Genomic DNA, 55,846 nt, shown 5'->3' on the forward strand with positions numbered 1-55,846 from the left:
CGCGCGGCGCTCACCAGACACCACCGCCCCAAGATTTGCCAGAACCTCCCCACGTTGCACTAACCACTTGACAATGCGCGAGTGACCGCCTGCGTGAGCGCACTTTCGCGGGATGATGTCCGGGCCGCTCAGGCCTCGATCCGCATCATGTGCGCGAACTTGCCCACGAACAGCGGCGGGTAGGCCCCGCGGCCGGCCCGGTGCATCCACACCGCGGCCGGGGCCGGATCCTCGATCCAGGCCCGAGCGCTGGCCTCGTCGGCGAGCTCGTGCAACACCAACACCTCGTGCTCGTCGTCAAAGGCCTGAAATATCCACATATTCCGAACGCCCGCCGCCCGGAACCCGGCCAGGTCGCGCCGGACCGCCGCGACCAGCGCCGGAACGTCGTCGACGGCGGCGATCGCGGCCAACACGATGTCCGGCGCGGCCGCGGTGGCGGTCACGTCGAATTTCGCGGCCTTCTCCCCGGCGAACACGGCCGGGATGTCGTGCACGCCCACCGCGTCGAACCAGTCGAAGAAGATCCGGGAGCGCAGCAGGTCCACGATGGGTTCCCGGTTGTGCACACCGATGGTGACCAGCACCCGGCCGGGATCGGTCGTCGAGAGGTACACCCCGACGTGATGCGCACCGATGTCGGCCAACCCCGCCTTGCGCCGCTGCAGCAGCGGCCACACCCGGCTCGGGTCGGGCACCCGGTAATCCGAGGCGATCAGCAGCGAATGGCTGAACGCCTCGGCGGGGCTCACCGCAGTTGCCCCTTGTCCACCTTGCCGGTGGCGTTCAGCGGTAACTGGTCGAGGAACTGCACCAGCCGCGGCACCTTGAACCCGGCCATCCGGTCGCGACTCCAGGCGATCAGATCCGCTTCGGAAACCGGCGCTTTGGTGACCACGAAGGCCTTGCCCACCTGGCCGAGCCGCTCGTCGGGCACACCGATCACCGCCGCCTGCGCGACGGCCGGGTGCTCCAGCAGGAACCCTTCGATCTCGGCGGGGTAGGCGTTGAACCCGCCGACGATGAACATGTCCTTCTTGCGCCCGACGATGCGCACCCGGCCGGCCGCGTCCATCGTGCCGATATCGCCGGTGTGCAGCCAACCGTCCTCGTCGATCGCCGCGGCGGTGGCCACCGGATCGTCGAGATAGCCCTGCATCACGTTGTAGCCGCGAACCAGCAGCTCACCGTCATCGGCAATGCGCACCTGCACATCGTCGCACGGCGTGCCGACCGTGGTGGCGATGTCTTCGAACGAGTCGCCGCGCCGGGACGCGGTCACCGTGCCGGCTTCGGTGAGCCCGTAGCCGGTCATGATGGACTCAAACGGCAGCTCGTTACGGATCCGGCGGACCAGTTCCACCGGGATGTCGGCGGAGCCGGTGACCGCCGCCCGCAGCGACGACAGGTCATGGTGCCCGCGGGCCGCCAGCAGCGAGTGGTACAGCGTCGGCGGCCCGGGCAGCATGCTGATCCGTTCGGCCTCAATGAGTTCGGCTACCGCGTCGACATCGAACACCCGCACCGGCAACATGGTGGCGCCGCGGATGCAGGACGCGATGGCGCCGGCTTTGTAGCCGAACGTGTGAAAGAACGGGTTGACGATCAGGTAGCGGTCGCCTTCACGCAGGTCGGCCAGGTCGCACCAGTCGGTGTAGCCGCGCAGGTTTTGTCGATGGTTCATCATCACGCCCTTGGGCCGCCCGGTGGTGCCCGAGGTGAAGATGATGTCGGCGATGTCGGTGCCGTCCACCGGCCGGTGCAGCGGCGCGCCGCTGGACAGGAAATCCGATTTCAGGTCGATCACCGGAACCCCGGCGGGGGCGGTGAAATCCAGTCCCAGAAAGCCCTTCTCGACCAGCACCAGCTTGGCTCCGCTGCGGCGGATCACGTCGTCGGCCTCGGACTGCTTGAACCGGGTGTTGACCGGGACCAGCACCCCGCCGGCGCTCAGCACACCGAACGCAGCGATGATCCATTCGGCGCAGTTGGGCGCCCAGATCGCGACCCGGTCGCCCTTGTCCACCCCGGCGGCCGCGAATGCCCCTGCGGCGCACCGCACCTTGTCGGCGAGTTCGATGAAACTCAGCCGCAGTGGGCCGTCGACGACCGCTTCGGCATCGCCGAAACGGTCGCCGACACTCAAGACCATCTCGGGGATGGTCTGCCAGCGCGGCACCCTAGACGGTGACGAGTCGACCGAGGTTGCCGCCCATGATTTTGGCCTGGTCCTCGACCGAGAGATGCTCCAGCGCCGTCACGTAGTGCGTCGGCTCGCCCAGGCCCTCCGGGTGCGGCCAGTCGGAGCCGTAGAGCACCTGGTCCACCCCGATCAGGTTGATCAGGTCATCGATACCGTCCTCGTAGAACGGGCTGACGTAGATGCGGTTCTTGATCTCTTCCATCGGGTTGCCCAGGAACGCCTCCGGCGCCTTCCGGTAGACCTCGGCCATCGAGTCCAGCAGCGGGAACATCCACTTGGACCCGGCCTCGACGATGCCCACCTTGAGCTTCGGGTGGCGGAACAACGCGCCGTGGATCACCCAGGAGGCGACCGCGTCCTGGATCGGGCGCCACTCGTTCAGGATCCCCATGGCATTGGTCTGGAACGGCAGCATCTCCTGGGTGGCACCGTCCCACTCGGAGGTGTAGCGGGAGTAGCCGCTGTCCGAGGAGTGCATCCCGATGAACACGTCGTATTCGACGCACTTCTCCCAGAACGGATCGAATTCGGGCAGCGCGAAGGACCGCGGGCCGCGGAACCCGGGCACCGGCGCCGGACGGATCAGGATGGCCCGGGCACCGCGCTTGACGGCCCACTCCAGTTCCTCGATCGCCTTCTCCACGATCGGCAGGGTGATCACCGGCGTGGTGAAGATGCGGTTCTGGTAGTTGAAGCCCCACACCTCGTCCAGCCACTGGTTCAGTGCGTGGATGATGACGTGGATGGCGACCGGATCGTCGCGCAGCCGCTCTTCGATCAGGCTGGCCAGGGTCGGGAACATCAGCGTGCGGTCGATACCCAGCTCATTCATCAGCTCCAGACGGGGGGCGGGCTCGAAGAACGCCGGGATCGCCTTCATCGGCTCACCGAACAGCTCACGCTTGCTTTTGCCGTCGGGATTGCCGAACTTGAAGTACTCCTCCCAGGCGCCAGGTTTGGCCACCACCGAGAACGTCGGGTTGGGGATGTACTCGCTGATCTGACCACGGATGGCGATCTTGGTACGCCCGTTGACCTCGACGTACTGGACGATGCCCTTGTACTCCTCGGGCAGGTACTTGGTCAGCGCCTCCGGCGGCTCATAGAGGTGGTTGTCCGCATCGAACAGCGGAAACGGTATGTCGACCCGATGCGACAGTTGACCCATGAGATGCTCCTTTTCAGTTCAGGAGAAGGTTATTCTCTTTTGGCGGATGTCGCAACGGGCTGGCCCGGTCCGGGCCAGGGTGGCGGGGCGCCAGCGCCGATTGTGCTGCGGTCAGATCGGGTCGAATGCGGAGATCAGCCAGCGTCCGCCGACCTTGTCGAGCGTCACCCGATACGTCGAGGGGGTCTTGGCGGGCACGTCCTCCCCGACGGTGACGATCTGGTCGACGAACAGCACCACCACGGCGTGGCCCGCGGTGGCCGACACCGACCCCGCCGCCGAGACCTGCGCTTTGGCCGTGACCCGCTGTTCTTTCGCGCGCGGGACGATCACGTCACGGGTGAACTGTGCAAACGAATCACGGAAGCCGCCGGTCAACCGGTCCCCCGCCGCCGCTAGGTCCTGGTCCACGGTGTCCGACTGATACGACAACATCGCGGTCGCGGCGTCCTTGGCCACCTGGACGGATTCGACGCGGGTGTCGGCGGCGTCGCGGGCCGACGAATCCAGCCCCTTAAGCAGTCCCGCCGCCAGCGCAAGCACCAAAGCCAGACCGGGTAGCACGCCGTAGTCCACCAGCCGCGACCAGTCGACCCGCCGTGTGGCCGGGGCGCTTTCGGCCTGTTGCACCGGTTCGGCGCCCGGCGTCTCACCGTCCTCGGCATCCCGAGCATCCTCGGCGGGCGGCTCGTCCACGGCCACCGCCGGCTCGGTGGCCTGCGCCGCGGTGGGCGGCTCGGCGCCGTTGTCGGTGCCCGCTTTGCGGTGTCGCCCTTTGCTCATTGCACGAACTCCACCTTCGCGACTTTCGTCGCGTCGCCCACCTTCTGCACGGTCAGGCGCATCCGCCAGGCCTGCGGTGGCTGCTCGGGCAGCGCAGCGCTCGAGGTGGTCACCGTCACCGCCACCACCACCTGCGCCTCGTCGCCGCTGCGGGATTCCAGCCCGGCCGCCGACACGGTGCCCACCGATTTCGACTGTGCGTCTTTCACCGCGGCGATGTAAATCTGGGATCGCTTCGCGAAATTGTCGTGGAAGGTGCCCGTCGTCGCCGCCAGGATCCGTTGCACGTCGGCGTCGACGTGCGCGTAGTCGACCGTGGTCAGATCCGCCGCCCCCTGCCGGCCCCCGTCGAGGAACAGATTGACGTCGGCCTGAGCGCTGCGGGACTGGTAGGTCCGCAAACCGAGCCAACCGACCAGACCGGACAATGCCACCACCCCGATCAGCCCGGCGACGAGGGCCGGCCGCGGGCGCCAGCGCGCCCGCATCGGCGCGGCGGTTTCCTCTTCGGCCACAACGACTTCCGGTTCGGCAGCGGCGTCTCCCCCGGCATCCTCCGTGACCGGTGGCGTATCCGCCGGCTGCGGCGCCTGCACCGGTTCCGCATCCTGGGTCGTCGACCCACTCGCGTCCCCGTCCGGGCTGCCAGCATCGTCGGGCATCACGTCTCCTTGTCGCGGTCCCGGGGACCGACCCCTTAGCTTGATTGCGGTTCACCCTCGAGCCGGCGCAGCCAGTGCTCGACGAACGCGACCGTTTCGGCGTGCCCCGCGGTCATGCCGAGCGCCTCCTGCTCCATCACGAGCACCCGCGAGACGCTGGTCATCAGCACCATCATCACCACCGCCGGGCATTCGTCGGTATCGAGGTCGGAGCGCTCGATGATCTCCGCGACCGCCTGGCACTGTTCGGCCCGCAATTGCTCGGCGTATCGCGCGATTTCCGCCTTCAGCTCCTTGCGGTGGTGGGCGAGTGCAATGAACTGGGTGGTCAACGCCGTCCCCGCCGGGTCGGTGCTGAATCGCCACAGTGCCCACAGTGGCTGCGCCGATTTCAATGCCCGAGCCTGCTCTTGCAGGCCTTGATCGCCGCGGCGACGGAACGCCGCCAAGAACAGATCGTCCATGGTGCGGAAGTAGTAGTGGACGAGTTGGTGCTTGAGGCCGGCCTTTTCCGCCACCCGACGGGAGCTGACCGCCGCGTAACCCTCTTCCAACATCAGCTGCTCGGCCGCGTCGAGCAGCAGCGTGCGATTCTTCGCGTCGGGTGCGCCAATGCGGCGGGGCGGCTTAACTGAGTGGGCCATGCCCGCCGTCCCGCACCATCGCCACCCTGTGCACCTCCGCCATGCTAAGCAGCTGCATAGCAGCTGTCAGCTCCTTCCCACCGGCCGCCCGCCCGGTTGCGGGTTCGGCACCGTCGACCTCTTCATCCGGTTAACCGGGGATGCTATTCTCCCAGCACGAGAATGTGAATCTCGTAGTGGGTACCCGTGGAGGTAGCGGTGAAAGCGGTGGTGACGCGCAGCGCGGTGCTGGGCATCGCGTTCGGCGTGGGCGCCGCGGGCGCGCTGGTGGCCGCGATGCCGGCGGCAGCGGACCCGCCGCAGCACCGGGTCCGCTACACCCTGAGCGCCACCCAGCCCACCCGTGCCGTCATCTACTACCGGGAAGTCCAGCCGCCGAACTTCGCCGAATACAGCCACGACCCGTACCTGTACAGCCCCCGCGCCGACGCCGACGTCGGACCGAACCGCCCGTGGATATTCGAGACGACGCTGGCCGACCCGGAGGACTGGGCCCTGGTGGTCGCGCAGAAACCCGCCCACCAGCAGGAGTTGCAGGCACCCGGGTTCGTGTGCGAACTTCGCGTCGACGACGTCGTGGTCAGCACCGACGCCGGCACCAAGGGCGTGCTGTGCTCGCTGCGTACCTGGTGAGCTGGCTCGATGCGGACGACGACCTCGGTGCAGGGCCACACCCCGGTGCTACCGTGAGTGGCCTTGCGCAGGCCGGAGCCAAGGACAGGAGGCGGTATGCCGTCGCGTAAACCCGCGACGTCGGATGCCACCGACAACGACACCACCGTCGCGTCCGAGGCTGCGACGGAATCCGATGCGCTGGCGCTGGCGCTGGCGGAGGCCGAAGCCGCCGAGGCCACCGCGGCGGCCGCCCGGGCGCGCGCGGAAGTGCTGCGGTTGCAGCAGACCCGTGCCGAAGAGCCGACCCCGCCGGCCGAGGACGAGACACCCGAGACACCTGAGGACGAGACGGTCGCTGAGCCGGAGCCCAGCGAATCCGAAGATGACACCGCAGCGACGGCCGACGCGGCCGGCCGCACCCGGCAACCCCGGCGGATCTGGACGCCGGTGCGCTGGGTGGCCGCAACGCTGGCCGTGCTGGCGGTCGGTGGGCTCATCGCCGCCAGCGTGCTGATGGTGCTGCAGGATCGCGATGTTCAGCACCGTCAGCGGCAGGCCGGCGAATACATGGCCGCGGCGCGACAAGGCGTGGTCACGTTGATGTCGCTGAACTTCAACACGGTCGACGACGATGTCAAGCGCATCCTCGACAATTCCACCGGCGAGTTCAAGAAGGACTTCGAGAAGCAGGCCGGCGACTTCGTCAAGATGGCCAAAGAATCGAAGGCGGTCACCGAGGCCACCGCGACCTTCGCCGCCATCGACTCGATGACCGACCACGACGCGACGGTGCTGGTGGCGGCGAACACCAAGGTCAGCAATTCCGGCGGCGCCAAAGACGAGCCGCGCAACTGGCGGCTCGCGGTGAAGGTCGTCCGGGAGGGGGGCCAGGTGAAAATGTCGAGTGTGGAGTTCGTGCCGTGAGCAAGGCCGAGGAGAACACCGACGCGGGCACCGAACCCGACGCCGAAGAGCCCGAAAGCGGTGCGGTGGCGCTGGACGCCGACGACACCACCACCGAATCGGTGGACCCACCGGGCGACAGCGATCGGCGAGCCCGCGCGGTCGCACCGGCGTGGTGGGCCGCGATTGTGCTCGCCGTGCTGCTGATCGCCTCGATCGGCGTGGCCTCGTGGTTGTATTTCGCCCGGTACCAACCGGATCGCCAGCTCGGCTCCGACGCCGAACAGGCGGCGTTGACGGCCGCCGCGGACGGGGCGGTGGCCGTGCTCAGCTACGCGCCGAACACCCTCGACAAGGATTTCGCCTCCGCCAAATCCCATTTGACCGGTGACTTCCTGTCCTACTACACGGATTTCACCCAAAAGGTGGTCACCCCCGCGGCCAAGCAGAAGGAGGTGCAAACCTCGGCCGCGGTGGTGCGCAAGGGCATCATGAGCATTACCCCCGACTCGGCCGAGGTGTTGGTCTTCCTCAACCAGACGACGATCAGCAAATCCAACCCGGACGGCGCCTTCTCGATGAGCAGCGTCAAGATCGGGCTCGAAAAGCACAACGGCCACTGGCTGATCGCGTCGTTCGATCCGGTCTGAGCCGGGCCCGGCACGCTACATGCGGGTCAAGGAGAACGCCCAGGTGTTCACCCCGGGCGGGCCGTTGAAGCAGCCCACGTCGAAGTGCGAGTCGACGCTGCCGGCCAACGTGTTCGCATCCCAGGTGTAGGTGTCGCGGGTCGGCAGCGCGGCGCCCGGGCACCGCAGCCCGTCGGGCACGTCGGAGGTAAACGAATAGTGGCCGTCCACCAGTTTGGCCGTACCGCCGTAATAGGCACCAAACTGTGGCCGGGGCAGTGCGCTCACCAACACGCAGCCCGAGGGCATCTGGTCGAACTGACCCGGCGTCTCGCACGGGTACACCGCCCACACCCAGGAGGCGTCCGTCCAGCGGTCGCTCAAAACCTCGTAGTTGCCGAAGCGCATGTCCGCGCCGGCGGGCGACGCCAGCATCGTGGCGACGCACACCGGCGCGGCCAGCACACCAAGAATCTTGTGCACGGGGACTCCTCTCGGGTGGGCTAGGTGTCCCCGCGGCGCCACAGGGCCGCGCCGTCTCGGGGGTTACAGCTCAAAAACAGTCCGTCCGGTGCCTGCGCGACGTCACCGTCGTAGCCGGCGCAGTCGGAGTTCTCGTCCTTGATGCCGTGCATCTCCGGCGATCGGAACCAGCGCGGGTCGTACCGCCGCGGCGAGCCGCAGAACACCATCCGGCCCCAGTCGGTCACCCCGAACACGTAGTAGGTGGTGCTGTCACACGGCGCCCCCAGCACCACGTGCGGCACGATGCCCGGTGTGCACGCCGGATAGTCACAGGCCGCCGGCGGGTCCGCGGCCGCCGGCGTCGCGGCGGTCAGTACCGCGATGGCGACGACCGGCACCGCCGCCAGCCCGGCCAGCGTGTTCCGACGATTTCCCATGGGCGACTTCACCTCCCGCTACAGCCGGACCAGTGTCAACGGCAACTGAATCACCAAGGGCTGGTTGCGCCCGCAGGCGCCGCTGAGACCGATGGTCCGGTCGTAGCCCATCAGCAAGTCGGTGTTCGACTTGGTGTACTGCCCGTTGACGTCGCTGCCCTGGAACTGGTAGCGCTGCCGGCCCGGCGAGGTGGTGCCGTCCGCACACCTCTCCCAGGTCTCGTGGTACCGGTCGACGATCCACCGGGTGCTGCGCCACTCCAGCGGAGCCGTCCAACCCTGATCACTGCTGACCTGGCCGGTGCAGACGTGCGCGTTCTCGCAACTTGAGCTGATCGTCCACACCGACACCACGGTGGCTTCATCCATGAACACCTCGTTGGTCTTGGCCCAGTCGCCGTTTGAGGTGACCCGGTAGCTGCCGTTGAGTTCGAACCCCAGCGGCGCGGCCTGCGCGGGTGTCGCCGCAGCGCCCAGTCCCAGCAGCGCCGTGGCCAAGGTCGATACCAGTCCTCGCATTGCATCTCCTCCGCATTCCCCACCGCTAAGTCGGCATCAAATCCGTCCACGATTTGGGCGTCCCGGGCAGCCTCTGCTGTTCGAATCGCCCATCGGGGGTCAGGTACTTGCCGGTGCGCGGGTCGTAGGGCAGCACCGCCACCGACGGGCCGCCGCCGCTAAACGCGGACGGCGCTGCCCCCGGGGCTTCCGGCGGGCCCGGCGCGGGCGCTTCCGGGCCCGGACCGGGGGCCTCCGGCGCCGCGGCCTCCGGCGCCTCCGGCGGCACGGGCGCTCCCGGCGGCGCGACCCCCGGCGGCAGCGGCGTGCCCTCGACCGGACCGAAGATCCGGTCTTGGAAGTCGACGCGGTCATCGACCGGGATGCCCTGCTTGATCAGGTTCGGATCGAAGGCACCCGGCCCGGTCAAATGCTGGCGCATCGCGATCGGCACGAATCCGCGGGGGTCGTCGCAGAGTTCGACGGTCGGGGCCCGCTTACCCGGATGCTCGATGCACGGGAAGTTGCGGGCGCCGCGCACCGAGATCGGCGAATCCTGGGGCAGCTTGCAGTACATGCCCTCGGGGGTGTCGATGGTGGTGGTATCGGCCGGCGACCGACGCTGCGAGGCCGGGGTAAAGCCCACCGTACAGGGGTTCGGGTCGCCGACAGTGAGGCTGAAATCCCCCTGCGGCAACCCGGTCGGGTTGTTCTTGGGCACACCGAACGACTGTTGTTGGGCGATGTACGCGGGCAACAGCACCAGCAATTGCTCGATGGCCGGGTTGTACACCATCAGCACCTGGCTGACGGTGGTCATGTTCGCCAGCAGGATCGGCAAGGTCGGCTTGATGCCGTTGAGCAGCCCGGACACTTCGTCGGCGAAGCCGGGGAAGCGCTGCAGCACGGTGCGGATCTGCGGGTCATTGGCGACCAATTGGTCGCTGATCCCGGCCAGGCTGCGCGCCCAGGTCCGGATGGCGGTCGTGCTCTGGGCCTGGGAGTCCAGCAGCGGGCCGCTGTCGTTGATCAGGGCGCGCAGCCGCTCGGAGACCCGGTTGGCGTCCCCGCTGATGGTGGCCGTCGAATCCAGCAGCGACTGCAGGTCGAATCCGGCGCCGTTGAACGCCAGAAAGGTTTCGTCGAGCAGGTCGCTGATCTTCTGCTTCGGAATGGTGTCCAGCAGCGCGCTGAGGTGATCGAGCATCGGCCCCACCTCTTGCGGGACCACCGTGTTCGACGCCGGGATCACCGAGCCGTTCTGCAGGTACGGTCCGCCATCGGAGTTGGGCAGCAGATCGACGTACTGCTCCCCGATGGCCGACACGCTGCGCACCGCGGCGCGCAGGTCGGCCGGGATCCGCGGCGAACGGTCCAGCGACAACGTGGCCCGTGCGCCGGTCTCGGTCAAGGCGACGTCGGTGACCCGACCGATCTGCACGCCGTTGTAGGTGACGTTGGAAAATCGGTACAGTCCCCCGGTTTTCGGCAGATCCAGCTTGACGGTCAGCTTGCCGATCCCGAGCAGGGTCGGCACCTGCATGTAGCTGAACAGCATCACCGCCACACCGATCACCGAGGCGATGGTGAACAGGATCAATTGGGTCCGAACAAAACGGGTCAGCATCTAGCCACCGCCTCCCGGTGCAGCCGCCGGGTAGGGGCCGGCGAAAAGTGTTGGTGCGGGAGCCGGAGCTTGTTCGGGCGGCGTGACCGGCAGTACCGGCCCGCCCGGTGCCGGCGCTGGCGCTGGCGCCGGAGCCGCGGCCGGTGCGTCGGGTGCGGGAGGTGTCTGGGCGGGCGCGCTCAGCGGGCTCATCAGCGGATCGTAGGAGTAGTTCAGGTACCACGGATCGCCGGGCGCCGGAACGAGTTTCGCGTTCTCGTCACCCCAGCGGGTGCCCGCGAACAACGACCGCTTGAGCCGCGAGTAGGTCAGGTCGAACACCGCGAACAGGTTCAGGTAGTCCCCGCGGACGGCGCGTTCGATCGCGTTGGCGCCGTACGGGAACGCCGAGCCGTACGCCAAGGCGGCGTTCAAATCGGGACCGACGTCGGCCAGCGCCTTAATCGCCGGCTCGAGATGTCTCAGGTCGCCCACCAACTGGTCACCGGCGTCGTGGACCAAGGCGGTGGAGGTGTCGCCGAAGCGTCCCAGCTTCTCCAACGCGGTGGTGAGCGTCGGCCGTTCCTTGATCAAAACGTCGATCGCCGGGGGGATTTCGCGCAGCGCGCGTTGCAGCACCGGGCGCTGGTCGGCGAAGGTCTCGGCCACCCGGTTGAGCTGCTCGATGGACGCCACGATGTTGTCGCGCTGCCGGTCGAGCACCGCGGTGAACCGGTCCAGCCGGGTGATCAGGTCGCGGACGTCGGATTCGCGCCCGGCCATCGAGGCGCTGAAGTTGTGGATGATGTCGCCGATCTGCCCGAGCCCGCCGCCGTTGACCAGCACCGCCAGCGAGGACAGGGTCTGCTCGGTGGACGGGTAGCTCGACGACGAACCGACCCCAATGGTGGCCCCCGGCGCCAGGTGTCCGGACGGGGCCTGGCCCACCGGCGGGTCCAGCGCCAGGTGCATCGAGCCCAGCAGGCTGGTCTGCCCGACGGTCGCGACCGCGTTGCTCGGCACCACCACACCTGGGTTGACCGACACCTCGACGTTGGCATGCCAGTTGTCGACGGTCATCTTGCCGACGCTGCCGACCACCACATTGGAGATCATCACCGGGGAATTGGATTCCAGCGTCCCGACATTGGCGAGTTCGACGTGGAAGCGCTGCGCCCCGGCGCCGTGTCCTTGAGCGCCGGGCAGCGGCACCGAGTTCAGCCCCCCGAACGCGCAGCCGGTGGCGGTGCACGCCACCGCGGTACCGACGGTCAGGGTGCGCCGGGCGGCGCGCAAACCGATCATGGTGGCGTCCCTTCCGCGGGCAGGCTGGGTTGAGGTCCCGGTGCCGGTCCGTCCGGCAGCATCATTCCGTCGAAGGTGACCGCACCCGGCGGCGGTGCGCCCGGGTAGACCGGCGGCGTCAGCGGGGCGGGCAGCCCGTCCGGGACGTAGGCGCCGTGCGGTCCGGTCGGCGCGTCCCAGCCCGGTGGCGGCGGCACATCCCCGCGCAACCCGGTATAGGCCGAGATCATGGGCGCCGGTTCGGGCGGCGACGGGATGCCCCCGGCGCCCGGCATCAACGCGGGGTCGGTGTAGATCAGCTTGTCCGGGCTGCCGGACTTGCCCAGATAGGGGTTGATCGGCAGCGGGAATCCGTTGAAGTTCAGCAGCCGCAGCCCCGGGCCCAGGTACTGCTCGCAGAGTTTGGCCGTCTCCGGCGCGGTCACGTTCTCGACACCGCCGACCATGCCGCAGATCAGGTTCACCGGGTTGGCCATGTTCACGAACCCGATCGACCCGATCGGGGTGCCGCTGGTCGGGTTGAGCATGTTGAGCGTATTGGAGATGGCGTTCGGGGTGATGTGCAGAATGTTGCGCAGCGAGTTCTTGGCGTCGGCCAGCGTCTGCGTGACGTTGGCCAACCGCGCCACCGACTCGGTGGTTTCGTTGCGACTGCCCGCCACGAACCGTTGCACTTCACCGATCGAGGTGGACAGGTCGGTCAGCGCCGCATCCAAATTGGACCGGCTGTCGTCCACCACGCTGGTCAGCGTGGCGAGCCGGTCCTCGAACACCACGATCTGCTGGTTGCTGTCGCGCAGCGCGGTGACGAAGGTCTGCAGGCCCTCGATGATGTCGACGATGTTGCCGCTGCCTTGGGCGAAGACCCGTGCCACCCCGGACAGTTGAGCCAGCGTCTCGCGCAGCTTGGTCCCGTTACCGGCCATGGCGCCCGCGGCGCTGTCGATGAACCGGGCGGCCGAGGTGCCCGACATCGTGCCGTGCTCGCCCAATTCGGTGGCCAGCCGGTTCAGCTGGGTTTTGACCTCGTCCCATTCCACCGGTACCGCGGTGTGCTCCCGCGGGATCACCGCGCCGTCGGACAGGGTGGGGCCGTCCCCCTTGTGGTACGCCGGGGTCAGTTGGACAAACCGCGCCGCCACCAGGTTGGGCGCGACGATGATCGCCTTGGCGCCCGCCGGGATCGGTATCCCGTGACCGACCCGCAGGGTGAATTTGGTTTGGGTTCCCTGCGGTTCGATGCGCTCGATGGTGCCGACTTTGACGCCGGCCACCCGCACCTCGTCGCCGGGGTAGATCGCGGTCGCGCTGGAAAAGTAGGCCGTGATCGTGGCCGGTTTGACCGCCAGGTGGTGCACCAGCACCCCGGCGCCCAGCAGCGCGATCAGCAGCACCGCGGCCCCGATCCGTAGCGAATTCCGTGTCGTCATCGTGGCGGAAGATCTCCTGGCTGGGGAATACCGTTGACCGGGAACGGAATTTCGGCGCGCGGCCCGGCGTTGTCCGGCGGCTGACCGGCGTCGACGCCGCGCCGGAAGCCGAACGCGTAGTCGAGGAACGGCTGCAGCAACTGCGGCAGCGTGATGTTGGGGATGAAGGCGCTGTAGTAGAACCCGTTGGACACCGTCTCACCCTGGGTCAGTTCGTATTTGGCCAGGCCGGGCAGCGCCTTGGCGATGTTGTCGCGGTTGCGCTCCAACACCACGTTCAGCGAATTGATTTGGTCCAGGGCCGGTTTGAGCTGGGCTTCGTTGTCGGCGACGAGGCCCGACAGCTCCCGCGACACCGCGGAGGTGTTCGCCAACAGGTTGACGATCGCCTGCCGGCGGGCGTTGAGCACCCCGACCAGATCGTTGGCGTTGAGGATCAGCGCATTGACCTGCTGGCTGCGCTCGGACAGGATGCCGGTCACGTCGGCCGCGGATTTGAGCAGGTCGGCGAGGCTTTCGTTGCGGCTGTTCAGCGACTTTGACAAGCGGCTCAAGCCGTCGAAGGTCGGGCCCAGCTGCGGGGTGATCTGGTCGATCGTCGCCGACAGGGTGTCCAGCGAGGTGTTCAGCGATTGGGTGTCGGTGCCCTTGGTGTTGCTGGTCAGCTCGCCGACCATGTCGGTCAGCGAATACGGCGAGGAGGTCCGGGTTGTCGGGATGACCTCGCGCGGACGCATCCGGGCGCTGCCCGCCGGTTCCAGCGCCAGCACCCGCTCGCCCAGCAGCGAGCCGGTGCGGATGTGCGCGGTGGTCTGCGAGCCCAGCGGGTATTTGCCGGCCAGGGTGAAGGTCACCAGCGCCTCGCCGTTGTCCAGCGCGATGTCGGAGACGGTGCCGACCTTGATGCCCGACAGGGTGACGTCGTTGCCGGTACTCAGGCCGCCGGCCTCGGTGAACCGGGCCTGATAGCGCACCGAGGTCGCCCACTCGGTCAGCCGTTCCGGCTGCAGCCCGACGGCCACGATGCACAGGATCAGCACGACGCCGATCACGCCCGCCCGGATGAGCCCGGATCCGCGGTATTTGAGCATCAGCCCCGGCCCCTTCCGGCGGGGGCGATCAATCGGTGTCTTTGCATCGCCCCTCCTCCTGTTTGATCCAGGGGAATACCACCGTGCGGCCCTGCAGGTCGCTGGCCCGGATGGCGACACCGCAGATGTAGTACTGGATGAAGCCGCCGTAGGCACCCAGCCGGATGGCCTTGCGGTAGTTCTCCGGCGCCTTCTGCAGGGACACGTCCAGCTGGGACTGGTCGGCGTTGATGTTGGTCACCAACCGGTTGACTTGGGCGATGGTGTTTTTCAGCGGATCGCGCGCGTTGCCGAGCAGATCGGCCAGCGACGCGGTGCCGTTGTCGAGTGCGGTCACCGCGGTGCCGATCGGGTCGCGGTCGGCCGCCAAACCGTCCATCAGCGTATGGAGCCGATCGATCGCCCCGGCGAACCGGTCACCGTCGGCGGACAACGTGTGCAACACCTGTTGCAGACGCTCGATGAGTGATTCGATGACCTGGTTGTTGTCGGCCAGTGCGGTGGAGAACGACGACGTGTTGGACAGCAGCGATTCGATGGTGCCGCCCTGGCCCTGCATGATCTGGATCAGGGACGCGGTGAGCGCGTTGACGTCCTGCGGGTTGAGGCCCTGAATGACCGGTTTGAGGCCGCTGAGCAGCAGATCGAGGTCTAAGGCCGGCGCGGTCTTGTCGAGCGGGATTTGCGCACCGGCCGTCAGCAGCCGCGTCGACCCCGGTCCGTCCACCAGTTCCAGGTAGCGATCACCGACGAGGTTCAGGTAGCGCACCGCAGCCCGGGTACCGGTGGTCAACCCAACATTGCGGTCCGCATCGAACTTGACCAGCACGGTGCCGTCGCCGCGCAACGCCACATCACCGACGGTGCCGACCCGGACCCCGGCGACCCGAACGCTGTCGCCGGCGCGCAGCCGGGAGGCGTCTTTGAACACGGCGCTGTAGCCGACGGTCGACCCGGTGCGCACCTCACCGAAGATCGCGAACAGCAGCACCGTCATCAGCACCATCACCGCGGCGAAGACGCCGAACTTGAGCAGCGTCTTATACGAGCCGGTCATCCGGGCATCCCCGTCTGGTCGCTGTTGCGGGGAGGTCCGCCCAACGGCCCGAACAGGGCCTGCTTGAGCGCGTCGGAGTTGAACAGGATGCCCTGGTTGCCGTACTGGTTGGGGTTGGCGCCGGTATCGGCGACCATCCAGGGCACCCGGTACTCCGGGGGCACGTCGGGCAACCCGAGTTCGTGGCAGTAGGACCGGTCGGCCTTGGCCGCGACCTTCGGCAGGTCGTTGGGATACCGGTAGCGTTCCGAGCCCAAGGTGAAGCTGGCGGCGATGATGATGCCGGGGACCGGGAACGGCGGCGTCTTCGCGAACGGCACCAGCCCGCCGACCCCACAACCCAGGTGCTCGTGGTACTTGTCGAGCAACTCGGCGGTCGGCAGCAAGGTCTGGGCCAGGGTGGTCAGGCCGGGCCGGTTGCCGCCCAGCACGTCGTTGCTGACGTCGGCGAGCCCGATGGAGCTGAGCAAGAAGCCGTCGAGATTGCCTTGCTCCTCAACAATGCTGTTGCTCAGCGTGGTGCTGTTGGCCACCGTGGTGGTCAGGTCCGCCGCGGCGTCGGCGTAGGCGGAGAACACCGGGGGCATGGTCGCCGTCTCGGTCTCCAACTGGGGCAGGCTCGGCTCGATAGCGGCCAGGAATTTGTCGAAATCGGTGAGCGCTTGGCCGATCTGCTGTCCGCGGCCGTTGAAGGCCGTCGAGATGGCGCCGAGGGTCTCGTTGAGCTTCATCGGATCGATCTTGTTCAGCACCCGGGTGAGCTGCTGGAAGACCGTGTTGATTTCGACGGTGACGTGCTCGCCGTCCAGGATCTGACCGGCATACATCCGCTTGGGCGACGGATTCGGCGGCGGCACCAGCTCGACGAACTTGGCACCGAAAACCGTCGAGGAAGTGATGCTGGCGCGCACGTCGGCCGGGATCAGCCGCAGCTGAGCGGGATCCATCTGCAGCCGCAGCGCGGCGCTGCCGTCCGGTCGGGTCTCGATCGCGCCGACCGTGCCCACCTGCACGCCACGCATTTTCACTTTGGCGTCCGGGTTCATCACCAAACCGGCGCGGCTGGAGATGACGGTCACCGGCACGGTGGTGGTGAAACTGCCCCGGAACAACCCGGCGGTCACCGCGACCGCCGCGAGGACCAGCAGGACGGTCACCAGCCCCAGCAGCGGGCGCACATAGCTCGGGGCGTCGTGGCGCCGGCGTGGCTTCAGCGGCGCCGCGACGCGGTGCTGGCCGGTGGGTTCCTGCTCGTGTGTCAAGGTTCGCGTCACGTCCTCTACCCCGACAGGTTGAAGTTGCCGTTGGAGCCATAGATGGACAACTGGACCAGCAACGTCACCGAGACCACCAACACCAGCGAGGTGCGCACCGCGTTACCGACCGCCACCCCGACCCCGGACGGCCCGCCGGAGGCGAAATAGCCGAAGTAGGTGTGGATCAACAGGATCGTCAGCGCCATCAGCACGGCCTGCAAAAACGACCACAGCAAGTCGATCGGGTTCAGAAACGTTTGGAAATAGTGGTCGTACAGGCCGGCGGATTGGCCGAACAGCGCCACCGTGGTGAAGCGGCTGGCCACGAACGACAAGATGACCGCGATCGAATACAGCGGAGTGATCGCGATCATGCCCGCCACGATGCGGGTGGACACCAGATACGACACCGGGCGGATCGCCATCGACTCCAGCGCGTCGATTTCCTCGTTGATCCGCATCGCCCCCAATTGCGCGGTGGCACCCGCGCCGAAGGTGGCGGCCAATCCGATGCCCGCGATCACCGGGGCCGCGATCCGCACGTTGATGAACGCCGCCAAAAACCCGGTCAGCGCCTCGATGCCGATGTTGCCCAGCGAGCTGTAGCCCTGCACGGCCAGGGTGCCGCCCGCGGCCAGCGTCATAAACCCGACGATGACGACGGTGCCGCCGATCATCGCCAAGGTCCCGGTACCCATGCTGATTTCGGCGATCAGCCGAATGATTTCGTGCCGGTACCGGGTGGCGGCAAACGGCGCCCCGCCGAGCGCCTTGCCGTAGAACAAGGTGTGATCGCCGAGCCGGCCCAGGACGCCGACCGGGCGACGAATCTCCCGCGCGATGCGCGGATAGGTCGCCTTGAGTGTGACGCGGTTTCCCATGATCTACCGGGCCGTCATCCGGATACCGATGGCGGTCACCAGCACGTTGATGACCATCAACGCCATGAACGCATACACCACGGTTTCGTTGACCGCATTGCCCACCGCTTTGGCGCCGCCCCCGGAAATCGTCAGGCCGCGATAGCAGGCCACCATGCCGGCGATCAGACCGAACAGTGCCGCCTTGACGCAGGAGATGATCAGCTCGGGCACCCCGGTCAACAAGGTGATGCCGGCGGCGAACGCACCCGGGTTGACATCCTGGATGAACACCGAGAACGTGTAGCCGCCCAGGATGCCGATGATGACGACCAGGCTGTTGAGCAGCAGCGCCACCAGACCGGCGGCCAGCATCCGCGGCGCCACCAACCGCTGGACCGGGTTGATGCCCAACACCTCCATGGCATCGATCTCTTCGCGGATGGTGCGCGAGCCGAGGTCGGCGCACATCGCCGTCGAGCCCGCCCCGGCGACGATGAGCACGGTCACCATCGGGCCGATCTGGGTGACCGCGCCGAACGCCGCACCGGCACCGGACAAGTCGGCCGCACCAAGTTCGCGCAACAGGATGTTGAGGGTGAAGCTGACCAGCACCGTGAACGGGATCGCGACCAGCAGCGTCGGTGCCAACGCCACCCGGGCGATGAACCAGCACTGGTCCAAGAACTCCCGCCAATAAAACGGCCGCCGGAAGATGAACCGCACCGCGTCGGCGGACATGGCGAACAGTCCCCCGACCGCTTGCATCGGCCCGGACAGATTGCGGGGAACCCCGATTCCCGGTGACCAGCGATCCACCGCTGTCCTAAACCCCATCGGCTCCGGGCCCTTCTAGGATGGTGACCGCCGCGACCGCGGTGGGGCCGCCGATATTGTGCGCCAAGCCGATCCGCGCGCCGTCGACCTGGTTGGCGGCGTGGCCGCGCAGCTGCGCGAACAGCTCCACACACTGCGCCACGCCGGTCGCCCCCGGCGGATGGCCCTTGGACTTCAGGCCCCCACTCGGATTCACCGGCAGCGCGCCGCCGACGGTGGTGGCCTCGGTCTCGATGAGCTTGTGCGCACCGAACCGGTCGGCGAAGCCGAGGTCCTCGTAGCTGATCAGTTCGATCGCGGTGAAGTAGTCGTGCACCTCGGCGACGTCGACGTCGGCCGGCGTCAACCCGGCCATCGCGAACGCGCGCTGGGCGGCGCGGACCGTGGCCGGAAACGTCGTCATATCCGACTTGTGCTGGTGCATCACCGAATCCAGTCCGAGGCCGACACCGCGGATCCACACCGGGCGGTCGGTGAAGCGGTCCACCGCGTCCTCGGCGGCCAGCACCAGCGCGGCGGCGCCGTCACTTTGCGGCGCGCAGTCGTACACGCTGAACGGGGTGACCACGGTGGGCGCGGCCAGCGCCTGCTCGACGGTAATCTCGAACCGCAGCCGCGCCTTGGGGTTGGACACCCCGTGCCGGTGGTTTTTGACCGCCACCATGGCCATGTGTTCCTTGGTGGCCGGTGACTCGTGCAGATACCGCTGCACATGCAGCGCGAACCCGGCCGGCGCGACCAACCCCAGCGGGTAGTCCCACGCCATATCGCGCGCCATCGCTTCCCACTCCCACAGCAGGTCCTTGCACGCGGTCTCGCGCAGCTTGTCCGCACCCATCACCAGCGCGACGTCGAAGGCGCCGGAGGCGATCCCGAACACCGCGTTGCGCACCGCGTCATTGCCGGTGGCACAGGAGTTCTCCACCCGGGTGACCGGCAGCTCGGGCAGCCCGAGCGCGTCGGCGAGGATGCCGGACGGGAACCCGTCGGTGGTGCCCATCGCGCCGAACCAGGCGGCCTGCAGATCGGACTTGGCGATGCCCTTGTCGACGCTGGCGGCGCAGTCGGCGAACGCCATCGGTAGCAGATCCTTGATCCCCAAGGCGAAGTGCTCGGCGAACGGGGTCATGCCGGCCCCGACGACGGCGACCCGTCTCACGCGGCGGCCCCTTCGGGTTGGAAGGCATACCCATAGTCCGGGACACCCGAGCGCACCGCGATCCGGCGCAGCACCAGCCGGCCGCGGTCGCCGATCGCCACCGAGCCCGGCTGGGCGCCGGTCACCTTCACCAGGGCCCGCACCGCGACGTCGTCGAGTTCGACGATCACCAGCGAGTAAGGGGTCCGCAACCCCGGCACCGGGATGTGCACGGTGGCTTCGGTGTAGACGGTGCCGGTGCGCGGCAGCGGCACCAGCTCGTAGTCGGTCGCCAGCGAGCCGTCCTCGCCGACCCGGTACCGCGGCGGGAAGTCCAGTTGGTCGTCCTCGCCGAACGTGCCGGCCTCCCATCGGACCTTGGCTTCGAAGGCCCGTTCGTAGGCGGCCAGCGAAATCGGGATCTCGGCCCCGGCGGCGACCGCGGTGTCCGGCAGCGCCCGCGCGTTGGGCTCGCGCCGACAGATCTGCGCCACCCCGCCGACCACCGTGAGCCCGGACAGGCTGGCCTGCTCGACGGCCACCAGCCGCCCGGTCCTCTGCGCCTGCGCCAGTTCGGCCAGCGCGAACAATCCCGAGCTGGCGCCCAGGGTCGGCAGCCGCGGCGGCTCGCCGGTACACAGCTCCACCGCCTGCTCGTGTTCCACCCCGGCCACCGCCAGCGGCGTGTCCACCCACGCCGCGTCCAACGACGCCACCACACCCCGTTCGTGCAGCAGCCGCGGGTCGCCGTAATCGTGCACCACGCCAACGGCATTGCGGGTGCGCACCGGCAGGCTGCGGGCGATCCGGGCCGCGGTCCGCACCCGCAGCCCGTCCTCGGCGGTCAGCACGGCAGCGGCCCCGGCCGGATCCAGGTCAACCCCGAGGATCAGGGTGCGCGGCCGGGCCGAGCTGAGCGCGTCCAACGTGGCCGGCGCGCCGCCCAGCCGCTCGTCGACCTCGAGTTCGGGATCCAGGCCCAGGCCCGCCAGCAGCACCGCGGCGTTGCTGCTGTCGGTCAGCGGCAGATCGCGGCTGACCACCACCACGCGTTCCACCGCGCCGCCGCCGCTCAGCGCGGCGCGGCCGGCCTCCACGGCCAGCGTGATGGCGTCCTCGTCGTCACCTACCTGCCGGTGCCGGGGGGTTCCCCAACACGGCAGGTAAGTGCCAACGGCGGCGACGTAGGGCATCGGGTTCCTGCCTCAGGTGACCGCGCCGGCGGCTTTGAGTTCGATGATGCGGTCCCAGTCCAGGCCGAGTTCGGTCAGGATCTCCTCGGTCTGCTCGGCGAAGCCGGGGGCCGCCGCGGTGGCCGGGGCGGCCACGTCGAACTGCACCGGGTTGGCGACGAGTTCGAGTTCGCCGGCCTGCACCAGGTATTCGTTGGCGCGGATCTGGGCGTCGTCGGCGGCTTGCAGGGTGTCCTGCACCGGCGCCCACGGCCCGGACAGCGTCGCGAACCGTTCGCTCCACTCGGCCAGGGTGCGCTTGCCCATCGCGGTGGTGAGGATCTCCACCGCCTCGGCGGTGTTGGCGGCGATGTCTTCGGCGGTGCCGAACCGCGGGTCGTCGGCGAGATCGTCGAGGTCCATGTGCCGGCAGACGTCGGCCCAGAACTTGGTCGGCTGCATCATCACCAGCGAGATGTATCGGCCATCGGAGGTAGGGTACAGCCCCACCAGCGGGTTGATCGGGGAGCCGTGCACGCCCGGGGCGGGCGCTTCCAGCCGCTCACCCAAGTGCGTGGTCAGCGCCACCGTGTGCCCCATCGCCCACAGCCCACTGCCCAGCAACGAGACGTCGACCACCGACGGTTCGCCGGTGCGTTCCCGTTTCAGCAGCGCCGCCGCGATCCCGCCGGCCAGGTTGGTGCCGGAGATGGTGTCGCCGTAGGCCGGTCCGGGCGGTCCGATCATGCCGTCGGTGCCGGGCGGGGTGATGGTGGCGGCGGTTCCGGCGCGACACCAGAACGCGGTCATGTCGTAGCCACCCTTTTCGGCTTCGGCGCCGCGCGGCCCCAGGGCGCTGCCCCGGGCGTAGACGATCGACGGGTTGACCGCCCGGATGTCGTCGACGTCGATGCCGAACTTCTTCCGGTGGGCGGGCAGGAAACTCGTCAGGAACACATCGGAGCGCCGCGCCAGCTCGTAGAGCACCTCCCGACCCTCCGGCACCGACATGTCCAGGCCGATGCTGCGCTTGGCGCGGTTGGCGTGCTCGATGTTCGGGTTCGGGTCGCCCTCGACCCGCAGCATGCCGGTCTGCCGCAGCCCGCGTTGCGGATCACCGGTCACCGCGTGCTCGACCTTGACGACGTCGGCGCCCCATTCGGCCAGCACCGCACCGGCCGACGGGACGAACCCGTACATCGCGACTTCCAGGACGCGGATACCGTCCAGCGGCTTCATCCGGCGACCACCGCGAACGTCTTGCGCTCCAGGAACTCCTCCAACCCGGCCACCCCCATCTCCCGGCCGATGCCGGACTGCTTGTAGCCGCCGAACGGGGCGTCGGGGGAAAAGTAGTTGCCACCGTTGATGGAGAACGTTCCGGTCCGGATCCGCCGGGCCATCGCCACCGCCCGGTCTTGGCTGCCGAAGATGGCGCCGGACAGCCCGTAGATCGAGTTGTTGGCGATCCGCACCGCGTCGTCGTCATCGTCGTAGCCGATCACCGTCAGCACCGGCCCGAACACTTCTTCCTGGGCGATCTCGCTGTCCGGGTCGACGTTGGTCAGCAGCGTCGGCGTATAGAAGTAGCCGGGGTCGACCTTCTCGCCGCCGGTGACCAAGCTGGCCCCGGCGGCGACGGCCCGTTTCACCATGGCGTCGACCTTGTCGCGCTGCTTCTCACTGATCAGCGGGCCCATGTAGGTCTTGGGGTCGGTCGGGTCGCCGTAGCGCACATGGGAGAAGTTGGTTTTGATCAGTTCGACGATCTCGTCGTGGTGGCTGTTGGGCACCAACAGCCGCGACGTCAGCGCGCAGCCCTGCCCGGCGTGGGTGACCATCGAGAACGCCGAAAACACGGCGGCGGTGTTGAAGTCGGCGTCGTCCAGCACGATCGCCGCCGACTTGCCGCCCAATTCTAAAAAGACCCGCTTGAGGGTGTCGCTGGCGGCGGCCATGATCGCGCGCCCGGTCGGGGTGGAGCCGGTGAAGGTGACCATGTCCACGTCGGCGCTGGTGGTCAGCGCGGCGCCGACGGCCGGATCCGAGGAGCTGAGCACGTTGACCACCCCGGCGGGGATGTCGGTGTGGTTGGCGATGATTTCGCCGAGCGCCAACGTGACCAGCGGGGTGTCCGGGGCGCCCTTGAGTACCACCGTGCAGCCGGCGGCCAGCGCCGGAGCCAGCTTGGCCAGCGCCAACTGGTTGGGGTAGTTGTAGGCGATGATCGCCGCGACGACGCCGGCGGCCTCTTTTTCCACCCACCGGTGGTGTTGCATGCCGCGGCTTTCGATGTTTCCGAGGTCCTCGGTCATCGGGTAGCTCTTGAGCAGTTCGGCGTAGAAGCGCACGATGTCGATCGGCTGGTCCAGCTGGGCACCCTGGGTCAGTGCCGGAGTGGCACCGACCTCGGCGATCGTCAGCGCGGCCAGTTCGTCACGCTGGGCGACCAGCGCCTGGTGCAGCTGCTCGAGGCACCGGATCCGAAGGTCGACGTCGGTCGACCAACTGGTGGTGTCGAACGCGCGGCGCGCCGCCGTGATCGCGGCGTGGGCCGCGTCGACCCCGGCGTCGGGCGCGTACCCCAGCACCTCGCCGGTCGCGGGGTTGAGCGACGCGAACACCGCATCCGCGGTGACCAGCCGGCCATCGATCAGCAACCGCCGGTCCACAGCTTGCTCGGCGGCGGGCGCTCCGTCCGCCCGCTGTTGACCACCTGCGATGGTCGCCGCCGTGCCCTGCGCACCCATTCAGTCTCCCCTCGGTTTGGATAATCGCGTTCTCATCTCCGGCGAATCTTACATACCGACAACGAGAACACAAGACAAATCGCAAAACCGTCTGACCTGCGCATCCGGGAGAGAATTGACCCCTGGGTCAACTTTTCTGCAGCTGGGAGCGGTTCCGCTCGAACCTTGCCAGAACCACAACTATGAGAGTACTGTTCTCATATTCGGAAGGGAGATTCTTTGTGACTGAGACGGCCCGCGCGTGAGGACAGCTGTCGTGACGGGGGGCGCCTCGGGCATCGGCGAAGCCGTCGCCAACCGATTGCGCGCCGACGGCCACCGGGTGGCCACCATCGACCTCAAACCCGGCGACGCCGAGCTGTCGTTTGCCGCCGACGTCACCGACCGTGCTGCGGTGGACCTGGCGTTGGCCGACATCCGGGAGCAGCTGGGACCGGTGACCATCTTGGTCAACGCCGCCGGGCTGGACGGTTTCAAGAAGTTCAGCCACATCACCTTCGAGGATTGGCAGCGGGTCATCGACGTCAACCTCAACGGGGTTTTCCACACCATCCAGGCGGTGCTGCCCGACATGGTGGAGGCCGGCTGGGGCCGCATCGTCAATATCTCGTCGTCGAGCACGCACTCCGGCGTCCCCTATATGGCGCACTATGTCGCCGCCAAATCGGCCGTCAACGGACTCACCAAGACGCTCGCCCTGGAGTACGGGCCTGCCGGCATCACGGTCAACGCGGTACCACCGGGCTTCATCGACACCCCGATGTTGCGCACCGCCGAGAGCCGCGGCTTTCTCGGCGACGTCGAAGCCAACATCGCGAAAACCCCGGTGCGCCGCATCGGCAAGCCGGAAGATATCGCCGCGGCGTGCGCCTTCCTGGCGTCCGAGGAGGCCGGCTACATCACCGGCCAGATCCTGGGCGTCAACGGCGGCCGCAACACCTGACAACACACCAACGGTGCACTAACGAAAGGAACAGCTGTGGGACGCGTTGCGGGGAAGGTCGCATTCATCACGGGGGCGGCGCGTGGTCAGGGCCGCAGCCATGCGGTGCGGCTGGCCGAAGAGGGTGCCGACATCATCGCCGTCGACCTGTGCCAGGACATCGAGACCATCGGTTATCCGATGGCGCGGCCGGAGGACTTGGAAGAGACCGCCAAGCTGGTCGAAAAGACCGGGCAGGGCATCGTCACCGCGCAGGCCGATGTGCGCGACGCGGCGGCGCTGAAAACCGCCCTAGAGACCGGTCTGGCCGAGTTCGGCAAGCTCGACATCGTCGTCGCCCAGGCCGGGGTGGCCGGCATGAAGGGCAACCCGCCGCTGCAGGCCTGGACCGACGTCATCAACACCAACCTGGTCGGCACCATCAACGGCATCCAGGTCGCGCTGCCGCACCTGGGTGAGGGGGCGTCGATCATCGCCACCTCGTCGGCGGCCGCGTTGATGGACGCCCACCAGAAGGCCAACCCCGGCAGCGACCCGGGCGGGATGGCCTACATGACCTCCAAGCGGCTGATCGCACAGTACGTGCACGACCTGGCCACCGAGTTGGCGGTGCGCGGGATCCGGGCCAACGTCATCCACCCGACCAACTGCAACACCGACATGCTGCAAAGCGCACCGATGTACCGGTCGTTCCGCCCGGACCTGGAGAACCCGACCCGCGCCGACGCCGAGCCGGTGTTCTACGTGCAGCAGGCGATGAAGGTGCCGTTCATCGAGCCCGAGGACATCTCCAACGCCGTGCTGTGGCTGGCCTCCGAGGAAGCCCGGTATGTGACCGGGATGCAGTTGCGGGTCGACGCCGGTGGCTATTTGAAGTGGTACGACTACCACGTCTGAGGAGGAGCGCCAGTTATGAAGGCGTGCCGGCGACGATGCAGAACGCAGTGATGAGGAGGAGCGGCACATGAAGGTGTGGGTTGACGCGGAGCGGTGCCAAGGGCACACCCTGTGCTCGATGATCGCCCCCGAGTCCTTTGTGCTCGACGACATCGACGGCCACTCGTCGGCCGTGAACGAAGTCGTTCCGGCGGATCAGGAAGCGGCGGTGCGCGAGGCCGCACAGTCCTGCCCGGAGCAGGCGATCAATCTCGAGGAGGACGCACCGTGAGTGTTGACGACATCGTCGCCGACAACGACCGGAAAAAACAGCGCTACTACTTCGATCGGCACACCTCGGAGTACCGGCTGCAGTTCGAAAAGATCACCGAGGAGATGCACGCCCGGTGTCCGATGGCGTGGACGGACACCTATGACGGGCATTGGGTGGCCGCCGGCAGCAAAGAGGTCTTCGAGCTGGCGCGCTGTCCGCACGTGTCCAACGATCACGACCTCACCGGGGAACGCAACGGGTACAAGGGGATTTCGATCCCCACCGCACAACGGGCCAGCTACGTCCGGGGTGGCATCCTGGAAATGGACGACCCGGAACACCGGACCTACCGCAACGTGCTCAACCCGTACCTGTCACCGGCCGCGGTCAAGCGGTGGGAGCCGTTCATCCACGAGATCGTTCGCGCCAGCCTCGATGAGAAGATCGAAACCGGCCAGATCGACTTCGTCGACGACCTGGCCAACATCGTGCCCGCCGTGCTCACCCTGGCCATGATGGGAATCCCGCTCGAGAAGTGGGCGATCTACAGCGAGCCGACGCACGCCGCGGTCTACACCCCCGAGCACTCCCCCGACGCAGCACGGGTCGCCGAGATGCACCGCCAGATGGGCATCGACCTGATCACCCACATGAACGAGATCCGGGAGAATCCGCGACCCGGGATTGTCAACGGGCTGCTGCAGGCCCGGATCGACGGTGAGCCCGCCCCCGACCTGGAGATCTTGGGCAACCTCGGCCTGGTCATCGGTGGGGGTTTCGACACCACCACGGCGCTGACCGCCCACTCGCTGGAATGGCTGTCCGAGCATCCCGACGAGCGTAAGCTGCTCAGCCGCCAGCGCGACACCCTGCTCAATCCCGCCACCGAGGAATTCCTGCGCTACTTCACGCCCGCTCCGGGTGATGGGCGCACCCTCTCGGCGGATGTCGAGGTCGAAGGCACCCAGTTCAAGGAGGGTGAGCGACTGTGGATCTCGTGGGCAATGGCCAACCGCGACCCGGAGGTCTTCGACGAACCCAACCGAATCATCCTCGACCGCAAGGGGAACCGACACTTTAGTTTCGGCATCGGCGTGCACCGCTGCGTCGGCTCCAATGTGGCGCGCACGGTGTTCAAGGCGATGCTGACCGCGGTGTTAGACCGGATGCCGGACTACCGCTGCGATCCCGAGGGCACCGTGCACTACGACACCATCGGCGTCATCCAGGGCATGCGGCACCTGCCGGCGACCTTCACCCCGGGCCCGCGGCTGGGCCCCGGCCTGGACGAGACGTTGGCGAAGCTGCAGCGCATCTGCGATGAGCAGCAGTGCGCCCGCCCGATCACCGAGTACAAGGACGCTGTGGTCATTTAGCGCGCCTCGCCCCTCAGCGCGAACCACTTCCAGCGCGAGCAGCTGTCCAGGAGCTTTGCCCCGCGGTGGATGATGAGAATGTGTCCGCGAGTGGGAATCTGACGACGCCCCGCCGGCGTGTTGCGTCGTCAGATTGCCACTCGCGGACACTCAGCCTCGGCGACGCCGCCGACCTTGGCGTTTCACCCAAACCGGCATGTCGTACCGATGGCACATACAATAAGTCGCCGTTCTATACAGCGGAGGCTACGCATGCCGAGCTACGTAATGAAGGTGTCGAGGAACGGCCAGGTCTCGATCCTGCGGGTGCTCGCGCTCGTTGGCAGACCGACCGGGTCGTCGTGGTGGACCTGGGCGACCGACTGGTGATGCGCCCGCTGCCCGAGGACCCGGTTGGCGACCTCACCGGATAAGTATCCGCGACGTCCAAGCAGCGATGGGGCCCGCCGCACGACTCGGGCCGATGACGCCACAGCCATGCGGCGCAAGCGGACGTGACCGTCGTCGACGCCTATGCCGTGCTCGCACTGCTATGCGTTCAGCGCCTCCCGGCTATGCCAGGTGCACCGCTCCCACCGCGAGACGACACAAATCGCACGAATACGCCCACGGCATGCGGGGCCTGGCCTCGCGAGCGTGCGCAGTTGCACGCCCACACGCCAAAAACCTGGCATTCTGCGCACGTTCGCGGCGGTGAGGCCGCCGCCGCGGCGAGGCCCCACCGCGGCGGGCCTCGCCGCAAACGCGGCTAGCCGCGCGGCAGGCCCAGCACTTGTTGGGCGATGATATTGCGGTGGATCTCCGACGTGCCGCCGGCGATGGTGCCCGAGAAGCTGCGGGCATGCCGCTCAAACCAGCTGGCGAAGTAGCTGTCTAAGTTCATCGGCGCATACGGTCCCGACATCGCCGGGTGGATCAGGCCGTCGACTCCGGCGGCCGACAGCGCGTGCTGCGAGGCGAACATCTCCGCTTCCGAACCCAGCAGCTTGAGCACCGACAGCGCGGCGACGTCCTCGTCGCCGCGCGCCGCCCGGGCCAACGCCTTCGATCCGAGCAGGCGCAGCGCCTGATAGTCCATGATCGCGGTGGCGTACTGATCGCGCTCCAACGCGCCGTGCGGGCGGAAGTCGGCGATGATGTTGTCCAGCCGGTCGGCGAAGCCCAGCCACATCATGGTGCGCTCGTGCCCCAGCGACCCGTTGGCCACCCGCCAGCCGCCGTGCAGCGGGCCGACCAGGTTCTCCGCCGGCACCCGCACATCGGTGAAGAACACCTCGTTGAAGTCTTTGTCGTCGATACCGCAGATGGTGGGGAACGGCCGGCACACCACCCCGGGGGTGTCGGTGGGGATCAGCAACACGCTGATGCCCCGGTGTTTTGGGGCGTCGGGGTCGGTGCGGACAAACGTGAGCAGCACATCGGCGTCGTGCGCGCCCGAGGTCCAGACCTTCTGCCCGTTGACGACGAACTCGTCGCCCTCTTGCACCGCCCGGGTCCGCAACGACGCCAAATCGGAGCCGGCGCTGGGCTCGCTCATGCCCAACGACGCCGTCATCTCGGCGCGCAGGATCGGCACCGCCCAACGCTGCTTTTGCTCCTCGCTCCCAAACGACAGCAACGAGGCCGCAATGATGTTGACGCCCTGCGGGTTAAAGCTGTGGTAGATGCGGCGCCGGCACAGCTCCTCCAGGTGCACAAACTGCTGCAGCAGGGTGGCGTTGCGGCCGCCGAACTCCGGCGGGTTACCGGGCAGCAGCCAGCCGTTGTCGAACAGCAGCCGCTGCCAGCGGCGCGCCCAGTCCGGCATGTGCGAGACCGACCGGGGCCGTTCCAGGGTGTCGGCCTCGGCGGGCAGGTGTTCGTCGAGGAAGGCGATGAACTCCGCGCGGAAGGCTTCGACGTCGGGATCAAACGTGAGCTGCAAGGTGTTCCTCGGCAATCATGGCGCGATGTTCGGCCGCGCCGCCGAGCATCAGCTCGCCGGCCTTGGCGCGCTTGAGCGCGAACTGCAGATCGTTCTCCCAGGTGAACCCCATCGCCCCGAACAGCTGCAAGCCGTGCCGGAACACCACCGACTGGCACTCCCCGGCGGCCGCCTTGGCCATCGCGGCGGCCATCCGCCGCCGCGGGTCGTCGGCGGAAATCGTCAGCGCCGCAAAATACGCCAGCGCCCGGGCCCGCTCGATGGCCACGTGCATATCCGCCGCTTTGTGCTGCACGGCCTGGAACGACCCGATCGGCACCCCGAATTGCTGGCGGCTGCGCACATGCTCCAGCGCCAGGTCGAGGATCCGCTGGCAGGCGCCGACCATGGTGATCGCCATACCGGTCAGCGCAACGTGCCGGGCCCGTTCGACGTCAACCGCCACCCGCGCGCTGTCGGGGATGCGCACCCCGGCGAATGACACGTCGGCGACGTGCAGCGTCGGGTCGAAGACCGAGTTGCGCCGCGCCGCCACCGCGGCCGCGTCGACCAGGAACACCCCGGATTCGGTGACCACCGCCAACCGGTCGGCGCGGTCGCCGTCCAGGACGTGCAGCGCGGTTCCGTCCAACACCCAGCCGTCGGCGTCGCGGTGTGCGGCGACCCCGCCGAACACGGCGGTGCCGACCTCGCCGGAGGCCTCGTAGTGCTCGCCGGCCAGCGGGGCGAACTGGGTCATGGTGGCCAGCAGCGGTGTCGGGTCGGTGGCGCGGCCCAATTCTTCGAGCACGATCGCCAACTCCACGGCGTTGGCCGGCTCGTTCAACTCCAGCCAGCCCAGGTCCACGTAGACCTTCCACAGCGGGCTCGTGTCAGCACCCTCTTCAGCCACACTGCGCACCAGCGAGGGCGGGCACTGCTTGCCCACCACGTCCCGCACCGTGTCCTGCCATAGTCGCTGATCGGCGTCGAACTCCAGCAGCATCGCGGTCACCTCCTTCACGGCTCGCTAGGAGAATAACATTCTCATTAGCGGATGTAACGATCTCGCCGTGAGATAGCGTGCTGCCACGGCACGTCCGGACCGTGCCGGGCTCCGGAGCGCCGCTGCCAGCGACGTCGCGGACACCCCAAGAAGAGAACAGTATTCTTGCAAACCAAGAACAGAGCTATACACTGGATGGCAGTCTGCGGCGAGGCTGCAACGCGCGACCCGGTGGGTCGGCGACACGGCGAAGGGCGGCGTGAATGAGAGAACACCCGGACGGCACCCGCACGCCGGTCATCGACGCCAGCGTGCACATCTTCGCCAAGTCCAACAAGGACCTGCGCAGCTTCCTGCGGGAGCCCTACAAGAGCCGCGGTTTCCCCGATTACGAGATGGACTGGTATGGCGCACCGGGCGGCGAATACGCGCCGGGCACCACCGGACCCGACGGGCAGTACCCGGGGTCGGATCCCGATGTCGTTGCCCAGCAGCTGTTTAGCGAGCGCGGCGTCGACGTGGCAGTGCTGCACCCGATGACCCGCGGGGTCATGCCGGACCGGCATCTGGGCTCGGCGATCGCGGCCGCGCACAACGAGATCTTGGTGTCCCGTTGGCTGGAGCACGGCGAATTCGGCGACCGCTTCCGCGGCACCATCCGGGTCAACCCGGATGACATGGCCGGAGCCCTGCGGGAAATCGACAAGTGGAAAGACCACCCCCGGGTGGTGCAGATCGGGGTGCCGCTGCAATCCCGCGAGCTGTTCGGCAAGCCGCAGTTCTGGCCGCTGTGGGAGGCCGCCATCGACGCCAACTTGCCGGTGGCCGCGCACATCGAGGTGGGCGCGGGGATCGCCGCCTCGCCGACGCCGTCGGGCAACACCCGCACCTACGAGCAGTACGTCAGCTTCATGGCGTGCAACTACCTGTACCACCTGATGAACATGATCGCCGAAGGGGTATTCGAACGGATGCCCGCGCTCAAGTTCGTCTGGGCCGACGGCGCCGCGGACCTGCTGACCCCGTTTATCTGGCGGATGGACACGTTCGGCCGCCCGCACCTGGAGCAGACGCCGTGGGCGCCCAAGATGCCCAGCGACTACCTGCCCGACCACGTGTATTTCGTGCAGGGCAGCTTGGACGGTCCCGGGAACACCGACTTCGCCGGGGAGTGGTTCGGGTTCACCGGCAAACAGGACATGGTGATGTTCGGCTCCAGCTATCCGCACTGGCAGTGCAACCAGCTGCAGGTGCCCCGCGCCTTCACCGCCGAACAGCGCGACAAGCTGTGCTGGCGCACCGCCAGCGAGCTGTACGGCATAGACGTTCCGGCCGCGGTGGGCGCACACTGATGAAGAGTTGCGATCAAGGGAGATCACGATGACCGTGACAGCCACAGAGCGCAAGCCGGCGGCCGAGCGGGTCGCCGTGCGCTGCGTCGATTCCGACGTCCACCCGGTGCCGCGGCGCGGTGAACTGACCCAATACATCCCGGAGCCGTGGCGCAGCAAGTACTTTCTGACCCGCCGGGTCGGCGAACAGATCTACTACGACGCCCCCGACTATGCGCACGCCTACGCGATGCGCGTCGACGCCTTCCCCGCCGACGGCGAGTTCCCCGGCAGCAGCCCGGAGCTCGCGTTCAAACAGCTGATCATGGAGGCGGGCGCCGATTACGCGGTCCTAGAACCCGCCGCCTACCCGGCCCGGATCCCCGAAGCGCAGCACGCGATGTCGTGCGCGCTCAACGACTGGCAGGCCAATCACTGGCTGGACAGCCACAACAACTGGCACCAGCGGTGGCGCGGGTCGATCTGCCTGGCGATCGAAGATCCCGCCGGGTCGGTCGCCGAGATCGAGCGGTGGGCGGGCCATCCCTACATGGCGCAGATCCTGATCAAGGCCGAGCCGCGGCCGTCCTGGGGTGACCCCAAATACGACCCGATCTGGGCGGCGGCCACCAAGCACGACATCACCGTGAGCTGCCACCTGTCCCGCAGCCACCACGAGGAACTGCCGATGCCGCCGGTGGGCCTGCCCAGCTACAACCACGACTTCATGGTCACCTACTCGCTGCTGGCGGCCAACCAGGTGATGAGCCTGGTGTTCGACGGTGTCTTCGACCGGTTCCCGACGCTGCGAATCGTGCTCGTCGAGCACGCCTTCACCTGGATTCTGCCGCTGATGTGGCGGATGGACGCCATCTACGAGGCGCGCAAGCCGTGGCTGGACATCAAGCGCAAACCCAGCGACTACGTCAAGGACCACATCAAGTTCACCACCCAGCCGCTGGACTACCCGGAGGACAAGACCGAGTTGACCCGGGCGTTCGAGTGGATGGAGTGCGAGAAGATCCTGCTGTACTCCTCGGACTATCCGCACTGGACCTTCGACGACCCCCGCTGGCTGGTCAAGCACCTGCCCAAGGCGGCCCGCGAAGCGGTGATGTTCCGCAACGGCCTGGCCACCTACCACCTGCCCGACACGGTCCCGGCCCTTGAGGGTCAGGTGCGGGTGTTCTGAATGACCGAAGAAACCAAACGGCCCCGGCTGGCCCAGGGCCGCGAGCACGTCGTTGCGACCGTCGACGAAATCCCGCCCGGCACCCACAAACTGGTGCCGATCGGGCATCACGGTGTCGGGGTGTACAACATCAACGGAACCTTCTACGCCATCGCGAACTTCTGCCCGCACCAGGGCGGTCCGCTGTGTTCCGGGCGGCTGCGCGGACGCACCGTCGTCGACGAGACCGCACCCGGGGATGCGGTGATGGTGCGGGATCTGGAATACATCTACTGTCCGTGGCATCAATGGGGTTTCGAACTCGCCACCGGCACCACCGCGGTGAAACCCGAGTGGAGTATCCGCACCTACCCGGTCCGGGTGGTCGGTAACGACGTCCTGGTCCAGGCCTAGCACGCAGGAGTATTGGTGGCCTCTGTGGAAATCAACGGCGGCAACGTCGTCTACGAAATCCTCGGCAAGTCCGGCGATCTGATCGTGCTGACCCCCGGGGGCCGGTTCTCCAAGGAGATCCCCGGGTTGCGTCCGCTGGCCGACGCCCTGGTCGCCGGCGGCTACCGGGTGCTGCTGTGGGACCGGCCCAACTGCGGGGCCTCCGACGTGCAGTTCTACGGGCAGTCCGAATCGCATATGCGGGCCGAGACCCTGCACGGGCTGCTCACCGCGCTCGACACCGGTCCGTGCATTCTGGCCGGCGGCTCCGGTGGCGCACGGGATTCCATGCTCACGACCATGCTCTACCCCGAGCTGGTCACCAAGCTGGTGGTATGGAACATCGTCGGCGGTATCTACGGCACCTTCGTGCTCGGCTCCTACTACATCGTGCCCAGCATTCTGGCGGTGCGCGGTGCCGGGATGGATGCGGTGATCAAAGTCCAGGAATGGCGCGAACGCATCGAGGAGAACCCGGACAACAAGCAGCGGTTCCTCGACTTCGACGGTGACGAGTTCCTCAAGGTGATGCTGCGCTGGCTGAACGCCTTCGTGTCCAAGCCCGGACAGACCATCCCCGGCGTCGACGACGAAATGTTCGACCGCATCACCGTTCCCACCCTGATCATCCGGGGCGGCGAGAATGATCTGGACCACCCCAAGCGGACCTCGCTGGAGGTCAGCTGCCTGATCAAGGGATCGCAGCTGATCGACCCGCCGTGGCCGGAGGACGCCTGGGAGCGGGCGTCCGAGGACCGCGCGGCCGGAAAGGTGAAGCACTTCAACATGTTCGACACCTGGGTGCAGGCCGCCCCGGCCATCCTGGAATTCCTGGGACGCTGATGGTGTCAGCTGGAGTGGATGTGGACCTCGCAGTTCAGCGACGCCTCCAACGCGGTGTGGATGCGGCTCTCGCCGACGCGCTGCAGGTCCGCGTCGGCCAACGTCACATGCACCACGTCGAAGCCGTCCGCCCCCGGCGCGCGACGGATGTCGCCGGTCAACCCGAACCCGGCCAGCACCCCATGCACGTCGTCGTCGGTGCCCCGGCTCACGTAGGTGACCACACCCGCCGCCGGTGTGGTGTCAAACGCCTTGGCGCACAGCTGGACCCCGGCCCGGGTTACCTCCTCGGCGCTGGTGCCGCCGATCAGCAGCTGCACGTGACGTCGCCCGACCGGCATCGCCGCGACATCGGTGTCGATCACCTCGACGCCCTGGCTTGCGGCATGGTCGCGCAGCGCCGCCATGCCCGTGGCCAACTGCTCGGGGGTCAGCCGACCCGTTGGGTCGACGTCGACCCGCACCACCGCCGTTCTCACCCCTGCGAGCTTAGCCACACCCGTGCGCTCCCTAGCCAAAAGAGGTGGCCATGACGACAACCGCCGCGGCGCCCGCGGATTTCACCACCGCGGCCTGGCCGGGCTGCGCACCGCGGCTGCTGCGGGAGCAGCCCGGTGTCGAGGACTATTCGAGCTATCGGGCCGGTGGCGGCTACCAGCCGTTGCCGGCGGCCGGTGATTTTCTCGACGAGGTCGAGCGCAGCGGGTTGCTGGGTCGCGGCGGGGCGGCGTTCCCGCTGGCGGTCAAGTTGCGCTCGGTGCGTGACGCCGGGCGTGACACCGTCGTCGTCGCCAACGGCGAAGAGGGCGAGCCGGCGTCGATCAAAGACCGTTGGCTGCTGCGCAACCGGCCGCACCTGGTGCTGGACGGGCTGCGGCTGGCCGCGCACACGGTGGCCGCCGAGCGCGCCTACGTGTATGTCTCCGACCCGCAGGCGGCGCGCAGCGTCGAGGACGCGGTGAACCACCTCGACGCCGAAACCCTGGGCGGGCTGGACATCACCGTGTTCACCGTCGCCCCCGGCTACGTCGCCGGCGAGGAGACCGCCGCGCTGCGCGCGATCAACGGCGGACCGGCCAAACCGACCGACAAACCGCCGCGGCCCTACCAGCACGGGATCGCCGGGCTGCCGACGGTGGTCAGCAATGTCGAGACGCTGGCCAATCTGCCGTATGTGCACCGGCACGGCGCGACCGCGTTCCGCTCGGTGGGCACCCCCGCCTCGCCGGGCACCTTCCTGGCGACCGTCACCGGCGCCGGACGACCGGCCGCCCTCTACGAGGTACCGCACGGCGCACCGGTCACCGAACTGCTTGCGCTGCACCAGGTGCCATCCGACCGGGTGCGGGGCGCACTGATGGGCGGCTACTTCGCCGGGCTGCTGAACCGGGACGTCCTCGATGCCACCCTGGATCACGAAACGGTGCGCGCGCTGGGCAGCGGTTTGGGTTGTGGGGCCATCGCCGTGCTCACCGACGACTGCCCGGTCGCGGTGGCGGCCGCGGTGTTGGCGTACTTCGACCGGGAAAACGCCGGCCAGTGCGGGTCGTGTTTCAACGGCACCGCGGCGATGGCGGTGGTGGCCGGCGCGTTACGGGACGGGGTCGCCACCGACGAGGACCTCGCCCGGCTGCGTCGCTGGTCGGTTCAGCTGCGCGGGCGCGGCGCCTGCGGCACCCTGGACGGCGCCGCGAACGTGGCGGCCAGCCTGCTCGCGCAGTTCCCGCAGCTGGTGGCCCGTCATCTCGACAATGACTGCGCGGCTTGCGCTTCGGCGCCCTTCGCCGCAGCGCGCCCATACGCGGTCGAGGAGGCCACGTCATGAGAATCCGCCTGGACCGCACGCAGTGCGACGGGTTCGGCTACTGCGCCAAACACGCGCCCGAGTACTTCTCCCTCGACGACTGGGGGTACGCGTCGCTGACCGGCGACGGCACCGTCGCCGAGTCCGACGAACACGACGTGCTGCGGGCGCTGTTGGACTGCCCGGTGCACGCCATCATCGAGATCAAGGAAGACGGTGACCCGGTTTGAGCGCAACAGGACGGCCGCTTCCCGCGATCACCAGCGAGAACGAGTTCTTTTGGACCGCCGGCGCCGACGACACGCTGCGGCTGCAGGAATGCCGCGATTGCGCGGCGCTCATCCACCCGCCGCAACCGATCTGCCGGTACTGCCGCGGAACCCAGCTGGGGGTGCGTGGCGTCTCCGGGCGGGCCACCCTGATTGGGTTCACCGTCAACCACCGGTTCAGCCTGCCCGGACTGCCGGCGCCCTACGTGGTGGCCCAGGTCGCCATCAACGAAGACCCCCGCGTCCGGCTGACCACCAACGTCGTCGACTGCGACCCCGACCAGCTGCAGCTGGGCCAACAGCTCGAGGTCGTCTTCGACCACGTCGAGGACGTGTGGCTGCCGTTGTTCCGGCCGGTGCCCGAAAGTTCGGCCTCCGCACCGTTGCCCGAGGACGAGATCGCGCCGGAGGATTTCGCCGCGCACATCCGGCCGATGGTGTCCACCGACAAATTCGAAGACAAGGTGGCGCTGACCGGCATCGGGATGTCGGCGCTGGGCCGGCGGCTGATGGTGCCGCCGCTGTCGCTGACCCTGCAGGCCTGCCAGCAGGCGGTCGCCGACGCCGGGCTGAGCCTCGACGACATCGACGGCCTGTCCACCTATCCCGGTGCCGGCCTACCGGGCCCGTTCGGTGAGGGCGGGGTGACCGCGCTGGAATCGGCGCTGGGCATCCGACCGACCTGGCACAACGGCGGGATGGAGACCTTCGGGCCGGGCGGGTCGGTGATCGCGGCCATGCTGGCGGTGGCCGGCGGGCTGGCCCGCCACGTGTTGTGCTTCCGCACCCTGTGGGAGGCCACCCACACCGAGCTGATGAAGCAGGGCAAGATCGTCCCGCAGGGCGGCCGCACCACCAGCTGGCAGATGCCGTTCGGGGCCACCTCCGCGGCGCACACCCTGGCTCTCAACGCGCAGCGGCATTTCCACCGCTACGGCACCTCCCGGGAAACGCTGGGCTGGATCGCGTTGAACCAACGGGCCAACGCCGCACTGAATCCGACGGCGATCTACCGCAATCCGATGACCATGGACGACTACCTGTCCGCGCGCCCGATCACCACCCCGTTCGGGCTGTACGACTGCGACGTGCCCTGCGACGGTGCGGTGGCGGTGATCGTGTCGGCCGTCGACGCCGCCCGCGACCTGGCCAAGCCGCCGGTGCTGGTGGAGGCGGTGGGCACCCAGATCGTCGAGCGCATCGACTGGGATCAGAGCACGCTGACCCACGAACCGCAGGTGCTGGGCCAGGCCGCGCACCTGTGGTCGCGCACGTCGCTGCGGCCGGCCGACGTCGACGTCGCCGAACTCTACGACGGGTTCACCTTCAACTGCCTGTCCTGGATTGAGGCGCTGGGCTTTTGCGGCATCGGGGAGGCCAAGAGTTTCCTGGACGGCGGGGCCAATATCGCCCGGGACGGGGTGCTGCCGTTGAACACCCACGGCGGACAGCTGTCCCACGGCCGCACCCACGGCATGGGGCTGATCCACGAAGCCGTCACCCAGTTGCGCGGTGAGGCCGGCGAGCGCCAGGTCACCGACGCCCGGGTCGCGGTGGCCAGCAGCGGCGGGCTGACGCCCAGCGGGGTGCTTCTGCTGCGGACCGACACATGACCGCACCGCAGCCGCGGGTCGTCAACGCCGGCGGCGTGCCGCTGTCGGCGCTACTCGCCGACGCGGCGGAGCCGCGCGCGGTAGTGGTCGCCCTGCACGGCGGGGGCACCACGTCGGCGTACTTCGACTGCCCGGGCCAGCCCCGGCTGTCCCTGCTGCGGAGCGGCGCGGCGCTGGGCTACACGGTCATCGCGCTGGATCGGCCCGGCTACGGCAGCTCCGCGCCGTATCCGGAGGCGATGAGCAACCCCGAACAGCGGGTGGCGCTGGCCTACACCGCAATTGAGAAGGTGCTCGGCGATCGGCCGCGCGGCGCCGGGGTGTTCGTGCTGGCCCATTCCAACGGCTGCGAACTGGCGCTGCGGATGGCCGCCGACGACCGCGGCACCGACCTGCTGGGTTTGGAACTGGCCGGCACCGGGCTGCACTACCATCCGGCGGCCGCCGAGGTGTTGCGCACCGCCCGCCCCGACCACCGGCCCGCCGGGCTGCGTGAGCTGCTGTGGGAGCCGGCCCGGCTGTACCCGACCGAGGTGCTGAGCGGAGTCACCAAAGCGGCCACCGGGGCGCCCTATGAAGCCGCGATGGTGTCCGACTGGCCCCGCCGCGACTTCCCGGCGCTGGCCGGCCAGGTCCGGGTTCCGGTGCGGTTCAGTTTCGCCGAGCACGAGAAGGTGTGGCGATCCGATGCCGCCGCGCGGGATGAGATCCGCGCCCTGTTCACCGCCGCGCCCCGGTTCGCGGTCAACGAGCAGTCCGACGCCGGACACAATCTCAGCCTCGGCTGGACCGCGGCGGCATACCACCTGTCGGTGTTGTCATTCGTCGAAGAAGTGGTGGCCAGCACCACCCCCGATGCGGATTTGGAGGCCGGTTGATGCGGGTTGGATTCATCGGACTGGGCAGTCAGGGCGGGCCCATGGCGCGCCGGATCGTCGAGGCGGGCCACCCGACGACGCTGTGGGCGCGGCGGCCCGCGTCGGTCGAACCGTTCGCCGACACCGCCGCCAAGGTCGCCGGTTCACCGGCCGAACTCGCCGCAGCCAGTGATCTGGTCTGTCTGTGCGTGGTGGGCGACGCCGATGTCGAGGAGGTGGTCACCGGCGACAACGGGGTGCTGGCCGGCCTGGCCGTCGGCGGTGTCATCGCCGTGCACAGCACGGTGCACCCCAACACCTGCCGCCAGCTGGCGGAAACCGCAGCCGCGCATAACGTTTCGGTGCTCGACGCCCCGGTCAGCGGCGGTGGCCCGGCGGCCGCCGCGGGGCGGCTGCTGGTGATGGTCGGCGGCGACGACGACGTCGTGGAGCGCTGCCGTCCGGTGTTCGAGACCTACGCCGATCCCGTCGTGCACTTGGGCGGACTCGGCTCCGGGCAGGTCACCAAGTTGCTCAACAATCTGTTGTTCACCGCCAACCTGGGCACCGCCGCGACGGCGCTGGCGCTCGGCGAAGCCCTCGGGGTCTCCGCCGAGCGGCTCGCCGAGGTGGTGTCCCGCGGCAGCGCAAACAGCTTCGCGCTGAACAGCATCCAGGGCTCGGGCGGCACCCTGGACCGGCTGGCCGGGCTCGCCGGCGCGCTGCTGCAAAAGGATGTCCGGTTGGTGGCCGACCTGGCCGACCGGGCCGCGGCCGCACCGGGCGCGGTGTTAGACGCCGCCGACGCCGCGCTGGCGTTGATGAAACACCCGCGATGAACGTCGGCTTCGTCGGCGCGGGGCGGATGGGACGCCCGATGGTCGCCCGCCTGATCGACGCCGGACACGTGGTGCGGGCGTTGGGGCGCAGCGCCGAAAAGCGCGATGACATCGCCGTGTTGGGCGCGCAGCCCACCGCGGAGCTGGCCGGCGTGGCCACCGGCGCCGACGTGGTGGTGGTGTGCGTGTTCACCGACGAGCAGGTGGCCGAGGTGTGCCTGCACAGCGGTCTGCTGACCGCGATGCGACCGGGATCGGTGCTGGTGGTGCACACCACCGCCAGCCCGCGCACGATGGACGCCATCGCCGCGGCCGCCGGTCCCGTCGACGTCGTCGACGCCCCGGTCAGCGGCGGCCCGCACGACGCGGCCGCAGGCCGGCTGACGCTGTTCGCCGGCGGCTCCGATCGGGCGTTGGCGACCGTTGCACCGGTGTTGGGCTGCTACGGCGACCCGGTGTGCCACGTCGGCCCGACCGGGGCCGGGCAGCGGGTCAAACTCGTCAACAACGCGCTGTTCGCCGCGCAGATCGGCCTGCTGTCGGAGGCCAGTCGGCTCGGTGAACGCCTCGGGGTGGCCGAGTCGACGCTGCTGGAGGCGCTGGTGCACGGCAGCGGCGCCTCCCGGGTCACCGGTGTGGTGGCCGGGCGCGGCTCGGTGGCGTCCTTTGTCGAGGCGGTCGGCGATTTCATCGGCAAGGACGTGGCGGTGGTGCGGGCGATCGCCGCCGACCTGGGCGGTGACCTCGGTGTTCTGGATGACGCGATCAACGCCGCCACCACCGCGTGAAACGCGCACCCGCTGCGGTCGAATTCTCCTTCCAGAACCGCCCGGTATCCCTTACAGTTGGGTCTACGGTCCCATGTCCGGTCGGTAGTTACCAGCCCGCGCCGCGCCGCTGAGGAGGATCCCAAGTGACTAAACCGAAGCTCGTATTCGATCCGTTCTCGGAGGAATATTTCACTAATCCGTTCGACATCTACCGACGGATGCGTGAGGAAGCGCCGCTGTACTACAACGAGGCCGAGGACTTTTACGCGCTGACCCGGCACGTGGATGTCGCGGCCGCGTTCAAGGACTTCGAGACCTACTCCTCGGCCCGCGGCTGCGACCTGTCCATGGTGCGCTCGGGTCAGGCGCCGCAGAAGTCGATCATCTTCATGGATCCGCCCGACCACCGGCATATGCGCAGCCTGCTCAACAAGGCGTTCACCCCGCGCGCGATCCAAGCCCAGCGGGAGACCGTGGTCGAGCAGATCGAGAGGTTCCTCGGCGCAGCCGATCCGGACCGGTTCGACGTGGTGCAGGACTTCTCCGGACCGTTCCCGGTGGAAGTCATCACCCGGATGGCCGGGGTGCCCGAGGAGTACCGGCAGCAGGTGCGGCACTGGATCGACGACTCGCTGCATCGCGAACCGGGGCAACCGGAAATGGACGAGGCCGGTATGAAGGCCACCATCGAAACCGCGACCTACTACTACGGCCTGATCCAGGAACGGCGCGCCAACCCGCAGGACGACATGATCAGCAGGCTGATCGCCGCCGAGATCCCCGGCGACGACGGTCAGATGCGCCGCCTCGACGACATCGAAATCACCGGCTTCGCAACGCTCCTGGGCGGCGCCGGCGCCGAGACGGTGACCAAGCTGGTCGGCACGGCGGCGGTGCTGTTCGCCCGCCATCCCGACCAGTGGCAACAACTGGTCGACGACCCCAGCAAGGTCCCGGCCGCGGTCGAAGAACTGCTTCGCTACGAAGGCCCCGTGCAATACAACGTCCGCTACACCCTGAAGGAGGCGCAGGTCAGTGGCGGCACAATTCCGCCCGGCAAGGCGGTGTTTTTGATCGGCGCCGCGGCCAACCGGGATCCCGAAGCGTTCACCGACGCCGATGCCTTCGACATCAACCGCGACCAGACCGAGGCGCAGCACCTGGGTCTCGGCTACGGCATCCACAGTTGTCTGGGCGCGGCGCTGGCCCGGATGGAAAGCCGAATCGCGTTGGAGAAGTTGGTCGAGTTCATGCCGCGCTACGAGGTGGACTGGGACGGGTTGCAACGCGTCCACATGCAGAATGTGGCCGGCTGGAGCAATGTGCCGGTGAAGGTGCTGGGATGACCCGGGCTGGCGACCAGGCAAAGCGCAGCGATGCGAAGGAGCGGCGCTGATGAAAGTTGTTGTCGATTATGGCCTGTGCGAGGCCAACGGGGTCTGTATGGGGATCAACCCCGAGGTCTTCGAACTCAACGATGATGACGAGCTGACCATCCTGCAGCCCGAGATCACCTCGGAAACCGAGCACGACGTGCGCGAGGCGGTGCGGCAATGCCCCCGCCAGGCGCTGTCGATCGAGGAGTAGGCGGGTTTCTTGGCCCGCGAGGCCCGCGAGCGTGCGCAGAATGCCAGGTTTTCGCCTGTGGGCGTACAACTGCGCACGCTGACCGGAAAATCCCCCGGCCAAGCAGCGAAAGTGCGCTCACGCAGGAGAAGTTCGAGAGGACTCCTGCGGGAACGCACTTTCGGTGTTGGGAATGCGACCCGGCTACGACGATCCCGGAAACCCGGACAGGATTACCGCGTTGCAGTCCGCGGCGGCCTGCCGCAGCTTCGCTGCCTTCTGGTAGCCCTCGGATTCGTACCAGGTCCGGGCGGCGTCGACCGATTCGAACTCCAGCACGACGGTCTGGTCGCCGTGCCAGCTGCCTTCGATGACCTTCGGCGCGGTGTCCACCGCGAGAATGCTCGCACCGGCCATCGCCGAGCCCGCCGCCTGCGCGTAGGCCTTCATACCCTCCGGGTCCTTGATGGCTTCGGTGAGGATGACATATCCCTTTGGCACTGAAACTCCTTATCTGGTGGACTAACTCGTCTCGATGGCTTGCTCGGGGCACTGTTTGACCGCGTCGCGCACGGCGTCGTGCAGCTCGGCGGGGATCTCCGGCAGGAGCACCTCGGAATACCCGTCCTCGTTGATGGCGAACACCTCCGAGCAGATCGTGGTGCAAATGCCGTGTCCGCGGCAGCGGTCCGGGTCGACCGAGGCCTTCATCGGGTGCTCTCCACGAACTCCAGGTTCAGTTCGGTCAGCCCGCGCAGGATGTAGGTCGGAACATATTGGTAGCGACGGTCATCGGCCGGACCGTGCGACCGCTCGGAGATCCTGATGTCGGTGGTGCGGTCCAGCAGCCGCTCGATCGCCACCCGGGTTTCGGCCCGCGCCAACGGCGCGCCGGGGCAGCTGTGGATGCCGCGCCCGAAGGTGATGTGCTGGCGGGCGTTCTTGCGAGCCGGGTCGAAGGTGTCCGGATTCTCGAACCGGCGCGGGTCCCGGTTGGCGGCCGCGTTGACCACCATCACCGTGGTGCCGGCGGGCAGGTCGACCCCGCCCACGGTGACCGGCACCCGGGACAGCCGGAAGTCACCTTTGACCGGGCTCTCGATGCGCAGCGCCTCCTCGATGAAGTTCGGGATCAGGCTGCGGTCGTCGCGCAACCGCTGCTGGATGTCCGGGCGCTCCCCGATGACCTGCAGCGCCGCACCGAGCAGCCGCACCGTGGTTTCCTGCCCAGCCGAGAACACGTTGGTGGCCACCCGGGCCACGTCGGTGACATCCGGGGTGGAGCCGTCCGGGAACGTGGCGGCCGCCAGACCGCTGAGCACGTCGTCGCGGGGGTTGGTGCGACGGTCGGCGATGTAGTCGGCGAAGGTCCCGTACAGGAACTCCAACGGGCTGTGCGCCAAGCCTTCCTCACCGGTGCTGCCGACCCCGCCACCGGCGTTGCGGTGGATGCCTTTGACGAACTCGTCGCGATCCTCTTCGGGGATCCCGAGCAGGTCGGCGATCACCAGCAGGGTGAACGGACCGGCGAAACCCTTGATGAATTCGCCCTCCCCCGGCGCCAGAAAATCGTCGAGCACCCGGTCGGCGAGCACCCACATCGCGTCCTCGTTCTCCTTGAGGCGTTTGGGGGTGATCAACCGCATCAGCAGCGCGCGGTGGTCGGTGTGGGTGGGCGGGTCGAGCGTGGGCAGCTGGTCGCTGAACGGCAGCTCGGCGCGGTGTTGCTCGATCAGCTCGGTGACGGCCGCACCGTCCAAGCCCTCCAGCGGAACCGGGAAGCCGGGGAACGGACCGGTCACCGAGATGCACGAGGAAAACACGTCGGCGTTCCCGGCCACCTCGCAGGCTTCTTCCCAGCCCGTCACCATGGTCACCCCGTGGTGGGGCTCGCGCGACACCGGGCAGCGCTGGCGCAGCGCCTCGAAGTACGGGTAGGGATCGGCGACCACCGCGTCGTCCCGGAAGAAATCGATCGCATCCACGTCATCCACGATCTAGGTCGCTCCCTTCGACGGGTATCTGGATCTCAACAAAGAGAATGTCACTCTCATTATTGATCAATAGGTTTTCATACGGGTAGGGGAACGTCAACAGCGGCGTCCGGGCACGCCGAGCGTGCGGGAGATCCGAACGGCGCGAACCACCGTCGCGCTCGGGTCAGCGTGGGGCGCGGACCCCGCTCAGCTGGCCGGGGTGAGGTCGGCGGCGACCGAGCGGCGCAGCATCATCGCGCTGCGGAACGTCTCGATCGGCGCCACCGATGCCCCCGGCGCGACGGCCGCCAGTGCCTGCGCCTTGAACACGCGCGCGGCACCGCTGAGCCGATGGTGCACCGCGTCGACGCTGCCGTCCAGCTCCGCCGACTCGGTGGCGCCCCACAGCGTGACCTCGGTGGCGCCGTGGTCCAGCGCGTCGAGCACACCGTCGCGGACCCGGGGGTCGGACCCGAACAGGTCGGCGGCCACCGCCAGGCTCTGCGGCTGTGGGCGGGCGCCCATCGATCGCAGCGCCGTCTCCAAATCGAGGGTGCGGGTGCCCAAGACCTGCAGCGGCCGATCGTTGAGCGGGTCACCGACCAGCACGGTGACGTCCCATCCGGCCATCACCCGGTCGAACAACCAGCCGCCGGCGAACCGGACGGCGTCGGCGACGCTGGACGACACCACGTCCAGCCGATACCGCAGATCGGGCTCTACGTCGGACTGGGCGGCACGAAGTCGCGAGTGAGCGACGCGGCGTACTCCTTGAACACGTCGGCCAGGGGTATTGAAGGATCCAGCAGCCATGTGGTTTCCATTCCGTTGACGAAGGCGATGATTTCTACGGCCTTGACGGCCGGGTCCAGGTCGGTGCGGTAGCGCCCTTCGCGCTGACCGCGCCGGATGCCGTCGGCGACGATGTCGACCGAGGCCCGATAGCGGGCCAGCATGCGATCGTGCAGCGGTGCGTCGGGCAGGATGCTTTCGACCAGCAGCACCGCGAAGGTGCCGGCCAGCACCGGTGACCGGTGCATGCGCTCGGCGGTGCGGGCGATCTGCTCGATCAGGTCGCCGGTGCGATCGGCGTGGGCGTCGTCGTCGGCGTCGCGGGCGTCGAGCACCGCATGCAGGAGTTGCTCTTTGGATTCGAAATGATGCAGCAGGCCCGCCGGGGTGACCCCGGCCTCGCCGGCGATCTGGGCCAGTGAGGTGGCGCGCCAGCCGTTGCGGGTCAGTAGCCGTTGGGCGGCCTCCAAGATCCGCTGCTTGCGGTCTTCGCCTTTGGCCAACAGCGTGGCATACGGGCGGGTATCGGGCACCGGACTCCTTCGTCCAACAAACCTACTGAACACACAGTAGGTTGGTTGGCGCGCTGTGACAAGGGTCTCAGTCGAGCTTATTCAGCGGCTCAGCTCATCCCGCCGCGGCCGCCACCGTTGACGGCGATGGTCTGGCCGGTGACGTAGTCCGAGAGCGGCGAGCACAGCCACAGGATCACATCGGCGGCCTCGCGGATTGTCCCGGTTCGGCCGAGTACCACGCCGGGCAGCGGTTTGGCCGCGTAGATCTGGGCGTCGGTGGGCGGGTTATCGGGGTCGATGGTGACGCCAAGGCGTTGTGCCTGCTTGGCGGGCATCCCGATTTTGATGTCGCGGCCGCCGGTGTGGATGACCTCCCGCTCGGATTGTGGTAGCGCGAACCGGGTCTGGATCACGCCGAACGCGACTGCGTTGACGTTGACGCGTATCGCTCCCCATTCCTGGGCCAACGATCGCATCAGACCGAGCTGTCCCGCTTTGGCGGCCGCGTAGTTGGCGGCGCCGTCGAGTCCCCAGGTGCCGGCCATCGAGGACACCAGCACGGTCTTGCGGTGCCGCACGTCCTCGGCGTCGGCTTTTGCCGCCGCACGGAAGACCGGGGCGCAGGCCCGGGCCAGGCGGAACGGAACGATGAGGTGGATGTCGAGCATCGCCTGGAACTGGTCGTCGGTCAGGGCGTGGACGCGGCCGTCCCAGGCGTAGCCGGCGTTGTTGACGACGATGTCCAGTGAGCCGCAGTGGTCGAGGGTGTGGGCGACCAGGTCGTCGCACACACCGGGCGCCACGAGGTCGCCGACGAAGACCTCGGCGGTGCCGGCACCGAACGCGGCGTCGAGTTGCGTGGCGGCGCTGCGGGCCGCCGCCTCGTCGACGTCGGCGATCACCACGCGGGCGCCGTTGGCGGCCAACATGGTCGACGTGGCGCCGCCGATACCGCGGGAACCGCCCGTGACGACGGCGACCCGGCCGGCCAGCATCTCCGAGCGCAGCGTGGGTTCGATCAGCAGGCTCATCGGCCCTCCCAGACTGGGTCACGTTTCTCGGCGAAGGCGCGCAGGCCTTCTTTCAGGTCTCGCGACCCCATCACCGGGGCGACGAAGGTTGACTGCCGCGCCCAGGCTTCGGTGTCGCTCCAGTCGTAGGCGTGGGTGAGGATCTGTTTGCTGGCGCGTACCGCCAGTGGGCCGGCCGCGGCGACTTCGGCGGCCAGTTCCAGGGCAGCGGCCAGTGCCCGACCGGGTTCGGTGATCCTGTTCACCAACCCGAGTTCGGCGAATCGGGTGGCTGGCCAAGTTTTTCCGGTCAGCACCAGCTCCATGGCGAGGTGATACGGGATACGTTTGGGCAGCCGGAAGCAGCCCCCGCCGATCGCCACCAGTGATTTCGCGGCTTCGGGTAGCCCCATGGTGGCAGTGCGCGACGAGACGATCAGGTCGCAGGCCAGGCACAGCTCCAGTCCCCCGGCCAACGCGTGGCCTTCCACGGCGGCGATCAGCGGCTTGGCCGGCGGCTGGGCCATGATCCCGAATCCGCCGCGGCGTTCGGTGACCGCCATGTCGCCGCTCGCCGCCGCGATCAGGTCCTGACCGGCCGAGAACACGAGGTCGGAGCCGGTTACCACGGCGCAGCGCAACTGGTCGTCGGCGTCGTAGGCGTCGACGGCGGCCTCCATGGCGCGCGCGGTGGCGCCGTCGAAGGCGTTGCGGCGCTCGGGCCGGTTGATTCGGATCAGGAGGATGTGCTCGCTGATCCGGTCGGTGAGCACAGGTCCCGTATCAGACATGCCGTTGTCTTCCTTCCCAATAGGGGTGGCGGAGCGTGGTTTTGAGAACTTTGCCGGCCGGGTTGAGCGGCAGCTCGTCGACGTAGACGAACTTGCGCGGCCGCTTGTAGGAGGCCAGTCGACCGTCGAGGAAGGCCACCAGTTCGTCGTCGGTCAGCCGTGCGCCGTTGGCGGTGACGATGAACGCCAGCGGCTGTTCGCCGAAATCGTCCTGGGGGATGCCGATCACCGCGGCGTCGACGACCGCGGGATGTCCGACGAGCACCTTCTCGATTTCGGCGGGGTAGATGTTCACGCCGCCGGCCACGATCATGTCCTTGATCCGGTCGGTGATGAACAGGAACCCGTCGTCATCGAGGTGTCCGACGTCGCCGGTGCGGTAGAAGCCGCCTTTGACGGTATCGGCGCCCAGCGGTCCGTGGCCGAGGTAGTGGTCGATCACCACCGGGGTGTTGACGGCGATCTCGCCGGTCTGGCCGGGCGGTAGCGGGTTCCACTGCTCGTCGACGATGGCGACCTCGACGCCGTCGTAGGGCAGCCCGCAGGTTCCCGGCTTGCTGAGCTGGTGTTCGGGGGCGGTGTAGCTGATCATCCCGGATTCGCTGGCTCCGTAGACCTCCCACAGCACGTTGGCGCCGAATCGGGTGGTCAGCCACTGTTTCAGCGACTGCGGGACGGGAGCGGCACCGGTGTTGATCGCCTGCAGGCAGGACAGGTCGTAGCGGTCGAGGGTGGCCGCCGGCAACGCCTGGATGCGCAACAGCATGGTGGGTACCGCGGTCCACGCCTGCACCCGGTGTTGGTCGATCAGCTGCAGGGCCGACTCGGCGTCGTAGGGGTCGAGCAGGATCAGCGTCCCACCGCGGGCGCAGGTGGCCGTGGCAATGGCGGGACCAGCACCGTGGTGAACGGGCATGGTCAGCAAGGTGACGGCGTCCTGCGGATACTCCGGCACGCTGCCCACTGACGCCCGGTATCGGGCCAGGCGTTCGGGGTCGCGCGCGTTGGCGGGATCCAGCGGCGGCACCCCGCGCGGTTTTCCGGTGGTGCCCGAGGTGTAGAGCACCAGTGCCGGCTGTGCTGCGCCGAAGCGCGGGGTGACGACCTCGGTGGTGATCAGGTCCTCGTAGCGGATGCCGCTACCGCCGGCGGGCTGCCCGACGGTGACCAGCAGGCCGATCTTGTGGTGCGTCCATCCGGTGGGGTCGGTGTCGTTGCAGAACAGTCCCTTGGCGTCGCTGTCGTGCAGGATGTAGGCCGCCTCGTCCGGTGTCAGGCGGTGGTTCACCGCGACCTGGGCGACGCCGAGTTTCTGCAGGGCGCGCTGCAGCACGAACCATTCGAGGCTCAGCCGAAACCGCATACCGATCCGGTCGCCTGCCACCAGCCCGCGTGCTGCCAGCCCCTCGGCGACGCGGTCGGCCAGGTCGTTCCATTGGCCGTAGGTCAGCTGGCGGTCGCTGTGAATGACGGCGGGGTGCTCCGGGCGTGACTGTGCCCAGAATTCTGGTGTGCCCGGGTGCGGTTGACGCATCCTTGCTCCTGGTTCAGTCGTTGACCAAGACGTGGACAGCGCAGACGGCGCCGATGCCGACCATGTGGGCGAGCCCGACACGGGCGCCCGGGTGCTGTCGTGCACCTGCCTCACCCCGCAGTTGTGTTGTCAGCTCCACGATCTGACCGACCCCGGTGGGGCCGATCGGGTGACCCATCGACAACAGGCCACCCGATGGGTTGACCGCGACGCGGCCGCCGATGTCGAATTCGCCTGCGCGCAGCGCGGCCGCTGCCTGTCCGGGCGGGCACAACCCCATGGCCTCCGCGTAGATCAACTCCTCCACGGTGAAGGCGTCGTGCAGTTCCACCACGTCGACCTCGGCGGCCCGTACACCGGCCTGGCCGAGCGCCTGCGCGGTGGTCTGCGCGGTGAGCGCTGCATCGAAATTCATGGTGCCGTACCAGGTTTCCGAGCGCAGCGCCGATGCAGCCACCCGTACCGCGCGACCGCAATCGACCCCCAATGCCCGGATGCCCGGCGCGGACGCAACGATGGCCGCGGCCGCACCCTCCCCGATCGGGCAACACTGCAGGCGGGTCAGCACGCCGCTGATCAAGGGCGGCGCCAGCACCTCCTGCAGGGTCCGCGGTGTGCGTCGTTGTGCGTACGGGTTCAGCGACGCGTTGCGGCTGTTCTTGACTGCCACCGCGGCGATGTCGTCGGCCCCGGCGCCGCTGTCGTGCATATAGCGGGAGGCCAATAAGGCGAAATGGGTCACCGGCAGCACCCGGGTGCCGACCAGATCCTGCAGGCCCGCGGCGCGCTGCGGCGACGACAGGCTCAGCGGCTTGTCCACCCCGACCGCGATCGCCACGTCGTGCACGCCGCCGGCCACGTCCAGGCACGCCTGGCGGAACGCACTCGACCCGGACGCGGACGCGTTCTCCACCTGCACCATCGGAATCCCGGTGGCGCCCAGATGGCGATACATCAACCGCGACAGCGCCATCGAGGTGGTCGCCGTCCCGGTGTACGCGGTCCGAATGTCGCGCCACGTGATGCCCGCGTCGGCCAGCGCCGCGCGCACCGCGATCACCCCCAACTCGGTGTAGGGCACCACACTCGGCTTTTGGTAAGGGTGCAGGCCGACGCCGATCACCCAGATCTCGCGCAGCCCGTTCACCGCTCTTGCCCTGACTGCGCAAGTACGAATGCCGGTTCAACCGTCTGGGTTTGGTCCTCGGATTCGGTGACCAGCCACCTCCCGGCCACCCGCGCCCCGATCTCGAGATCACCGGCGTCCGGATGGACCATGGCGCGGATCAACGGTCCCGCGTCCAGCAGCACCTCGGCGATGGTGAACGGTGCCGGCGGGTTGCCGGGGTGCTGGTGCAGCGTAGCCACCGCGAACACGATGCCGGTGGCGGCCAGCGTGGTGGGGGTCAATTCCGTTGCGCCGCAGCTCTCGCAACCGATGTCGAGGGGTGGAAAATACACCCGCTCACAGCGTGTGCACTCGACGCCGAGCAATATCGGGACCTGAGAAGCGGCGTCGTAGAGACGCGGATGGGCACCAACCCGCCGCAGCCCGGACTGTTCCATACTTGGGTTACGCCAGCTGCCCGGCGGGCGTGTAGTCGCCCGCGTCGCTAGTGAATTCGGGCTTGCCGTACGTCGTCAGCCGGCGTTTGACGAGCCGGATGACGTAGCGGTCGGTGATCTGCCGCAGTGCCGGGATCCTGCTGGCGCGCCGCACCAGCAGAAACCGCCCGAGGATGAACGGTGCAGTCAGGCCGATCCGCAGGTAATCGGCCAGTCCGATCGACACGCCCATGCCCTCGGCGACGGTGCGGTCGCCGTTGCAGAAGGCTCGGACGAAAGCGACCTTGCTGTAGCTCTTCTCCACGGCGTCCGCGATACGTTCCTGACGGGTCTCCTCCGGGCGCAGGTAGGCCGCCATGGTCGAACGCACCATTTCGCCGCAGGTGGCGTCATCGAAGTCAGCGCGCAGCAGTGCCCCGCGCGTGTGGATGAGGCGGATGATCTCGCCGGGCGTGGTCGGCAGGAGGTCCTCGGGCAGGCCGAGCAGAAACGCCCGGTAGCGGGTGAACTCCACCAAGGCGCGCTCACTTGCGGTGAATTCGGTGCGCCCCTGGCGTCGCGCGCCCAACGAGACCAGGTACAGGTTGATCATTCCGGCCGGCATCTGGTCGACCTGGGGGATCGGAATCCCGTAGATGTCGACGTCCCACTTCTCGGAGCGCTTGAGCGCGTTGTAGCGCACCATCGAGTGCATCAGCCGCACCATGGCCGCCGCCTCGAAGCCCGGGCCGTGCCGGTCCAGCGCACCGGGCAGCGTGGTGACCGCGAAGAAGCTCGTCGTCTCGTTGACCCGGCGCGCGGCGCGCCGGCCGGACAACGCCCCGGTAAGGGCCATCGGAAGCGCGGCGTAGGTGTTGACGAAGGTCGCGATGAACGCGCCCCGAGTCACGAAGGGCGATACCAGCGCCGCCGGGATGCGCGCTTGCCGGGCACCCTCGCCCACCAACTCCATGTCCAGCCACGCCGGGGTGGTCTCCATGTCGGCGATGAACGCCACTAGCTCCGGTGGTGCGTCGGGAACCGCGTTGATGCCCTCGCGGCACGCCCGCTGGAGCATGGTGATCAGGGTCGTGACGCTGTAGTCGGCCATCAGCGCCGCGTAGGGGTCCGCGACGACATCGCCCAGCAGGGTCGCCGTGCAGATCAGTTCGACGGCCCGCTCGTCGGCCAGGTACGCAGCGCGATCGGCGATCCACTCCGGCAGCGACGAGCGGTCCGCTGGGTCGGTGGTGGTGCGGTACGGCTGTGCGTCGAAGTCGATGCCGCCGTACAGGTCGTGCTGTAGTTCGCCTTGACTGCGGACCCGCCGCGCCAGCTTGGGGTAATGCGTGGTCATCACGATCCTCCAAATAACTAACACCTTGTGAGTTACACAAATAACAGGTTGTTAGTTATGCTGTCAAGCATGATGGTCCGGCAACGGCGGATGACGGCCGAGGCTCGGCGCGAGCAGATCCTCGACGTCGCCCACGCGATCGTCGACGCCGAGGGCTTTCACGCGGCGACCCCGAACCGGATCGCCCGCGAGGCGGGGATCAACAGATCGTTGATCTATCAGCAGTTCGGTGACCCCGCCGGACTGTTCGTTGCGTTGATCGACCGGGAAGCAGCGCGGGCGGGCGCACAGTTCGCCGCCGCCGTCGTCGAGTCACAGGACCACGGGGGGGATCACTACCTGCTGCGGGTGTTCGACGCGGTGCTGGCTGCCACCGATGCCCACCCGGCGACCTGGCGACTCTTCCTATTCCCGCCGCAGGGGGCGCCACCCGAGCTGCACGAGCGCCTCGCCCGGGCCCAAGGCGTCGTTCGGGAGTTCTTCCGCCGTGAGTTGCTGCGGATCGACCCGGAATTGGCGGACCCCGAGTACACCGCGCGTATCGCGCAGGCGGCCGGTCGCGAGCTGCTGCAGCTGCGCCTTAGCGACCCTGCGGCATCACACCAGCGCCTGCGGGCCATGGTGCAGCGATTCGGGGCTGAGCTGCTGCGGCGCTGACTCTCCTACAGTCCCAGCGATTTGGCGATGATCACCTTCATCACCTCGGAGGTCCCGGCGTAGATCCGGGCTACCCGGGCGTCGGTGTACAGCCGGGCGATCGGGTACTCCATCATGTAGCCGTATCCGCCGAACAGCTGCAGACACCGGTCCACCACCCGGGCCTGCATCTCGGTGCAGAACAGCTTCACCCGCGCGGCGTCGGCGCCGGACAGCTCGCCGGCGACCAGTTCGGTGATCGCCCGGTCCAGCATGGTTTGCGCCGCCTCCACCTCGGCCGACATCGCCGCCAGCTCGAATTTGGTGTTCTGAAACGACGCGACCGGGGTGCCGAATGCCTTGCGTTCCTTGACGTAGTCGATGGTGGCCGCGATCGCCGCCCGGGCCTGCGCCACCGAACCGACCGCCACCGTCATCCGCTCCTGGGGCAGGTTGTGCCCGAGGTAGCCGAACGCTTCGCCTTCCGCACCGAGCCGGTTAGCCACCGGCACCCGGACGTCGGTGAACGACAACTCGGCGGTGTCTTGCACCCTGCAGCCCATCTTGTCCAGCGCCCGGCCCTTGACGAAGCCGTCCATGCCGTCCTCGACGACCAGCAGGGTCAGGCCGCGGCGCCGGTTGTCCGGATCGGTCGACGTCCGCGCCACCACGATCACCAGGTCGGCCAGCAGGCCGCCGGTGATGAAGGTTTTGGCGCCGTTGAGCACGTACTCGTCGCCGTCACGGACCGCGCTGGTGCGCATCCCGGCCAGGTCCGACCCGGTGCCGGGTTCGGTCATCGCGATCGCGGTCAGCAGCGTGCCGGCGGCCAGGCCGGGAAACCAGCGCTGCCGCTGCTCGGCGTTGGCGTAGTTCAGGAAGTACGGCAGGATCACCTCAAGCTGGGTGCGCACGGTGCCGGTGGTGACCAGGGCGCGGGCCGCCTCCTCTTGCAGCACCACGTTGTAGCGGTAGTCGGGCAATCCCGATCCGCCGTATTCCTCGGGGATGGCCATGCCCAGCATGCCCAGCGCGCCCAGCTTTTCGAAGACCTCCCGCGGCATCCGGCCGGCCTTCTCCCAGTCGGCGTAATGCGGTTCGATCTCCTTGTCGACGAAGTCGCGGGCCAGCCGGCGGAAGGCCTCGTGGTCGTCGGTGAAAAGCTCGCGGCGCACCCGTTCTCCTTAACCGATCAGTTCCACCAGGGTGGCGTTGGCGGTGCCGCCGCCCTCGCACATGGTTTGCAGTCCGTACCGAATTCCGTTGTCCCGCATGTGGTGAATCATCCGGGTCATCAGCACCGCCCCGGACGCCCCGAGCGGATGCCCCAGCGCGATGGCGCCGCCGAGCGGGTTGACGTGGGCCGGGTCGGCGCCGGTCTCGGCCAGCCAGGCCAGCGGCACCGGGGCGAACGCCTCGTTGACCTCGAAGACGCCGACGTCGCCGACGCTGCGCCCGGTCTTGCGCAGCACCTTCTCGGTGGCCGGAATGGGTCCGGTCAGCATCAGCACCGGGTCGGCGCCGGTGACCGCGCCGCCGCGGTAGGCCACGATCGGCGTCAAACCGAGTTCCAGCGCCAACGCGGGGGTGGTGACCAGCAGGGCCGCCGCGCCGTCGGAGATCTGCGACGAGTTGCCGGCGTGGATCACCCCGTCCTCGGTGAACGCGGGTTTGAGCGCGCCGAGTTTTTCCACGGTGGTGCCCCGGCGGATCCCCTCGTCCTCGGTGACGACGGCGGCGTCGCCCTCGGTGAACACCGGCACGATCTGGTCCTTGAACGCGCCGCCGGTCTGGGCGGCGGCGGCCCGCTCATGCGAGCGCGCCGAGTATTCGTCGAGCGCGGTGCGGGACAGCCCCCACTTCTCCGCGATGAGCTCCGCCGAGATGCCCTGGTTGAACGAGAAGTCACGGTAGCGCTCAAGGACTTTGGGCCCGTACGGCATGCCGGTGGCACGCGCGGCGCCCAGCGGCACCCGGCTCATCACCTCCACGCCGCCGGCGACCACCACGTCCTGCTGCCCGGACATCACGGCCTGCACGGCGAAGTCCAGGGCCTGCTGGCTGGATCCGCAGGCCCGGTTGATGGTGGTGCCGGGGATGGTTTCGGGCCAGCCGGCGGCCAGCACCGCGTACCGGCCGATATTGCTGGATTGGTCGCCGACCTGGGACACGCAGCCCCAGATCACGTCGTCGACGATGACGGGGTCGATCCCGGTGCGCTCGGCCAGCGCACCCAGCACCACCGCGGACAGGTCGGCGGCGTGCATGCCCGACAACCCGCCGTTGCGCTTGCCGACCGGGGTGCGGACCGCTTCGACGATGACTGCTTCACGCATTGTTCTGCTCCGATCTGATCGCCCATCGACCAGTAAACGACGGCTCGCGCTTGGCGGCGAAGGCGGCATAGGCTTCGCCGGCATCCGCGGTGGCGAAGTTACCGGGTTGGGCGCGGGCCTCGTTGGCCAATGCCTGCGGCAGCGTGCAGTCGACACCGGCGGTCAGCAGCGCCTTGCTGTGCGCGAGCGCAACCGGCGGGCCGGCCGCCAGCCGGCGCCCCAGGTCGTCGACGAACGCGTCGATCTGCGCGCTCGGTTGCACCCAGGTCACCAAGCCCAGCGCGTGGGCCTCCGACGCGTCGATGGTTTCGGCCAGCAGCGTCAGCCGTTTGGCCTGCTGCAGCCCGACCAGTTTGGGCAACAGCCAGGAACCGCCGAGGTCGATCGACAGCCCGCGGTTGGCGAAGATCTGGCAGAACCGCGACTGCGGGGTCGCCACCACCAGATCGCAGCCCAACGCCAGGTTCCAGCCCGCCCCCACGGCCACCCCACTCACCTTGGCGATGGTCGGGATCGGCAGCTCGTGCAGTGCCAGCGCGACGTCGGTGAGCCGACGCAGCTTGCGGTCCGGGTGCACGTCCTCGGGCACCGAGATGTCGGCGCCCGAGCAGAACGCACCACCGGCCCCGGTGAGCACCAAGGCCCGGACGCCGTCGTCGTCGAGGACCGCGCGCAGCGCATCCCGCAACGCGATCCACAGCTCCGGGTTGAGCGCGTTTTTGCGGTGCGGCCGGTTCAGCGTCAGGGTGCGCACGCCGTCGCGGTCGCTGCACAACAGCACCGGGTCGCTCATGCCCCGATCACGCCCCGCTCGCGCAGCGCGGCGATCTCGTCGGCGCCCAGCCCCAGTCCGGCCAGCACCGCCGCGGTGTGCTCGCCCAGGCCGGGCACCGCGCCCATCGGTTGCTCGAATCCCGAGATCACCGGCGGCGGCAGCAGCGCCGGGATGGCGCCGTTGGGGGTGTCCACCGACCGCCACCGGTCGCGGTCTTTGAGCTGCGGATGCGCGACGACCTCGCTGGGCGTGTTGTACCGCGAGTTGCCGATGCCGGCCTCGTCGGCGATCTGCTGAATCTCGGCGAGATCGTGTTGGGCGCACCAGGTTCGGATCGCCTCGTTGAGCACGTCGCGGTGCGCGCAGCGATCCGCATTGGAGGCCAACCGCGGGTCGTCGGCCAGGTCCGGGCGGCCGATGATGTCCCGGGCCAGCCGCTGCCATTCCCGGTCGTTGGTGGTGCCCAGCACGACGGTCTGCTGATCGCGGGTGCCGAACGCCCCGTAGGGGGCCACCGCCGGCGAACTCATGCCCAGCGGCTGCTGGTCGACCCCGGAGTGCTGGGTGTAGGTCAGTTGATAGCCCATGATGTCGGTCATGGTGTCGAACAGGCTGACCGCCACCGCGGGGGCGGCCCCCGGGTTGTCGCGGCGCCCGTACAGCAGCGCCACGATCGACAGCGCGGCATACAGCCCGGTGGAGATGTCGGCGACCGGCGGGCCGGGTTTGGCCGGCATATCCGGGTAGCCGGTGACCGCGCAGCACCCCGACTCGGCCTGCACCAGCAGGTCATACGCGCGTTTGTGGGAGATCGGCCCACCCGGGCCGTAGCCGTCGATCTCAACCGGGATGACGTGGGGGTGTCGGGTGCGCAGGTCGTCGGGCGCGATGCCCAGCCGCGCGGTGGCCCCCGGCGCGAGGTTGGACACCAGCACGTCGGCGCCGTCGAGCAGTCGGTGCAACAGGCCGATCCCGGCGTCGGATTTCAGGTCCAGCGTCACCGATTCCTTGCCGCGGTTAGCCCACACGAAGTGCGCGGCAAGACCGTTGACGACGTCGTCGTAGTCGCGGGCGAAGTCGCCGCCGGTGGGGTTTTCCACCTTGATGATGCGGGCCCCGAAATCGGCCAGCACCCGGGTGCACATCGGCGCCGACACGGCTTGCTCCAGCGCCACC

Annotated in this window: 59 protein-coding genes (1 of these 59 cut by a window edge); 20 read left to right on the top strand and 39 right to left on the bottom strand. The window is 68.3% G+C overall.

The window, feature by feature from the left end:
* Positions 1–128: 128 nt before the first annotated feature.
* From ACAG26_RS24590 to ACAG26_RS24615, 6 genes are all read right to left on the bottom strand, one after another.
* Positions 129–752, bottom strand: coding sequence for a fatty-acid--CoA ligase (locus ACAG26_RS24590; RefSeq protein WP_370485696.1), 624 nt, complete (start codon positions 750–752; stop codon positions 129–131).
* Positions 749–2,152: a FadD3 family acyl-CoA ligase gene (locus ACAG26_RS24595; RefSeq protein WP_370485697.1), complete on the bottom strand. Its 1,404-nt coding sequence runs from the start codon at positions 2,150–2,152 to the stop codon at positions 749–751. Before ACAG26_RS24595 ends, ACAG26_RS24590 begins: the two co-directional genes overlap by 4 nt.
* Before the next feature lie 28 nt (positions 2,153–2,180).
* Positions 2,181–3,371: an amidohydrolase family protein gene (locus ACAG26_RS24600; RefSeq protein ID WP_370485698.1), complete on the bottom strand. Its 1,191-nt coding sequence runs from the start codon at positions 3,369–3,371 to the stop codon at positions 2,181–2,183.
* Between the two features lie 111 nt (positions 3,372–3,482).
* A complete protein-coding gene (locus ACAG26_RS24605; protein WP_370485699.1) occupies positions 3,483–4,154 on the bottom strand; it encodes a hypothetical protein in 672 nt (223 codons plus the stop codon).
* The gene (locus tag ACAG26_RS24610) at positions 4,151–4,816 is read right to left on the bottom strand and encodes an Mce protein (protein WP_370485700.1); all 666 of its coding nucleotides are present in this window, start codon (positions 4,814–4,816) and stop codon (positions 4,151–4,153) included. Before ACAG26_RS24610 ends, ACAG26_RS24605 begins: the two co-directional genes overlap by 4 nt.
* Before the next feature lie 35 nt (positions 4,817–4,851).
* Entirely contained in the window at positions 4,852–5,460 is a 609-nt protein-coding gene (locus tag ACAG26_RS24615) for a TetR/AcrR family transcriptional regulator (RefSeq protein WP_370485701.1), read from the bottom strand.
* 276 nt (positions 5,461–5,736) lie between these two features.
* On the opposite strand from ACAG26_RS24615, the gene ACAG26_RS24620 reads away from it, so the two are divergent.
* The 3 genes from ACAG26_RS24620 to ACAG26_RS24630 all read left to right on the top strand — a co-directional run bounded on the left by ACAG26_RS24620 (position 5,737) and on the right by ACAG26_RS24630 (position 7,628).
* Positions 5,737–6,093 carry a hypothetical protein gene (locus ACAG26_RS24620; RefSeq protein WP_370485756.1) on the top strand — a complete coding sequence of 119 codons (357 nt, stop codon included), beginning with the start codon at positions 5,737–5,739 and terminating at the stop codon, positions 6,091–6,093.
* Positions 6,094–6,189: 96 nt separating this feature from the next.
* Positions 6,190–6,999, top strand: a complete 810-nt coding sequence (locus ACAG26_RS24625; protein WP_370485702.1) for a hypothetical protein — start codon at positions 6,190–6,192, stop codon at positions 6,997–6,999.
* On the top strand, positions 6,996–7,628 hold the full coding sequence (locus ACAG26_RS24630; protein WP_370485703.1) for a twin-arginine translocation pathway signal: 633 nt from the start codon (positions 6,996–6,998) through the stop codon (positions 7,626–7,628). Before ACAG26_RS24625 ends, ACAG26_RS24630 begins: the two co-directional genes overlap by 4 nt.
* Positions 7,629–7,643: 15 nt before the next feature.
* On the opposite strand, the gene ACAG26_RS24635 is transcribed toward ACAG26_RS24630, so the two are convergent.
* The 15 genes from ACAG26_RS24635 to ACAG26_RS24705 form a co-directional block, all read right to left on the bottom strand.
* Entirely contained in the window at positions 7,644–8,090 is a 447-nt protein-coding gene (locus ACAG26_RS24635; RefSeq protein WP_370485704.1) for a hypothetical protein, read from the bottom strand.
* A gap of 20 nt (positions 8,091–8,110) precedes the next feature.
* A complete protein-coding gene (locus ACAG26_RS24640) occupies positions 8,111–8,509 on the bottom strand; it encodes a hypothetical protein (RefSeq protein WP_370485705.1) in 399 nt (132 codons plus the stop codon).
* Positions 8,510–8,527: 18 nt separating this feature from the next.
* On the bottom strand, positions 8,528–9,028 hold the full coding sequence (locus ACAG26_RS24645) for a hypothetical protein (protein ID WP_370485706.1): 501 nt from the start codon (positions 9,026–9,028) through the stop codon (positions 8,528–8,530).
* A gap of 25 nt (positions 9,029–9,053) precedes the next feature.
* Positions 9,054–10,634, bottom strand: a complete 1,581-nt coding sequence (locus ACAG26_RS24650) for an MCE family protein (RefSeq protein WP_370485707.1) — start codon at positions 10,632–10,634, stop codon at positions 9,054–9,056.
* On the bottom strand, positions 10,635–11,918 hold the full coding sequence (locus ACAG26_RS24655; RefSeq protein ID WP_370485708.1) for an MCE family protein: 1,284 nt from the start codon (positions 11,916–11,918) through the stop codon (positions 10,635–10,637).
* Positions 11,915–13,348, bottom strand: coding sequence for an MCE family protein (locus ACAG26_RS24660; RefSeq protein WP_370485709.1), 1,434 nt, complete (start codon positions 13,346–13,348; stop codon positions 11,915–11,917). The genes ACAG26_RS24655 and ACAG26_RS24660 overlap by 4 nt, the downstream gene beginning before the upstream one ends.
* The gene (locus tag ACAG26_RS24665) at positions 13,345–14,439 is read right to left on the bottom strand and encodes an MCE family protein (protein ID WP_370485710.1); all 1,095 of its coding nucleotides are present in this window, start codon (positions 14,437–14,439) and stop codon (positions 13,345–13,347) included. Before ACAG26_RS24665 ends, ACAG26_RS24660 begins: the two co-directional genes overlap by 4 nt.
* A 28-nt stretch (positions 14,440–14,467) precedes the next feature.
* Positions 14,468–15,496 carry an MCE family protein gene (locus tag ACAG26_RS24670; protein WP_370485711.1) on the bottom strand — a complete coding sequence of 343 codons (1,029 nt, stop codon included), beginning with the start codon at positions 15,494–15,496 and terminating at the stop codon, positions 14,468–14,470.
* A complete protein-coding gene (locus ACAG26_RS24675; RefSeq protein ID WP_370485757.1) occupies positions 15,493–16,710 on the bottom strand; it encodes an MCE family protein in 1,218 nt (405 codons plus the stop codon). Before ACAG26_RS24675 ends, ACAG26_RS24670 begins: the two co-directional genes overlap by 4 nt.
* A gap of 65 nt (positions 16,711–16,775) precedes the next feature.
* Positions 16,776–17,633 (bottom strand): ABC transporter permease, encoded by an 858-nt coding sequence (locus tag ACAG26_RS24680; protein ID WP_071020725.1) that lies wholly within the window; start codon positions 17,631–17,633, stop codon positions 16,776–16,778.
* Between the two features lie 3 nt (positions 17,634–17,636).
* Positions 17,637–18,449 carry an MlaE family ABC transporter permease gene (locus ACAG26_RS24685; protein ID WP_370485712.1) on the bottom strand — a complete coding sequence of 271 codons (813 nt, stop codon included), beginning with the start codon at positions 18,447–18,449 and terminating at the stop codon, positions 17,637–17,639.
* Complete coding sequence (locus ACAG26_RS24690; RefSeq protein WP_370485713.1) at positions 18,439–19,608, bottom strand: thiolase family protein; 1,170 nt, start codon at positions 19,606–19,608, stop codon at positions 18,439–18,441. The genes ACAG26_RS24685 and ACAG26_RS24690 overlap by 11 nt, the downstream gene beginning before the upstream one ends.
* A complete protein-coding gene (locus ACAG26_RS24695) occupies positions 19,605–20,780 on the bottom strand; it encodes a Zn-ribbon domain-containing OB-fold protein (RefSeq protein WP_370485714.1) in 1,176 nt (391 codons plus the stop codon). The genes ACAG26_RS24690 and ACAG26_RS24695 overlap by 4 nt, the downstream gene beginning before the upstream one ends.
* 12 nt (positions 20,781–20,792) lie before the next feature.
* The gene (locus ACAG26_RS24700) at positions 20,793–21,998 is read right to left on the bottom strand and encodes a CaiB/BaiF CoA transferase family protein (protein WP_370485715.1); all 1,206 of its coding nucleotides are present in this window, start codon (positions 21,996–21,998) and stop codon (positions 20,793–20,795) included.
* Positions 21,995–23,509 carry an aldehyde dehydrogenase family protein gene (locus ACAG26_RS24705; RefSeq protein ID WP_370485716.1) on the bottom strand — a complete coding sequence of 505 codons (1,515 nt, stop codon included), beginning with the start codon at positions 23,507–23,509 and terminating at the stop codon, positions 21,995–21,997. The genes ACAG26_RS24700 and ACAG26_RS24705 overlap by 4 nt, the downstream gene beginning before the upstream one ends.
* A 241-nt stretch (positions 23,510–23,750) precedes the next feature.
* Between ACAG26_RS24705 and ACAG26_RS24710 the strand changes: the two genes are divergently transcribed.
* From ACAG26_RS24710 to ACAG26_RS24725, 4 genes are all read left to right on the top strand, one after another.
* Positions 23,751–24,452, top strand: a complete 702-nt coding sequence (locus ACAG26_RS24710; RefSeq protein ID WP_370485717.1) for an SDR family NAD(P)-dependent oxidoreductase — start codon at positions 23,751–23,753, stop codon at positions 24,450–24,452.
* Positions 24,453–24,488: 36 nt separating this feature from the next.
* Complete coding sequence (locus ACAG26_RS24715) at positions 24,489–25,349, top strand: mycofactocin-coupled SDR family oxidoreductase (RefSeq protein WP_370485718.1); 861 nt, start codon at positions 24,489–24,491, stop codon at positions 25,347–25,349.
* A 67-nt stretch (positions 25,350–25,416) separates the two neighbouring features.
* Positions 25,417–25,620, top strand: coding sequence for a ferredoxin (locus ACAG26_RS24720; RefSeq protein ID WP_370485719.1), 204 nt, complete (start codon positions 25,417–25,419; stop codon positions 25,618–25,620).
* The gene (locus ACAG26_RS24725) at positions 25,617–26,978 is read left to right on the top strand and encodes a cytochrome P450 (protein ID WP_370485720.1); all 1,362 of its coding nucleotides are present in this window, start codon (positions 25,617–25,619) and stop codon (positions 26,976–26,978) included. Before ACAG26_RS24720 ends, ACAG26_RS24725 begins: the two co-directional genes overlap by 4 nt.
* 748 nt (positions 26,979–27,726) lie before the next feature.
* Here the strand turns inward: ACAG26_RS24725 and ACAG26_RS24730 are convergent.
* On the bottom strand, positions 27,727–28,902 hold the full coding sequence (locus tag ACAG26_RS24730; RefSeq protein WP_370485721.1) for an acyl-CoA dehydrogenase family protein: 1,176 nt from the start codon (positions 28,900–28,902) through the stop codon (positions 27,727–27,729).
* On the bottom strand, positions 28,886–29,887 hold the full coding sequence (locus tag ACAG26_RS24735; RefSeq protein ID WP_370485758.1) for an acyl-CoA dehydrogenase family protein: 1,002 nt from the start codon (positions 29,885–29,887) through the stop codon (positions 28,886–28,888). Before ACAG26_RS24735 ends, ACAG26_RS24730 begins: the two co-directional genes overlap by 17 nt.
* A gap of 263 nt (positions 29,888–30,150) precedes the next feature.
* Here ACAG26_RS24735 and ACAG26_RS24740 point away from each other — a divergent pair, with 263 nt between their 5' ends.
* From ACAG26_RS24740 to ACAG26_RS24755, 4 genes are read left to right on the top strand one after another with little or no spacing between them, the layout of a single operon-like run.
* Positions 30,151–31,239, top strand: coding sequence for an amidohydrolase family protein (locus tag ACAG26_RS24740; RefSeq protein WP_370485722.1), 1,089 nt, complete (start codon positions 30,151–30,153; stop codon positions 31,237–31,239).
* A gap of 28 nt (positions 31,240–31,267) precedes the next feature.
* Positions 31,268–32,410 carry an amidohydrolase family protein gene (locus ACAG26_RS24745; protein ID WP_370485723.1) on the top strand — a complete coding sequence of 381 codons (1,143 nt, stop codon included), beginning with the start codon at positions 31,268–31,270 and terminating at the stop codon, positions 32,408–32,410.
* Positions 32,411–32,803, top strand: coding sequence for a Rieske (2Fe-2S) protein (locus tag ACAG26_RS24750; protein ID WP_370485724.1), 393 nt, complete (start codon positions 32,411–32,413; stop codon positions 32,801–32,803). It begins immediately after the preceding gene.
* A 15-nt stretch (positions 32,804–32,818) separates the two neighbouring features.
* On the top strand, positions 32,819–33,685 hold the full coding sequence (locus tag ACAG26_RS24755) for an alpha/beta fold hydrolase (RefSeq protein ID WP_370485725.1): 867 nt from the start codon (positions 32,819–32,821) through the stop codon (positions 33,683–33,685).
* Between the two features lie 5 nt (positions 33,686–33,690).
* On the opposite strand, the gene ACAG26_RS24760 is transcribed toward ACAG26_RS24755, so the two are convergent.
* The gene (locus ACAG26_RS24760; RefSeq protein ID WP_370485726.1) at positions 33,691–34,164 is read right to left on the bottom strand and encodes a hypothetical protein; all 474 of its coding nucleotides are present in this window, start codon (positions 34,162–34,164) and stop codon (positions 33,691–33,693) included.
* Between the two features lie 50 nt (positions 34,165–34,214).
* Between ACAG26_RS24760 and ACAG26_RS24765 the strand changes: the two genes are divergently transcribed.
* The 8 genes from ACAG26_RS24765 (at position 34,215) to ACAG26_RS24800 (ending at position 41,424) form a co-directional block, all read left to right on the top strand.
* Positions 34,215–35,510: an NADH-ubiquinone oxidoreductase-F iron-sulfur binding region domain-containing protein gene (locus ACAG26_RS24765; protein WP_370485727.1), complete on the top strand. Its 1,296-nt coding sequence runs from the start codon at positions 34,215–34,217 to the stop codon at positions 35,508–35,510.
* The gene (locus tag ACAG26_RS24770; RefSeq protein ID WP_370485728.1) at positions 35,507–35,719 is read left to right on the top strand and encodes a ferredoxin; all 213 of its coding nucleotides are present in this window, start codon (positions 35,507–35,509) and stop codon (positions 35,717–35,719) included. The genes ACAG26_RS24765 and ACAG26_RS24770 overlap by 4 nt, the downstream gene beginning before the upstream one ends.
* Complete coding sequence (locus ACAG26_RS24775) at positions 35,716–37,371, top strand: OB-fold domain-containing protein (protein WP_370485729.1); 1,656 nt, start codon at positions 35,716–35,718, stop codon at positions 37,369–37,371. Before ACAG26_RS24770 ends, ACAG26_RS24775 begins: the two co-directional genes overlap by 4 nt.
* Positions 37,368–38,249, top strand: a complete 882-nt coding sequence (locus tag ACAG26_RS24780) for an alpha/beta hydrolase (RefSeq protein WP_370485730.1) — start codon at positions 37,368–37,370, stop codon at positions 38,247–38,249. The genes ACAG26_RS24775 and ACAG26_RS24780 overlap by 4 nt, the downstream gene beginning before the upstream one ends.
* Entirely contained in the window at positions 38,249–39,067 is an 819-nt protein-coding gene (locus ACAG26_RS24785; RefSeq protein ID WP_370485731.1) for an NAD(P)-dependent oxidoreductase, read from the top strand. Before ACAG26_RS24780 ends, ACAG26_RS24785 begins: the two co-directional genes overlap by 1 nt.
* Positions 39,064–39,855 carry an NAD(P)-dependent oxidoreductase gene (locus tag ACAG26_RS24790; RefSeq protein WP_370485732.1) on the top strand — a complete coding sequence of 264 codons (792 nt, stop codon included), beginning with the start codon at positions 39,064–39,066 and terminating at the stop codon, positions 39,853–39,855. Before ACAG26_RS24785 ends, ACAG26_RS24790 begins: the two co-directional genes overlap by 4 nt.
* Positions 39,856–39,980: 125 nt before the next feature.
* A complete protein-coding gene (locus tag ACAG26_RS24795) occupies positions 39,981–41,183 on the top strand; it encodes a cytochrome P450 (RefSeq protein ID WP_370485733.1) in 1,203 nt (400 codons plus the stop codon).
* Between the two features lie 49 nt (positions 41,184–41,232).
* Positions 41,233–41,424: a ferredoxin gene (locus ACAG26_RS24800; protein WP_370485734.1), complete on the top strand. Its 192-nt coding sequence runs from the start codon at positions 41,233–41,235 to the stop codon at positions 41,422–41,424.
* A gap of 183 nt (positions 41,425–41,607) precedes the next feature.
* On the opposite strand, the gene ACAG26_RS24805 is transcribed toward ACAG26_RS24800, so the two are convergent.
* The 11 genes from ACAG26_RS24805 to ACAG26_RS24855 form a co-directional block, all read right to left on the bottom strand.
* The gene (locus ACAG26_RS24805; protein ID WP_370485735.1) at positions 41,608–41,904 is read right to left on the bottom strand and encodes a DUF1330 domain-containing protein; all 297 of its coding nucleotides are present in this window, start codon (positions 41,902–41,904) and stop codon (positions 41,608–41,610) included.
* Between the two features lie 21 nt (positions 41,905–41,925).
* On the bottom strand, positions 41,926–42,114 hold the full coding sequence (locus ACAG26_RS24810; RefSeq protein WP_370485736.1) for a ferredoxin: 189 nt from the start codon (positions 42,112–42,114) through the stop codon (positions 41,926–41,928).
* Positions 42,111–43,400 (bottom strand): cytochrome P450, encoded by a 1,290-nt coding sequence (locus ACAG26_RS24815; protein WP_370485759.1) that lies wholly within the window; start codon positions 43,398–43,400, stop codon positions 42,111–42,113. The genes ACAG26_RS24810 and ACAG26_RS24815 overlap by 4 nt, the downstream gene beginning before the upstream one ends.
* Positions 43,401–43,586: 186 nt before the next feature.
* Positions 43,587–44,090, bottom strand: coding sequence for a hypothetical protein (locus tag ACAG26_RS24820; RefSeq protein ID WP_370485760.1), 504 nt, complete (start codon positions 44,088–44,090; stop codon positions 43,587–43,589).
* Positions 44,091–44,098: 8 nt separating this feature from the next.
* Positions 44,099–44,704, bottom strand: coding sequence for a TetR/AcrR family transcriptional regulator (locus tag ACAG26_RS24825; protein WP_370485737.1), 606 nt, complete (start codon positions 44,702–44,704; stop codon positions 44,099–44,101).
* 89 nt (positions 44,705–44,793) lie between these two features.
* Positions 44,794–45,717 carry an SDR family NAD(P)-dependent oxidoreductase gene (locus ACAG26_RS24830; RefSeq protein WP_370485738.1) on the bottom strand — a complete coding sequence of 308 codons (924 nt, stop codon included), beginning with the start codon at positions 45,715–45,717 and terminating at the stop codon, positions 44,794–44,796.
* Positions 45,714–46,487, bottom strand: a complete 774-nt coding sequence (locus ACAG26_RS24835) for a crotonase/enoyl-CoA hydratase family protein (protein ID WP_370485739.1) — start codon at positions 46,485–46,487, stop codon at positions 45,714–45,716. The genes ACAG26_RS24830 and ACAG26_RS24835 overlap by 4 nt, the downstream gene beginning before the upstream one ends.
* Positions 46,480–48,021 (bottom strand): class I adenylate-forming enzyme family protein, encoded by a 1,542-nt coding sequence (locus tag ACAG26_RS24840; RefSeq protein WP_370485740.1) that lies wholly within the window; start codon positions 48,019–48,021, stop codon positions 46,480–46,482. The genes ACAG26_RS24835 and ACAG26_RS24840 overlap by 8 nt, the downstream gene beginning before the upstream one ends.
* A 13-nt stretch (positions 48,022–48,034) precedes the next feature.
* A complete protein-coding gene (locus ACAG26_RS24845) occupies positions 48,035–49,168 on the bottom strand; it encodes a thiolase family protein (RefSeq protein WP_370485741.1) in 1,134 nt (377 codons plus the stop codon).
* Positions 49,165–49,587 carry a zinc ribbon domain-containing protein gene (locus ACAG26_RS24850; protein ID WP_370485742.1) on the bottom strand — a complete coding sequence of 141 codons (423 nt, stop codon included), beginning with the start codon at positions 49,585–49,587 and terminating at the stop codon, positions 49,165–49,167. Before ACAG26_RS24850 ends, ACAG26_RS24845 begins: the two co-directional genes overlap by 4 nt.
* A gap of 7 nt (positions 49,588–49,594) precedes the next feature.
* A complete protein-coding gene (locus ACAG26_RS24855) occupies positions 49,595–50,923 on the bottom strand; it encodes an oxygenase MpaB family protein (protein WP_370485743.1) in 1,329 nt (442 codons plus the stop codon).
* A gap of 90 nt (positions 50,924–51,013) precedes the next feature.
* On the opposite strand from ACAG26_RS24855, the gene ACAG26_RS24860 reads away from it, so the two are divergent.
* Entirely contained in the window at positions 51,014–51,580 is a 567-nt protein-coding gene (locus ACAG26_RS24860) for a TetR/AcrR family transcriptional regulator (protein ID WP_370485761.1), read from the top strand.
* A gap of 5 nt (positions 51,581–51,585) precedes the next feature.
* On the opposite strand, the gene ACAG26_RS24865 is transcribed toward ACAG26_RS24860, so the two are convergent.
* The 4 genes in view from ACAG26_RS24865 to ACAG26_RS24880 are tightly spaced (at most 9 nt apart) and all read right to left on the bottom strand, a layout consistent with a single transcriptional unit that may run on beyond the window.
* Entirely contained in the window at positions 51,586–52,734 is a 1,149-nt protein-coding gene (locus tag ACAG26_RS24865; RefSeq protein WP_370485744.1) for an acyl-CoA dehydrogenase family protein, read from the bottom strand.
* 9 nt (positions 52,735–52,743) lie between these two features.
* Entirely contained in the window at positions 52,744–53,895 is a 1,152-nt protein-coding gene (locus ACAG26_RS24870) for an acetyl-CoA C-acyltransferase (protein ID WP_370485745.1), read from the bottom strand.
* On the bottom strand, positions 53,888–54,688 hold the full coding sequence (locus ACAG26_RS24875) for an enoyl-CoA hydratase/isomerase family protein (protein WP_370485746.1): 801 nt from the start codon (positions 54,686–54,688) through the stop codon (positions 53,888–53,890). The genes ACAG26_RS24870 and ACAG26_RS24875 overlap by 8 nt, the downstream gene beginning before the upstream one ends.
* Positions 54,685–55,846: the 3' portion of a CaiB/BaiF CoA transferase family protein gene (locus ACAG26_RS24880; protein ID WP_370485747.1), read on the bottom strand. It continues 41 nt past the right edge of the window; 1,162 of the gene's 1,203 nt are visible here — the last part of the coding sequence; its start codon lies off the right edge, out of view; it ends in the stop codon at positions 54,685–54,687. The genes ACAG26_RS24875 and ACAG26_RS24880 overlap by 4 nt, the downstream gene beginning before the upstream one ends.

This window comes from Mycobacterium sp. pUA109 (assembly GCF_041287095.1).
In the GTDB taxonomy this organism is placed as follows: Bacteria; Actinomycetota; Actinomycetes; order Mycobacteriales; family Mycobacteriaceae; genus Mycobacterium.

Excerpts from the sequence above, each read along its gene's own strand:
- ACAG26_RS24595 (WP_370485697.1), bottom strand. The coding sequence starts at position 2,152 with ATGGTCTTGAGTGTCGGCGACCGTTTCGGCGATGCCGAAGCGGTCGTC.
- ACAG26_RS24600 (WP_370485698.1), bottom strand. The coding sequence starts at position 3,371 with ATGGGTCAACTGTCGCATCGGGTCGACATACCGTTTCCGCTGTTCGAT.
- ACAG26_RS24605 (WP_370485699.1), bottom strand. The coding sequence starts at position 4,154 with ATGAGCAAAGGGCGACACCGCAAAGCGGGCACCGACAACGGCGCCGAG.
- ACAG26_RS24610 (WP_370485700.1), bottom strand. The coding sequence starts at position 4,816 with ATGCCCGACGATGCTGGCAGCCCGGACGGGGACGCGAGTGGGTCGACG.
- ACAG26_RS24615 (WP_370485701.1), bottom strand. The coding sequence starts at position 5,460 with ATGGCCCACTCAGTTAAGCCGCCCCGCCGCATTGGCGCACCCGACGCG.
- ACAG26_RS24620 (WP_370485756.1), top strand. The coding sequence starts at position 5,737 with ATGCCGGCGGCAGCGGACCCGCCGCAGCACCGGGTCCGCTACACCCTG.
- ACAG26_RS24625 (WP_370485702.1), top strand. The coding sequence starts at position 6,190 with ATGCCGTCGCGTAAACCCGCGACGTCGGATGCCACCGACAACGACACC.
- ACAG26_RS24640 (WP_370485705.1), bottom strand. The coding sequence starts at position 8,509 with ATGGGAAATCGTCGGAACACGCTGGCCGGGCTGGCGGCGGTGCCGGTC.
- ACAG26_RS24645 (WP_370485706.1), bottom strand. The coding sequence starts at position 9,028 with ATGCGAGGACTGGTATCGACCTTGGCCACGGCGCTGCTGGGACTGGGC.
- ACAG26_RS24650 (WP_370485707.1), bottom strand. The coding sequence starts at position 10,634 with ATGCTGACCCGTTTTGTTCGGACCCAATTGATCCTGTTCACCATCGCC.
- ACAG26_RS24655 (WP_370485708.1), bottom strand. The coding sequence starts at position 11,918 with ATGATCGGTTTGCGCGCCGCCCGGCGCACCCTGACCGTCGGTACCGCG.
- ACAG26_RS24660 (WP_370485709.1), bottom strand. The coding sequence starts at position 13,348 with ATGACGACACGGAATTCGCTACGGATCGGGGCCGCGGTGCTGCTGATC.
- ACAG26_RS24665 (WP_370485710.1), bottom strand. The coding sequence starts at position 14,439 with ATGCTCAAATACCGCGGATCCGGGCTCATCCGGGCGGGCGTGATCGGC.
- ACAG26_RS24670 (WP_370485711.1), bottom strand. The coding sequence starts at position 15,496 with ATGACCGGCTCGTATAAGACGCTGCTCAAGTTCGGCGTCTTCGCCGCG.
- ACAG26_RS24680 (WP_071020725.1), bottom strand. The coding sequence starts at position 17,633 with ATGGGAAACCGCGTCACACTCAAGGCGACCTATCCGCGCATCGCGCGG.
- ACAG26_RS24685 (WP_370485712.1), bottom strand. The coding sequence starts at position 18,449 with ATGGGGTTTAGGACAGCGGTGGATCGCTGGTCACCGGGAATCGGGGTT.
- ACAG26_RS24695 (WP_370485714.1), bottom strand. The coding sequence starts at position 20,780 with ATGCCCTACGTCGCCGCCGTTGGCACTTACCTGCCGTGTTGGGGAACC.
- ACAG26_RS24700 (WP_370485715.1), bottom strand. The coding sequence starts at position 21,998 with ATGAAGCCGCTGGACGGTATCCGCGTCCTGGAAGTCGCGATGTACGGG.
- ACAG26_RS24705 (WP_370485716.1), bottom strand. The coding sequence starts at position 23,509 with ATGGGTGCGCAGGGCACGGCGGCGACCATCGCAGGTGGTCAACAGCGG.
- ACAG26_RS24720 (WP_370485719.1), top strand. The coding sequence starts at position 25,417 with ATGAAGGTGTGGGTTGACGCGGAGCGGTGCCAAGGGCACACCCTGTGC.
- ACAG26_RS24735 (WP_370485758.1), bottom strand. The coding sequence starts at position 29,887 with ATGCTGCTGGAGTTCGACGCCGATCAGCGACTATGGCAGGACACGGTG.
- ACAG26_RS24740 (WP_370485722.1), top strand. The coding sequence starts at position 30,151 with ATGAGAGAACACCCGGACGGCACCCGCACGCCGGTCATCGACGCCAGC.
- ACAG26_RS24745 (WP_370485723.1), top strand. The coding sequence starts at position 31,268 with ATGACCGTGACAGCCACAGAGCGCAAGCCGGCGGCCGAGCGGGTCGCC.
- ACAG26_RS24750 (WP_370485724.1), top strand. The coding sequence starts at position 32,411 with ATGACCGAAGAAACCAAACGGCCCCGGCTGGCCCAGGGCCGCGAGCAC.
- ACAG26_RS24765 (WP_370485727.1), top strand. The coding sequence starts at position 34,215 with ATGACGACAACCGCCGCGGCGCCCGCGGATTTCACCACCGCGGCCTGG.
- ACAG26_RS24770 (WP_370485728.1), top strand. The coding sequence starts at position 35,507 with ATGAGAATCCGCCTGGACCGCACGCAGTGCGACGGGTTCGGCTACTGC.
- ACAG26_RS24780 (WP_370485730.1), top strand. The coding sequence starts at position 37,368 with ATGACCGCACCGCAGCCGCGGGTCGTCAACGCCGGCGGCGTGCCGCTG.
- ACAG26_RS24785 (WP_370485731.1), top strand. The coding sequence starts at position 38,249 with ATGCGGGTTGGATTCATCGGACTGGGCAGTCAGGGCGGGCCCATGGCG.
- ACAG26_RS24790 (WP_370485732.1), top strand. The coding sequence starts at position 39,064 with ATGAACGTCGGCTTCGTCGGCGCGGGGCGGATGGGACGCCCGATGGTC.
- ACAG26_RS24800 (WP_370485734.1), top strand. The coding sequence starts at position 41,233 with ATGAAAGTTGTTGTCGATTATGGCCTGTGCGAGGCCAACGGGGTCTGT.
- ACAG26_RS24810 (WP_370485736.1), bottom strand. The coding sequence starts at position 42,114 with ATGAAGGCCTCGGTCGACCCGGACCGCTGCCGCGGACACGGCATTTGC.
- ACAG26_RS24830 (WP_370485738.1), bottom strand. The coding sequence starts at position 45,717 with ATGAGCCTGCTGATCGAACCCACGCTGCGCTCGGAGATGCTGGCCGGC.
- ACAG26_RS24835 (WP_370485739.1), bottom strand. The coding sequence starts at position 46,487 with ATGTCTGATACGGGACCTGTGCTCACCGACCGGATCAGCGAGCACATC.
- ACAG26_RS24840 (WP_370485740.1), bottom strand. The coding sequence starts at position 48,021 with ATGCGTCAACCGCACCCGGGCACACCAGAATTCTGGGCACAGTCACGC.
- ACAG26_RS24850 (WP_370485742.1), bottom strand. The coding sequence starts at position 49,587 with ATGGAACAGTCCGGGCTGCGGCGGGTTGGTGCCCATCCGCGTCTCTAC.
- ACAG26_RS24855 (WP_370485743.1), bottom strand. The coding sequence starts at position 50,923 with ATGACCACGCATTACCCCAAGCTGGCGCGGCGGGTCCGCAGTCAAGGC.
- ACAG26_RS24860 (WP_370485761.1), top strand. The coding sequence starts at position 51,014 with ATGACGGCCGAGGCTCGGCGCGAGCAGATCCTCGACGTCGCCCACGCG.
- ACAG26_RS24870 (WP_370485745.1), bottom strand. The coding sequence starts at position 53,895 with ATGCGTGAAGCAGTCATCGTCGAAGCGGTCCGCACCCCGGTCGGCAAG.
- ACAG26_RS24875 (WP_370485746.1), bottom strand. The coding sequence starts at position 54,688 with ATGAGCGACCCGGTGCTGTTGTGCAGCGACCGCGACGGCGTGCGCACC.